The sequence below is a fragment of the Pseudobutyrivibrio sp. 49 genome (assembly GCF_900100545.1).
Lineage (GTDB): Bacteria > Bacillota > Clostridia > Lachnospirales > Lachnospiraceae > Pseudobutyrivibrio.
On the sequence record NZ_FNDP01000002.1, the window covers coordinates 173,014 to 214,063 of the forward strand.

33 protein-coding genes (1 of these 33 cut by a window edge) are annotated in these 41,050 nt (G+C 39.2%); 1 reads left to right on the forward strand and 32 read right to left on the reverse strand.

The features are described from left to right. The 4 genes from BLP54_RS04100 to BLP54_RS04115 form a co-directional block, all read right to left on the reverse strand. Window positions 1-2,323: the 5' portion of a hypothetical protein gene (locus BLP54_RS04100; protein ID WP_176754463.1), read on the reverse strand. Its footprint begins 440 nt before the window's first position; the window shows 2,323 of its 2,763 coding nt (coding positions 1-2,323); the start codon lies at window positions 2,321-2,323; its stop codon lies beyond the left edge, outside the window. A gap of 147 nt (window positions 2,324-2,470) precedes the next feature. Beyond that, a complete protein-coding gene (locus BLP54_RS04105) occupies window positions 2,471-4,348 on the reverse strand; it encodes a hypothetical protein (RefSeq protein WP_176754464.1) in 1,878 nt (625 codons plus the stop codon). A gap of 4 nt (window positions 4,349-4,352) precedes the next feature. Continuing rightward, window positions 4,353-5,387, reverse strand: coding sequence for a bifunctional glycosyltransferase family 2/GtrA family protein (locus BLP54_RS04110; RefSeq protein ID WP_090167064.1), 1,035 nt, complete (start codon window positions 5,385-5,387; stop codon window positions 4,353-4,355). Between the two features lie 8 nt (window positions 5,388-5,395). After that, a complete protein-coding gene (locus tag BLP54_RS04115; RefSeq protein WP_143001987.1) occupies window positions 5,396-7,102 on the reverse strand; it encodes a hypothetical protein in 1,707 nt (568 codons plus the stop codon). Between the two features lie 115 nt (window positions 7,103-7,217). Between BLP54_RS04115 and murJ the strand changes: the two genes are divergently transcribed. Next, a complete protein-coding gene (murJ, locus tag BLP54_RS04120; RefSeq protein WP_090167069.1) occupies window positions 7,218-8,756 on the forward strand; it encodes a murein biosynthesis integral membrane protein MurJ in 1,539 nt (512 codons plus the stop codon). A 23-nt stretch (window positions 8,757-8,779) separates the two neighbouring features. Here the strand turns inward: murJ and BLP54_RS04125 are convergent, their stop codons facing one another. The 28 genes from BLP54_RS04125 to BLP54_RS04260 form a co-directional block, all read right to left on the reverse strand. Next, window positions 8,780-9,682, reverse strand: coding sequence for a glycosyltransferase (locus BLP54_RS04125; RefSeq protein WP_090167071.1), 903 nt, complete (start codon window positions 9,680-9,682; stop codon window positions 8,780-8,782). A 7-nt stretch (window positions 9,683-9,689) separates the two neighbouring features. After that, window positions 9,690-10,643, reverse strand: coding sequence for a glycosyltransferase family 2 protein (locus BLP54_RS04130; RefSeq protein WP_090167073.1), 954 nt, complete (start codon window positions 10,641-10,643; stop codon window positions 9,690-9,692). Window positions 10,644-10,646: 3 nt separating this feature from the next. Continuing rightward, the gene (locus BLP54_RS04135; RefSeq protein ID WP_090167075.1) at window positions 10,647-11,477 is read right to left on the reverse strand and encodes an NAD-dependent epimerase/dehydratase family protein; all 831 of its coding nucleotides are present in this window, start codon (window positions 11,475-11,477) and stop codon (window positions 10,647-10,649) included. 24 nt (window positions 11,478-11,501) lie between these two features. Beyond that, window positions 11,502-12,509, reverse strand: coding sequence for an acyltransferase family protein (locus BLP54_RS04140; protein WP_090167077.1), 1,008 nt, complete (start codon window positions 12,507-12,509; stop codon window positions 11,502-11,504). Between the two features lie 66 nt (window positions 12,510-12,575). Continuing rightward, window positions 12,576-13,634 (reverse strand): WaaS/CpsH family glycosyltransferase, encoded by a 1,059-nt coding sequence (locus BLP54_RS04145; protein WP_090167079.1) that lies wholly within the window; start codon window positions 13,632-13,634, stop codon window positions 12,576-12,578. Continuing rightward, a complete protein-coding gene (locus tag BLP54_RS04150; RefSeq protein ID WP_090167081.1) occupies window positions 13,631-14,794 on the reverse strand; it encodes a glycosyltransferase family protein in 1,164 nt (387 codons plus the stop codon). The genes BLP54_RS04145 and BLP54_RS04150 overlap by 4 nt, the downstream gene beginning before the upstream one ends. Window positions 14,795-14,800: 6 nt before the next feature. Next, on the reverse strand, window positions 14,801-16,174 hold the full coding sequence (locus BLP54_RS04155) for a sugar transferase (RefSeq protein WP_090167083.1): 1,374 nt from the start codon (window positions 16,172-16,174) through the stop codon (window positions 14,801-14,803). Further along, window positions 16,174-17,124: a glycosyltransferase family 2 protein gene (locus BLP54_RS04160; protein WP_090167085.1), complete on the reverse strand. Its 951-nt coding sequence runs from the start codon at window positions 17,122-17,124 to the stop codon at window positions 16,174-16,176. The genes BLP54_RS04155 and BLP54_RS04160 overlap by 1 nt, the downstream gene beginning before the upstream one ends. A 26-nt stretch (window positions 17,125-17,150) precedes the next feature. Next, window positions 17,151-18,401 (reverse strand): O-antigen ligase family protein, encoded by a 1,251-nt coding sequence (locus tag BLP54_RS04165; RefSeq protein WP_090167087.1) that lies wholly within the window; start codon window positions 18,399-18,401, stop codon window positions 17,151-17,153. A 15-nt stretch (window positions 18,402-18,416) separates the two neighbouring features. Continuing rightward, on the reverse strand, window positions 18,417-19,970 hold the full coding sequence (locus BLP54_RS04170) for a ComEC/Rec2 family competence protein (protein WP_090167089.1): 1,554 nt from the start codon (window positions 19,968-19,970) through the stop codon (window positions 18,417-18,419). Next, window positions 19,949-21,130 (reverse strand): DUF6077 domain-containing protein, encoded by a 1,182-nt coding sequence (locus BLP54_RS04175; RefSeq protein WP_090167091.1) that lies wholly within the window; start codon window positions 21,128-21,130, stop codon window positions 19,949-19,951. The genes BLP54_RS04170 and BLP54_RS04175 overlap by 22 nt, the downstream gene beginning before the upstream one ends. After that, a complete protein-coding gene (locus BLP54_RS04180; protein WP_090167093.1) occupies window positions 21,117-21,818 on the reverse strand; it encodes an acylneuraminate cytidylyltransferase family protein in 702 nt (233 codons plus the stop codon). The genes BLP54_RS04175 and BLP54_RS04180 overlap by 14 nt, the downstream gene beginning before the upstream one ends. Before the next feature lies 1 nt (window position 21,819). Further along, a complete protein-coding gene (locus tag BLP54_RS04185) occupies window positions 21,820-22,869 on the reverse strand; it encodes an N-acetylneuraminate synthase family protein (RefSeq protein WP_090167095.1) in 1,050 nt (349 codons plus the stop codon). Window positions 22,870-22,872: 3 nt separating this feature from the next. Then, window positions 22,873-23,682, reverse strand: coding sequence for a glycosyltransferase family 2 protein (locus BLP54_RS04190; protein ID WP_090167097.1), 810 nt, complete (start codon window positions 23,680-23,682; stop codon window positions 22,873-22,875). A 3-nt stretch (window positions 23,683-23,685) separates the two neighbouring features. Next, window positions 23,686-24,882, reverse strand: a complete 1,197-nt coding sequence (locus BLP54_RS04195; RefSeq protein ID WP_090167100.1) for a glycosyltransferase family 4 protein — start codon at window positions 24,880-24,882, stop codon at window positions 23,686-23,688. Window positions 24,883-24,907: 25 nt separating this feature from the next. Then, on the reverse strand, window positions 24,908-26,563 hold the full coding sequence (locus BLP54_RS04200; RefSeq protein WP_090167102.1) for a DUF2142 domain-containing protein: 1,656 nt from the start codon (window positions 26,561-26,563) through the stop codon (window positions 24,908-24,910). A 19-nt stretch (window positions 26,564-26,582) separates the two neighbouring features. Continuing rightward, entirely contained in the window at window positions 26,583-27,623 is a 1,041-nt protein-coding gene (locus tag BLP54_RS04205) for a sugar phosphate nucleotidyltransferase (protein ID WP_090167103.1), read from the reverse strand. Between the two features lie 2 nt (window positions 27,624-27,625). Further along, window positions 27,626-28,606: an NAD-dependent 4,6-dehydratase LegB gene (locus tag BLP54_RS04210; protein ID WP_090162346.1), complete on the reverse strand. Its 981-nt coding sequence runs from the start codon at window positions 28,604-28,606 to the stop codon at window positions 27,626-27,628. After that, on the reverse strand, window positions 28,599-30,026 hold the full coding sequence (locus BLP54_RS04215) for a capsular polysaccharide export protein, LipB/KpsS family (RefSeq protein WP_090167105.1): 1,428 nt from the start codon (window positions 30,024-30,026) through the stop codon (window positions 28,599-28,601). Before BLP54_RS04215 ends, BLP54_RS04210 begins: the two co-directional genes overlap by 8 nt. Window positions 30,027-30,037: 11 nt before the next feature. Further along, on the reverse strand, window positions 30,038-30,700 hold the full coding sequence (locus tag BLP54_RS04220; protein WP_090167107.1) for a PIG-L deacetylase family protein: 663 nt from the start codon (window positions 30,698-30,700) through the stop codon (window positions 30,038-30,040). Further along, window positions 30,701-31,588 (reverse strand): formyltransferase family protein, encoded by an 888-nt coding sequence (locus tag BLP54_RS04225; protein ID WP_207646775.1) that lies wholly within the window; start codon window positions 31,586-31,588, stop codon window positions 30,701-30,703. It lies immediately after the preceding gene. Between the two features lie 73 nt (window positions 31,589-31,661). Continuing rightward, window positions 31,662-32,852 (reverse strand): oligosaccharide flippase family protein, encoded by a 1,191-nt coding sequence (locus BLP54_RS04230; RefSeq protein WP_176754466.1) that lies wholly within the window; start codon window positions 32,850-32,852, stop codon window positions 31,662-31,664. A 145-nt stretch (window positions 32,853-32,997) separates the two neighbouring features. Then, a complete protein-coding gene (locus BLP54_RS04235) occupies window positions 32,998-34,086 on the reverse strand; it encodes a glycosyltransferase family 4 protein (RefSeq protein ID WP_090167111.1) in 1,089 nt (362 codons plus the stop codon). Next, window positions 34,064-35,284: a glycosyltransferase family 4 protein gene (locus BLP54_RS04240; RefSeq protein ID WP_090167113.1), complete on the reverse strand. Its 1,221-nt coding sequence runs from the start codon at window positions 35,282-35,284 to the stop codon at window positions 34,064-34,066. Before BLP54_RS04240 ends, BLP54_RS04235 begins: the two co-directional genes overlap by 23 nt. Next, window positions 35,271-36,656 (reverse strand): sugar transferase, encoded by a 1,386-nt coding sequence (locus BLP54_RS04245; protein ID WP_090167115.1) that lies wholly within the window; start codon window positions 36,654-36,656, stop codon window positions 35,271-35,273. Before BLP54_RS04245 ends, BLP54_RS04240 begins: the two co-directional genes overlap by 14 nt. 19 nt (window positions 36,657-36,675) lie before the next feature. After that, window positions 36,676-39,381 carry a GH25 family lysozyme gene (locus BLP54_RS04250; RefSeq protein WP_090167117.1) on the reverse strand — a complete coding sequence of 902 codons (2,706 nt, stop codon included), beginning with the start codon at window positions 39,379-39,381 and terminating at the stop codon, window positions 36,676-36,678. 29 nt (window positions 39,382-39,410) lie between these two features. Continuing rightward, window positions 39,411-40,559 carry a UDP-galactopyranose mutase gene (gene glf / locus BLP54_RS04255; RefSeq protein WP_090167119.1) on the reverse strand — a complete coding sequence of 383 codons (1,149 nt, stop codon included), beginning with the start codon at window positions 40,557-40,559 and terminating at the stop codon, window positions 39,411-39,413. Between the two features lie 2 nt (window positions 40,560-40,561). Next, window positions 40,562-41,050, reverse strand: a 489-nt coding sequence (locus tag BLP54_RS04260) for a GDP-mannose 4,6-dehydratase (protein WP_143001989.1), incomplete at its 5' end; no start/stop codon positions are given.

Here is a 41,050-nt window from a genome sequence, read left to right on the forward strand (position 1 = left end):
GTTCTAAGGAATCCATAGAGCTTCCCCACGAGCCCGCCGAAAAGATAAGATTATAATCTTCTGCCTCTAAATGACATACCTTATTCTTTTCTTTGGCTTCCTCTACCGAAAACTCTCCATGGTTTGGATAAAATGCATAGGTGTTTTCGTCATAAACATATTCTCCTGAAGTAACTAACCAATGATAAAAATAATAGTTATCTACTGGATTTAGGTTTGTTCCAACAATAGTTCCGTTTTTACGAATTAAATCCACTGTCTCCTGAGCAGCTCCGTACCCCCTTATAGTAGGGTTAATTTCGAGAACTGAATCACCTTTAATATCAAAACAGTAAAAATAAAAGAAATCTGATACTCTTCCCAAATAGGACTTATCTTTGTCTAAATCAATTATTCGTTCATACGCCTGTTCCAAGGAATCGTAGTTAGTATTCTTAATGAAGCCTTCTCCAAGCCTCTTGACCTGATTATTTTTTACATATACAAATTCTTCTGGAACTGTATAATATGCTTCCAGTTTCGAAGCTGATGAAATATTTGTAAAGCCAATTCCACCAAGAACTGAAATCATGAAAATCACATACCCAAACAATATTGCGGTCTTGTAATTATCTTTCATATACCTATCTAATATCACAAGCATTATGATAAAGGCAGCCCAGATTACACCAATATTTCTTTCGTATATAGAACCAGTGCTCAATCTAATTACTGAATAGCTAAATGATATTAACAGTAACAAACTGACTGAGATTGACATAAAGCCTGCTTCCGGATTTTCAATTCTCAGCTTCCACTTATATAAATGTACCTTTCCATTTTCGAAAAATAGAATAGCTGAAACCCATACTACAAGTATTACAAATAAAAATGAGAACAAATACCATAGTGCCAATTTCACTGGTTCACTTGTGATATATGGGAAAAAGATATCTAATATTGGTTGTCCAAATCTGGCATATCCGTCGGCATATACGGTTTGGTCTGCCATGGCTTTCATGTGTTTTACAGTGCCAATCAAATATGGGACACCTAAAAGCACAGGTATACAGCACATAGCCCACCATATCCAAAAGCTTACTGTCTTAATATCCTCTTTAAGCTTTCCTGATTTAACATATCCATATATCTGCCATATTCCAAATGGTAAAAATCCTGCACATACGGCTGCTCCAAAAACCGGATAGAAAAGACCATGAATATAGCTAGTTAAAAACCACGCCTTTAACCACTTATTTTTATCCTTTATCAATTCTGGTAATGTCAGAATCAATACAGAAGGTACAATTAAAGCCACTCTGTTATAATCTATCACTGAAAAAACAAGTGTTGCTAAAAGCATCCATTCGCCCTTAACCTGTCTTTTCAATAAAAATACAATAAGCAGAGTTATAAAAAGAAAAAATACATTTGTAGTTAGGTAGTAGTATGAATATTGGCCATTTCCAAAGAAATCCAGGAAAAAGCCATGAACTATTGAATACATTCCCGATACCGGAATATATTCTGAGAAGGCCTTCTGTCCTAACTTAACCATCTGGAAGTAGCCAATAATATTCTCGGCTGTATGGTGTAAATCGTTTGTGATAATAGCACCTGTTCCGCTGTATCTATTAAAGGATATTATGGAAACACAAGTACCATAGGCTAAAACATCACTTAGACTATTGGCTGTTTTCCAGTTCTTTATGATTTTATAGATTGCTTCTGAGATAAAGCAAACTATCAGCATACAAACTAAAACCTTTACCTTCTTAGGAACTGGAATATTTATATACTCATTGTTTTCGAATAAATATTTTGAAATAAGGTATGTAAGTAACGTAAAAGGAATGACTAATTGTGCTATAAGAATTCCTCTGACAAATGCTACTTCACTACCTAACAAAAAGAAAAATAAGGCAGAAATAGTTAAAGCTGCAATAGCAATCTGTACTTCTGAAACAGATTTCATGCCACCTTTTAAAACATATAAACGATAAAGGCCACATAAGGCATATACGGTAACAAATAAGAATGCTGTTCCTGATACTACTAACTTTTCATCCTTAGCAGCTATAACAACTGCGAATAGCAAAGCCACAATTGCTATCCAGTTATAGCTTTGATAGACAATCATTTCTATTGCTATATTCATTCCAAGCGCAAGTAATATTAATTTATCAGCTCCTACTCTACCTGATTGCTGATCTTCAATCCTTTTGTTATTGAATATCAAATAATAAAGACTTACGAGTATCATTCCTAAAAAGGAAAACAGATAAAAAGTATCTCTTTGTGAACTAATATTGCTTCCCATAAGTGCGGTGTATTCATTTACCACATCAGTGAATACCTGATTTTGATTCCCTGTATAACAAAGATATACAAGCATCAAAGCTGCACTTACGATAAAACCTAATATAATTATTATTCTTCTTTTTACTCCACTCATTTTCCCTCGAGTCCTACTAATCTGTTGTACTATAATTTATAAAACTAATACCAATTTTCCCTCATCATTAACCCTATACAGAGATAACGCATTTACCTCATTAGGATTTTCAAATATGCCTAAATAATTTTCACCTAAGTTCTCAGTAATACTATAAACAGCTACATAATCATAGGTGCTTGCAAGCAGGCTCTGCAATTCTTCAGTTGATAAACCAGAACCACTTTCATCAATAGTCTCACCGAAATGCTTATCGCTAAAGACAAAATGTCTTGGCTTTGCTATCGTTTCAAGAATTGGATGGAAAGGAGCATCTTTGTCTCCACCCACCAATAAAATAGAAGCATCCTCTTCAGTATTACTATTTATCTTATCTGCAAGTATATTAATATTCTGACGATACTCTAGTGATGCTTCTACTGATTTTCTTTCTGCAAAAGAATACAGTGTATCGTACTGGCTGTGTCTTACGCTGACTACGATTAATACAGCGATAAGAACCATCACTACTTTGTTTGCTCTATCTAAAATAGCATCTCTCAAAAGGAATACAGCGTATATCAAACCTGTCAAAAGAACGATTCCACAATATCTGTCAAAGGAAGCCAGATTTTCTGCTTCGTATTCTGAGAAGCGAGATATATAAAGTGGAAACAGCGACAGAATGTAAAATATAACTGCTGCGCTAGGTATTACTGCTCCCGAAATCGCTGTAGTCTTACCAATTCTGCCAAGTCTGTAAAGTCTCTTGCTAAATAATATAAAAGCTATAGCCATAAGAGCCATTATGGCGGCATAGTTAAATCCTAAGCGCTCATAGTAAATATAGCGATAAGTAATTGCTGCTCTGAAATTATCATAAACTACAGTATAAAATGGTGTGCCTTGGCCTTTTATAGTAGCGATGGTTCCTGCTACATCAAAAGGCGCACTAAATTTCTGCTCCGTATGAGATACGCTAAGCTCTAGCTTCCAAAGAAGCTTTGCTACAAGCATTACCTCTAAAGGAATAAGCGCATTAAGCTTTTTTATCTTGTTATCTGTTTTTGTGGATGACAGATAATCTATGCAATAGAACAAGCCGATAAACATTGCCAGATATAGACCAACATCCTTTGCTAATACAAGTGTGCCGCAAAGTAAAGCCATGTAAGTATGGTAAAATCTGTCCTTATTCTTTGTGAGAGCAACTGCTGCAAAGCCACTGCCTCCCATCACTCCAAGAAATGGATCAATGTAAAGGGATGCATATGAATCCTTAAAGAAATACAAAGGTGCTACAAGAGCTATGAGCCACACAATAGTGCCAGCAAACTTTTTAGCCAGTCCCTTCTCGACTACTCTTATAAATGGCAGCATTATTATCACTGCAAGTAATTGATAAGCGAAGTAACATTTCCACTCAGAAAAATCACCAGTGCAGACCATGTTAACTTTTTCTAAAAGATACTGAAAAAGCGACATAGCTGGTGGGTACGATGGAAATACAGCTGTAGAATTTGGCACCGTTCCAAATCTATCGATACGAGCCATAATAACGACTGTATCAAGCCAGTGTGAAAACTCATCTGTAGTCATGGCAAGTCTGTCTTTGTTACAGTATGATAACAGGCCTGCTAACACGATAAATACCACCGAGCCCGGTGTTATTAGATTAAATAAACGTTGCTTTACTAAATCTGCCTTACCATTTTTGTAAATGTAATAAAACGTATATACGTATATAAAAAAAGCAGCGGCACAAATAACAAATGCACCTACCTGCAATATGTTAATCATGCCAAACAAAAATAGAATCAATATTATTCCCATGCATGAAATTGGCAAGGCCTCCTCGAAAGCCTTGTCAAATCTAAAGCACGCGAATACCGCAAATGCGGATATTATTAAGATAAATAAAAGTATCGACAGCATCTACCTACTCCTTATCACTAAAGATTAAGGTTCTCTGAACTGTATAATTAAATAAGTAAAGGATTATCTCTACTGGTACCTTGATAATTACAGGAGCCACAGCTGGAATCAACGCCGAAAGGTTTGTTACTGCCCAGCCGGAAATAGTTCCTGAAATTACTACAAGCACAAGATACTTTGCTAACTGTACGGCACTGTTGCCTTTGCCCTGAAATACCACGTTCTTATTCAAGGTGAAATTGATAAGACATGAGCAGGCTCGTGCTATGTAAGTAGCCATCATAATCTTTGCACCACAGGCATGAGCAATAATAAAGATAATGTAATCTATCAATGCCGAAAACAGTGATGCAAAGGAATACTTCAGAATAATACTGTAAATACGAATTGAATCTCTCACAGGATTAAAATGAGAAGACTCATTATTATTCTCGTAAACTGTCTCTATAGTAACCTCTGTGATATTAACCTTGTTTGACTTAATATCCAGAAGCATATTTGTCTCGTATTCGTATTTTTCTCCTTCGCAACGAGCTGCTATCTCTAGGAAGGAGAAAGGCAATCCTCTAAGGCCTGTCTGTGTATCAGATACATTGATACCACAGGTCCATTTATATACCTTGCGGGAAATGCCATTTCCCATACGGCTTCTCCATGGAACATTTCCTGTGTCAAAAGCACGACATCCAAGCACTACATCATTAGGATTCTGCTCCATAGCCTCTGCCACCTTTACTATATCTGCTGGTCTGTGCTGACCATCAGCATCTACAGTGATAACGCCAGCCTTTGCAATCTCAGGATTAAGTAAGCAGTAATTAATAGCACTCTTAAGAGCACGTCCCTTTCCTTGGTTGATAGCATGGGTAACAATGATAGCTCCCATGTCTTTAAGCTGAGTGAAGATATGGGCGTATTTCTCTCCGCCACCATCATCTATTACAAGCACGTTTTCAAAATAATTAAAGATATCCTTGGTAAGTGGAACCAAGCTTTCAAGTGGTTGATAAGCTGGTATGATAATAAGCTGTTTTTTCATAATATTCCTTATCTTGCTAATAAAATAAAGTCTCCCTCTGTAGCAACAGTGGTCTTATAATTCTCGTTTATGTATTCTTCTGTCTCTCCACCAACAAATTCTTCATAGTATTTGTTGGATGGGTTAATCATTATATAATCTGGCTGGTTCTCAGGATTTACCTCCCAATACTGAAGCACACGCATCTGACCCTTTCCTGCTCTTGAATAAGGTGAGCCTGCGCCCTGCTTTGCATCGCTATTAAGGTAAGCGCTATAGCTATATCCATGAAGAACGAACAATTTGTCCTCTGATGTGACATACTCAGTCACAAGGTCATATGCAGCCTTGTTCATATCGTAATCTGTCTGATCTAAAGCAATACCCTTATATGCACCATCAGTAACATAGTAGCGGCTCTCAAAAATATCATTGTAGCCTCCATCGCTCTCTGCCACCCATACCAAAGAGAAGAAAAGCGCGAAGCCTACTACAGCAGTAGCTAAAAGCTTCAGTCCTAGCACTTCCTCTGAAGCTGCAAGCATAACTACAATAAGTACTACATAAAAGCACATGTATCCTGGGACTGTGATACCCTGATTAGTGCTAATAGACCAAATAAGCTGAACCACAACAGAAATGAAGAAGATAATCTTAAGCATTCCCTTGCCTTCGTGCTCTGGCAACTTATAATGTCCTATTCTTGTATATTCAAGCTTTTCTCTCTTTTCCACAAAGAATGGTAACCACCAGAAAATAATAAGGCAACCATATACAAAACGGCTGGCACTAACGCTTTCTGGACGTGCTATAATTGAAGCCGCCATGAAAAGAATCCAGTAAATCGAAAGAATTACATGAGCTGTTTCATCGTCCATTCCTCTGATAAAACCTATAATCTTGAGCACTACAACCGGTGCATAAGCTATTACAAAGAATACCAAATAGCTAAGTAACATCATTCCAAATCTGACGTACATAGGATTCTTGTAAGCAGAGTCCTCTATGTAAGCTAGCTGTGGAATGATATTCATTATTCCCGATGTAAGCTGTAAGTAAATAACAACTGCAACACCTACTACCACGCAAGTGACAATATATATAATAGTAGGCTTTCCTAATTCGTAGCCATTGTACATAAGAACAATCAAGGAAATAACCACAAATACTGGGAAGATAATCATGGTTGGATATGAAAGAATCATTACGCATGTAGCCAGTCCCATTGGCAAGAAGTACCATCTATTTCTGGTATCAAAGAATCTGACTGCCCAGCAAATAAATAGAACAATACCAAAATCACACATGGATTTATATGAAAAGTTCTTATATGAAATAAAAAGCACATAATAAGTGAGAGCTGTAAGGAAGGCACCTTTCTCGTACTCAGTCTTTTTGATAGTAGCGTATAAATAAATCGCAATTAAAAGTCTGATAATCTGGTAACAAATACGTGTATAAAGCATGAAGCCAATACCTATAGGATATAACACTGGCTCTAATGCATAATAATACAAAGCAAAAAGTGGGTAAGTAAGAATACCCCCCAGCTGATATGGCCCCCATGAATCTATAAACATTCTGTTTCCCTGGAAGATTCCCTTATAGGTAGCAAGCAAACCTGCCTCATCCATATAAAAACCTTCTGTGGCAACATAAAACGACCCTACTAATACAATTAATCCAAGGAATACATTGAATATTATTCTTTTCTTGTCTGCCGCTTCTGTCATCATTATTCTCCTTGATTTTGCTAATAAAATCCAAATTTATTCTATACTATTTTCTTTGCTTATGCCACTATAAAGATGTATAATCTCTTTATTTGAACACAGATTGAAAGGTTAAGTTATGACTAAGAAAACTAAAAGCGTCTTGGCTACCACTGTTATGATAGCCTGTATGACGCTAAGCTTTAAAATACTAGGATTTGTAAAGCAATCCGTAATTGCTTACTATTTCGGTACCACTGGAGAGACAGATGCTTATAACCTGGCATATACCTTTGTTGGCACCATGACCTCCGCCCTGGTTCGTGCCATATCCATTTCAATGGTAAGCATCTACACTCACACCTTTATACAAAAAGGAAAGGATGCTGCTTCAAAGCTTATTTGTGCTTGCTTGGAATTTATGCTTCCTATAGCACCTTTTATTCTTTTGCTAGTATACATGCTTACACCTGTAATTGCTAAGATTTTAGGCCCAGCCTACACTCCTAGCGAAACTGCAGTACTAAAGCATTATTTGTATATCTGCTATCCATTATTTGTATTTTCAATCTTTACAATGGTTGGAACTGCACTAATGGATTCCAACAAAGATTTTGCAGTTAGTCGTACAGAGTCGTTTTTCACAAGTACTGTTACCATCATCTGCTGCATACTTTTATATAGCACTCAGGCTGTTACATCACTTGTAATTGCTCAGTACCTTAGCTACTTCCTTTTTATTACCTTATTGTTCATTCGCAGCAGACGCTATGTTAATTTCCAATTTGTAAGATTTAAGGATGTTCCAGAGCTAAAGGTTATTCTTACTGCTGCACTTCCTGTTTTTATTGGAAACTCTGTCTTCCAGATTAACAAGATTGTAGATGGTTCCATTTCATCAAGCCTTGGTGAAGGAAATGCCACAGCCCTTGCTTATGCAATCGTACTAGAAGATCTTGTAATCAATGTAATTGTTAATAATGTTGTAGATGTTCTTTATGTAAACTTCTCCAACTATGCTGCAGAAGGAAACACCAAAAAACTTTCTGAGACTATGACCTCTGCGGTTAACGCAATGATTTGTATAATGGCTCCAATTTCCATTATCACCTGCTTGTGTGCCACAGAAATCGTTACCATCGTGTTCAAGCGCGGACAGTTCGATGAAACTTCAGTTGCAATGACAAGTGCAGCTCTCATTGGCTATGGTGTCGGCTTCATAAGCGCAGGCGTAAGAGATATCGCTTCCCGTGGGCTTTACGCCTTTAAGGATACTAAAGGACCTATGTACACTGGCTTCTTCGCAGTTGCCTGCAACGTATTCTTCAGTATTCTTTTATCAAGATATATTGGAATCATGGGCGTTACCCTTGCAAGCTCAATATTCCTGACTGTAAACTTTATTATAAATTCCTTTATTTTAAAGAAATACATACCTGATTATTCACTTTTAGTATATATTCCAGTTTTACTGAAACAGTTTCCAGGAGCCGTAGTTCTTGTATTGATTATTTACTTCTTCAAGAACACCTTTAACAGTAACATCCTAATCTTTGGGCTTTCTGCTGTTGTTGGGTTAACCATGTACTTTGTCATTTTGACATTTATGCATATCAATGAGATTACACTTATAAAAGAAAAACTAATAGCCAAGCTACAAATAAAGAAGGACCGCTAGATTTAATCTAGTGGTCCTTCTTACTATATTAATAATTCTTTTATTTCCGTGTATTTTTCTATAAGCTTTCCCCATACATCATCATTTCTATTACTATCCTCTGATGCATTAGCGTGCCATAAGCCTGTGTTCTTGTTAAATATATTATCAAAATAAATCAGAGGCTCTTCAGCACAATTATACGCCTTTACTCCATTTTTCAGCTCCATAATCTTGAGCCAAAGATCATCTGTAAATAAGGCATATTCTTTTATCTTTTCTGCATCAAAAAGCTCTTCATCGAAAAACTTTCTCTTATACAACGCTCCATTACAGCCTATAGGGATGGTAGCGAAATCCGGCTCATCAGTAAGGACTTCTTTCCATGAATTATATGGTGTAAATTCTCCGTCATTAGTGGTGATTCGATGACTTCTCAAACAGATAACTGCATCAGGATACTTCTTTGATGCTTCTACTAATTTTTCAATATGATTCTCCGGATAGAATACATCATCATCAGCTGTAATAACCATCTTATCTGGATAATCTTGAAGTGCATAATAATACTTTTTATGAGGCTTTAAATCGTCATCCACAAAACCTATTTCTAATCCCCTGCTCTGTTGTTTTAAAAGCTCCACTGGAAGCTCATCTGCACCATTTGGAAACTGTTCTTTTGATAAATATAAAACAACCTTTGCAGGCTTATATGTCTGATTTAAAAGAGTAGATATGGTCACCCATACAGTGTTTATTCTGGCTGGATAGGTTGTAAGTGAAACAATCACATCGCTACTCTTATCTATACCTATCTTGGTATTATTCTTTTGAGACAATGGATAAAAGTAATTCACTAAAAGCTTATTAAGCTTAAACAGATATTTCCAATATCCTTTGCCACTCTTCTTTGCATTTTGAACATTTGAGTATAGTTTATTAATCATCACAGCTTTACTCTTTATCGTATGTACGCTCGCTAATTATGTATCTTGGTCTAGCCTTTGTCTCCATGTATGTCTTTCCAACATACTCACCGATAACACCAAGGGAAATAAGCTGGATTCCGCCAAGGAAACATACAGCCACCATAAGACTTGACCAACCGCTCATAGTATGTCCAAGGAAATACTGCACAACTGAGTAGATTAATAAAATAAGACTTATGAGCGCTACAAAAATACCGAAGCCTGTAATCATACGAATAGGCTTTATACTAAGTGATGTAATACCGTCAAAGGCAAGGCTAAGCATCTTCGAAAGTGGATAGTGACTCTCTCCGGCAATTCGCTCATTACGCTCGTAATATACGCTTGTGCTCTTAAAGCCAACAAGCGGGAACATTCCTCTGAGGAAGATGTTTACCTCCTTGTAATTAGCAAATTCATTAAGAACACGACTTGATACTAAACGATAATCTGCGTGATTATAAACAACTTCTGCTCCCATGCTATTAAGAAGCTTGTAGAAGCTTTCAGCTGTGAATCTCTTGAAGAATGTATCCGTATCACGCTTGCTACGAACTCCGTAAACTACCTCGCAGCCGTCTGCATATGCATCTACCATTTCATTCATTGCATTAATATCATCCTGTCCATCACAATCGATAGAGATAGTGATATCACAAAGCTCCTTAGCCTCCATAAGACCTGCAAGAACAGCGTTCTGGTGGCCACGGTTACGGCTCTGTGTGATACCGATGTAATGCTCATCCTGCTTTGCAAGATTCTTGATGATATCCCAAGTATTGTCCTTCGAACCATCATTTACAAACATGATGCGGGATTTATCATCTATCTTATCTAGACTTACAAGCTCTTTTATTTTATCTAAGAATAAAGGAGCTGTTATAGGAAGAACAGCTTCTTCGTTGTAACATGGAATAACTATATATAATACGGGTTTCATACACTATCTCCAGTTCATTAATATTTTGTCTATTTTTGTAGAATCTCCCCATACAGCTTTGGAATCGTATGGTCTGTCAGGGAAGGTACCATAAGCTAAGCTGATATTATATCCGTTATCAGTGATGAATTTCTCCACACGGTCTGCAAGCTTCATAGGCTTTCCTGTACAACATTCGATTATTCCAAGAACTTCATCCTGCATACTGGCCTTTGCTACCTGCTCACAGAACAAATCATAGTCTGTAAAATCAAACTGGTTCTGACCTGTTGTGAATGGGAATGTCTCATCTCCTGCCTCAGCAGCTGCTGTAAGCTTAGAGAAGATACTGCAGCCTCTATGAGTATTACCTACGATATAGTATCCGCGAAGCCACTGGAGCTTCACGTTGTTCTCTTTACATGCAAGGATTGTCGCCTGACGAAGGGCATTCTTTGCAATGCCATAAAGAGACTGTGGTGCACATGGAGTCTCAGCTTTAATACAGCCTTCCATGAAGCCAATCTCATGCATTGTCCCCATGACACACATCTTACGGATACCAGCCTTACAAATCTTCTCGATAAATGCATAATGGTTTGGTAAATCCTTCATGTGATTCTCCGATGCGTGACGAAAACCATCACGCCAAGCAAGATGAATAACTACATCTGGCTTCTCAAAGTAGCCATATGGGTCATCTAAAGTAAAAAGATCCGCATCGATTCTTTTAGCTCTCTCATCCACCTCATCTGTGTGAAAATCAGTAGCTACAACCTCAGCACCTAGATCTAACATAGTCTTTACTACGCCCTGACCTATATAACCATTTGCACCTGTAACTAAATATTTCATAGTCTAAACTCAGCTCCTTATATATTAACTAATATATTTAAACTTTCTTTTTATCAATCCTGCTATTGGCTTGTCTATGCATATATATGATATAGTTCCAACTACCCAACATATTAAGGCATATATCAGCATCGTCCTAAATCTATATATATTGCATGGTATATTAAATCTATATATTGCAATAATCATAAACATATTAACTGGATGATGCCAAATAAACACATCAAAGGAAATCTTTCCCATCAAACCAATAAATGGATGATTTAAAATATTTCCTATACCATATTTGCAAAAAATGATTAGTGCGGGATAGTAAACGAAGGTCATAACATAATCTATACCCTTAACCATTAAACACTCTGTATACACTATTAAGAGTGTAAGTATAATAGGCACTAAACCGCAAATCAAAGTCTCTTTTTTGGTTATCTTGTGTTTTCTCAAAAATTCTGCAAATAATACTCCAAAAAAGAATGCATAATATCCCCTACATGAAGATGCATTTAGAAATGGTAAGTTAAGACCAAAATCTCGAATTCCCATTCCAATAAATATCATTACTATAAATAGATATTCAACCTTTAAATTCAGCCTTTTTGCTATATAAATTAAAAAATAGAAAATCACATAGCAAAGCATCAAAACACTTATATACCATGTAGGATTATTAATGACTGGATTATCTAATGACCACCCTGCTTGTATACCAAGTGATGTAATGATAAGTCCCCATAAGGATATTGATATATCACTCCATTTGTACAGGAATACTTGCTCAAACCAGTTCAAAATCACCTCATAGCAAGCAGCACTTATGAACAAAAGTGGAAAAAATCTTACCAATCTTTTTACATAAAATTTTGGAAAAGGATATCCTTCCTCAATCTTTTTAATGTAATCATACATGAAATATCCGGAAAGAATAAAAAACAACTCTACTACAAGTCCAAAATAAAACTTTCCGTTAAAAAAATTTATTTTACCCTCAAAAAAACTCTTGTATCCTGTTGATAGTGATGGAACATTATTAATATTGTTGCAACTACCTTCAGGAAATCAAGTTCATACTCCCTAGTTTTGATTTCCTTATACCCCCTACTAATTAATAAACAAATTATCTATCCACGAATGGATACTATATTTTTGTCTTACTCCCTCATTTTCCAGATACGGCTTATCAAGCCATTCCCCACCTGGAAGAATGAATTCACTATAATCCCCAGTTTGCTCGGCTTTATCAGCCTTTGCAGCTAAATCTGTAAGTATCAAATCATTAGTTTCATTATAGAACTCATAGTCGCGTAAATATATGTTGTTTGTGACTAGTTTTCTCTTAATTCCCAATGTTTCCATTGTGCGCATTGTCAATCCCTGCTGCTGTTCATGGGCTAAATCAAGAATTGCCTTTGAATTTCTGCACATCTCTCGGATTTCTTCAGGCTTGAAAGGTTCGAAGCTGATGATATCCATATCCAAATTTTTTACAAGCTTTGGATCCTTTATCTTCTTTCCACGATAAACGCTTGGATTTAGGTAAAGCTTTAAGCACATCTTCTTATCAGGATTTGCTTTCTTAAAAGCCTTGAAATAGCGGTAACGGAATGGGAAGAATGCTGATACAGATATATAATCATATTTGTATTCTGTAGGCGCCTCCAGCTTTGCTCCATCAAACTCGTCAGAATAAAAAAGTGGTAACAACTCATAACCCAGCTTAGACTCCTTAGCGTCTACTGAATCAAAGGTTCCTCTCCAGTCGAAAAGGCGTCCTATCTCTCCCTTATGGCGCATATTCTCAAAGGAATCCCAGGCATAATAGATGGACTTTCCTGATGATTTTAATGCCTTATTTTTTAGCTCGTGAATAGTCTGTTCTGAAAGAACATTTCCTCGAATAACAAGGAGATAATCATAGCCATCCTCAGGCATTTCAGATAAAATCTGATTCTTTAGCTTTTTATTGAAGCCATCGAAAATATGCTTGTCATGAAGCAAATCACCCAGGTTCTTTAAGATAAGGAATTTTGTCTTTTCTGGTTCTTCATTATAAAAATGAGGATGTGCTCCTCTGGCCTCAAGATCTTCTCTCATCTTTGATTGATATGAGTAGAACTGAGGCATGATTATCAAAATATTTTTGTCTCTTAAATCATTCATAGTGTATATATTCTTCTTGAAATCACCGCATAATCAAAATTTAATCGTGCGAAGGAGAAGGACTTTGCTTTTGCCTGCTCCAACACCTGCACATTCTCAGTGATATCCTTTAATACTTTTACAATATCTTCTTCATTTTCTACAAAGAAGTAGTTTTCAAAATTACAATCTGTGTAGTTCTCATCTGTATAGGTATCCAACGGATAGGTCATATTTACACAGCCACAGCACATGGCAGTCTCGAAGGTGGTAGAACGGCCTCCTGGCTGGCAATACATATCTACACCTGCAAGGAACTCTTCTATCTCTGTGCTAACCTTCCAACCCATGAAATGGATACGATTATCGCTCTCAATAAGTGAGCGTATCTCAGATGACATTTCCTTTGCAATAAATCCAAAAATGAAAAGCGTAAGCCTTGGGTCATTTACCTTTCTAAAGGCCTCAATCAACTCCTTGGTCCTACTCTTCTCATCTATAAGCTTCGCTGAGTGAGCCAAAATAATGGCATCCTGAGGAAGAGCATATTTTTTTATAAGCTCCATTCTGGCATCCTTCTGCTGCTGGGCAGTGTAGATGGTGCCTCCCGTTGCAAGGAATTCCTGCCTGTCCTTTGGAATAACAAATAAATCGTTCATCCAATAGCGCATTTCCTCACCTGTATAAAAGAATTTATCCACCAATAATGATGCCTTTGTAATAAAATGGCCATGGATAAATTTATAAAAATTCTTACTTAAAAATGTTCTTGCAGAGCCATTGTAATCAGAATGACAATCTACAAAAAACAGACAGTCCGGATTAGACTTGCAATAGTCTGCAACAGTCATAATCTCATATCCGCAAAGACCGTGAAATAAAATAGTGTCAGGCTGAATCTCCTTTAGGAGCTTCTTCACCTTGTGGCTTTTACGAATCTTTTCCGTCCACAAATCACTGAAGAATATCCTATCCCACTTAAGCCTGATAAGACGAGCGCCATTATCCATAATGGTATCTTCCTCTGATCCCTTTACCAACTCACCATGCTCATAGTGAAATACGTCTGTGATAATTGTGACCTCATGACCATCTGCCCGCTGACAGTTTATCATTTGATTTTCCTGATATAGCATTCCCACCGTGAAATGGGATGCAAGAGCTATATGAAGTATTTTCATTATTAATTATTCATCTCCAGTATGGTTCTGCTTTTCAAGAGACGCCAAAATCTCATCGGCAGAAACCACTTTATCGAAACCTTCTGTACTTTCCTTCTTGAAAAGAATTCTAATTGTCATAAGCACAAGCTTAACATCTAATAAAAATGTATAGTTTTCGATGTACATTAAATCCAGCTTAATCTTGTCATAAGCCGATGTATTATATTTTCCGTAAATCTGAGCAAAGCCTGTAAGACCGCCCTTTACCTTGCTACGGAATTCAAACTCAGGGATAGCCGCTGTATATTTCTCCACGTGCTCTGTTCTTTCAGGACGTGGACCTACAATGGACATATCTCCCTTTATAATGTTAAACAACTGTGGAAGCTCATCCACGCGAGTTGCACGGATTACATGTCCCACCTTTGTAATTCTGTCGTCATCATCTGTGGCTGGACGCTGCTCAGCATCCTCCACCATACTTCTGAACTTTAAGATATCAAAAATCTTTCCGTCCTTTGTAACACGAGCCTGCTTATAAAAAACAGGACCATGATCCTCAAGCTTGATCGCAATTGCGATAATAAGCATAAGTGGTGATAATACCACTGCTGCAATCACACAAAGTACCACATCAAAGAATCTCTTAACCAACTCCTGCTCAGGTGTAAGACCAGTAGTATTAATCATTACAAGCGGTGTGTCGAACTGATGAATATCCTCGCCTCCACCAATGATTACATCGGAAATCTTTGGAGTGATGTAGGTCTCAATTTCGTTCATGTAGCAGTATTTCAAAAGATCATTACGCTGCTCAGCGCTAACATCTGATATTACTACACCGTCAAAATTCTTAAGCTCAGCGATTACATTATCAAAGCCCTCATCGATGCTGATAACCTTTTTAATGTTATAGCTATCTTCTCGGGTATCCATCTTCAGCTTAAGTCCAACAGATTCCTTGTTTCCATAAACCATAAGAAGCTTGCTGGCATTGGAATATTTGTTGTAAATCGCGAAGAATATGAAAACGAATATTCCTGAAATTACAAAATCTGCAAGTGTAAGACCCATCATTGGCTTTACAGAAATCATTACATTAGCCATAAGTGAAAGCTGTAAATATGTGATAAGATTTACAATACAAATAGCAATCCACTGAGAAAACATTACATCTGCAATTCTAAGAATTCCATATTTAAATCCCTCACAAAGGTGGATAATCACAAGGTTTAATATGAAATAAACGCCCATGAATACGTACTTTCCACGGCCCCACATAGGGTGGAAATATTCCCAGTTAAAAATGTAGTTCCAATAAACATATAGGTACACTAGTGTAAGAACTACTAGCTCGATTAAGCTTTCAATTTTTCTAACAGTATTCTTATTTTTCACTATTCTTCCTCTTCCTGTGCCAAGGTGTATTTATCTCTTACTATATACTGAGGTGAATTGTTATTGTTGATAAAGTTTCTACCAACATATTCACCAAGCATTCCAAGCATCAGCATCTGAACTCCGCCAATTATCAGTATTGTAGCTATGAGCGATGTCCAACCTTCTACATCACCATGAATCAAGGTATTTATTACAATAACTACTACTAAAATGAATCCCAACAAAGTGGCAAGGAATCCTAAAACTGACGTTAATCTAAGTGGTTTAATTGAAAATGAAATAACTCCTTCAAACCACAAATTTACAAGCTTTGACAATGTGTAGGTACTTTCTCCCACCTCTCTTGCCTTATGTTCTACGTATACATTTGCCATGTTATCAGTAGCTCTAAGCATGAGTCCCCAGATATATGGGTAAGCGCCCTTATACTTAATCATCTGATCTCGCACAAAGGAATTAATAACGAAATAGCTGTTAAGCTCAATATTCTTTGGCTTACCAATCATTTTAGTAGCTACATATCCATTTAGATTGTGACCAAACTTTTTAAAAGCTGAGTCCTTTTTCTCATGATATTTTGCAAATACGATATCATAACCCTTTTCTATTTCTTCTAAAAGCTTATGGGCTTCGCATGGTGGGTTCTGACCATCATCATCAAGTACAACCATGTAATCGCCTGTGGCCGCTGTAAGCCCACACATAGTGGCACCGTCCTGCCCAAAATTTCTAGATAAATTAATTGCTACAACTCGGCTGTCTTCATCAGCTAATGACTTCAGGACATTAAAGGTGTTGTCCTTTGAACCATCATTTACCAGTACAACCTCTACATCATAATCAGTCTCAGGAAATTCCTTAAAAATATCCTTTACAACGCCTGATACTGTGTCCTGTGAATAATAACAAGGTATTACAAATGAGATTTTCTTGTCCATCCTGCTCATAAAATCACGCCTCCCATTGTAGTCTGTTAGTTCTCCTTACTTCCTCTCCTTAAAAATATGTAAATTAATAAATAAGTATAGTAAGGTGTCATGTATTTATAGTACATATCAAGTCCCAAATCTATGAAGAAGAAGGAAACCAAAAGTGACAGGCAAATAAGCTTTACTTCCTTGCTGTGTGTCTTTATGGTGTCAATCACAAGTTTCACTGGGAACCAGTAATATGCTACAAATCCTAAAAATCCGAAGCTAAAAAGTAGCTCCATATAGTTCATGTGAGTCTGAATATTTCTGTAGAAATACTCTGTACCCTCTCGGTATTCCTCAAGCTTTGAATATGGCATTGTTACAAAGGAATAAAAGCCATGTCCAAATAATGGAGTCTCCCAGAAATGTTTTTTAAAGGCATCCATTACAGCTAATCTCTGACCTGTACTTGTGTGCAAATCAAACTCGGTGCTGCCGAATGCAGTAAACATCTCCACGATTCTATATCCGATAATACGATAAAGCATTGGAACGGTAAGGATGGCGATGGCCATAATAGCTACAAATCCTACCATGATTCCAATGTATTTTTTTACATCTTTTGAATTCTTTGCTGTGCCAAGAAGCATGATTCCCACTACAAAAATAAATGGAAGTGCTGATGACTTTGAGCCAGTAAGTACTATTCCCACTGCTCCTAAAATTGCAAAGAATAAATATGGCTTAAGCTTCTTTAATACTATTACGGAATACATAATAGGAATAAGCATAAGCAGGTAAAGGTTTCCTGTGTCAATATCTGTTCCTCCAGGTACCTTTCCCAGTCTATAGAATTGCCCCTGTAGAGCAAGGCCCCAAAGGTAATCATACTTAATTGTAGTGATATATGTAGCTACAATAACGATGGCTCCCACTGAGCTAAGTATTTCAATAAGCTCATCTCTATTGTGCCAAAGGATTTCGTAGCAAAGTACTGCTGGAAGAATAGTAAGTATTGTGTACTGCATGCTATATATGTTATTTCCATCAAAGAGGTTGAAATGACCATACACAAAAACTAAAGCCTGGAAAATAATCAGCCACAATATGGCTACATTAAAGATACTTTCCTTTGTCTTCTGAAAATCTTCTTTTGTAAGAATAAGACAGTAAGCAAATCCCAAGAAATCTGCAGCAAGATTAATCACCTTAGCGTATGTGAATACAACGCCGTGGTCACATCTCACATATATGATTAGTGCAAGCAATATTATTGAGATTAGCTTTTTATTCTTCCTAATGAAATCCATTACATTTATCTCCACTTATAGTCCAAATACATTCGGTGCTGTCTTGTACCAAATGATTCTTGCGCCCATATCTTTTAAATATGCAGCCAAAGCGCCTGCTGTATACTCTGGGCTTGTCATAAGCCAGTCTGGCCCGTCAAATATTGCCACCTCAGGAGATACTGCTTCATAAAAGCCAGTCTCTGTAGGCATGCTGTTATTTCCATGGTGTGCGCACTGGAGAATGTCTGAATCCAGTTTATCTCCGTAGGTCTTTACCAAATATTCTGCAATATATTTGCTGTGAGCGTCAGCACAAATAAATGCGCTTCGCTTATCTGTTTCAATCTTAAATACCAGTGAGTCGTTATTAGGAATGTCCTCTCGTCCCTCTGAATTAAGTACGATGTCGTCCATGGCGTTGAAGAATGTAAGCTTCAAGCCATCTGTATATTCCAAAACCTGATTGCGCTTAACATAATTAATATTTTCAGCGTCCTCTGTTATTTCCTGGAATTTTTCATAGGTATCTACATCATCCCACTCCTGTAAATTCAGACTGTAGAAAGTCTTTGCATCAAGTGGTGTAACATAGATTTCTTTAATCTTTATACCCTGTGGATTCTCATAGATAGCATTGAAAGTATCCATGTGATCCTTGTGGTAATGGGTGAGAATCCAGGCATCAACTGTGCCCCCGTTCTCGTTTATCACATCTCGCATCTGCTGCTCATTTCCAGCATTACCACCATCTATCACAATCAGTGTTCCATCGTTAATATTTTTTAGTGTATATGCCAATCCTTGGTCGCCGGATTTATCCTCGTATTCTGTGAGGAGCCAAGTAGGGTCGTTTGGCATTAGCACAGCGTAATTTGCGGTACGTCCGTACATGGTAAATCCGTAATTCAAATAGCTGTAAAGCACATTTTCTACCGCTGAAACAACCACGTAATCCACATCGTTTTCCTTGGCATATTCCACCACCTGTGATGGATCTGGCTTCTCATTTGTAAGCTCATATGCCTCATTTGGAAGTGAGCGGCTGTATGGCATTGAAAATCTGCTATCCATCTGTCTAAGATATACTGCGACTTTCTGTGGCGCCATAATTCTAATGGTGTCACCTTCATAATCTGCAAACAAATCGCAGATAGTAACCACATCCTGAGGTACCTTATTTCGGTTCTCTGCCTTTGTGAACCAGTCCTGTGTGTAGATGCAATGACCAAGAACTCCGATTATCACACATGACAATCCAACGCATAAAAGCTTTTTAAGGCCGTTAAACCTTTTTATGGCTAATGTATAGCCATAGGCAATCACCATCATAATCGGTACTAATCCGTAAAATCTAAGATAGTACTGATCAAAGGTAGATGGCTCCAAAAACCTCTTAAAAATCAATAACGATATCGGATTATAAATCAATATTATTGTCAAAAGAGAGTACCATAAAAAGGCAAATCTCTTTATCTTTTCTTTTTCAAGAATTAGTATCCCTAGAAGAGCAAGGACGAAAAGACTGGCATAGCCAAAGTCATTCCAGTAGTCCTTAGTGATACTAACTAAATATTCTCTTTGAACCATTTGTACCACCATTCATGTCTTCTTCTAAACGGAAAATACTGATCACTGCCACCAGTAGCATCACTCTGAAGCATCCAGATAAGTGTGTAGAAAACACCCAAATATGCTGGACCAACAAGACTGGCAATCAAATATCTGATGCCATAGATTCTCTTGTTGTAGGCACACATAAGAACCCATGTAATAACTGCCATGATTGGAATGAATATAATTCCCAGGGAAGTAAGCGAGCTTGCCCCCATAGAAATGGCTATTATTGGTAAAATTCTTCCATTGCTTAGCGTACTGCTGTAGCTTTTAATCAAATACATAGTAAAAAAAGGAATGGCTATAACTGTAAGCACAGCCTTTCCCTGCCATATTGCCCCCAATAATCTGAAGGTTACTGAGTAATGGGAATACAATCCAAAAATATAAGCAAAAGACAGGATTAATAAGAATATCAATCTGTCATCTGTTTTCTCAAAAATAAACTGGGCTATATAGTAATAAACGCCGTAAGCTATCAATAGGAAAAGCACTGGTAAAATAGTGTGACAAACTGTAGTAACCTCAAAACCAGATACCTTTGAAAGCATGGCAATGTAGGAATCCCACGAATAGGCCAGTCTTTTTTCCAAGGTGTTAGGCATGGTGCCGTCTATGATATTTACATAGGAAAGTGCATCGTATGTGATAGTATCCTTGCTGGATACCACGTAATCATAATCATCATATGACCATTCATTGACCTCATAGCCATAAGCCATATATAGCTGAAGCACTAACACTGCCATAAATGCTAAGAAATAAATTACTGTAAATCCATCAGTAAATATTTTTTTTGTTATAATTCCAAACTTTGTTGTAGCTGTCTTTATGCCAGCAGAAAAACTTTTACGCTCTAAAACCAACCACGCTATCAAAAGCACTGCAATCAATGGAAAATACGCTTTTAGTAATAATGTAAATGCACCTGTAACAGCTTCACCCATTGTAACCCAAAGCTGAAGCCATGCTATAACAGAGTACAATATATAAAATATCCCAAGGTTTCCAAAAAAACCGATAAGATACTCTTCTGTCAGGCTCACACGCGCCTTATATGTAATTAGTCGACCCACTGCCATCGGAATAACTGTGAAGAAAAGCAGAAAGGCTAATGCTCTAATTATTATCAAGTTTTTTCTCCATCATTAATTCTGCGATTTCAAAATCGATTGGATAGTCGATATCTACTGAATCCTCTCGTGACATCACGTATGTAGTGGTGTTATCGCAGTAATATGTTCTCTTTTCCTTCAGGAGCTCATAATCAAGGATGTAGATGGCTCCGTTTGGAATATAGAAAGTGGCATTGGTCTGACGGTTTGCAATGTTGGAACCTGCAGCTCCAAAGCCTGCATTGCTTACTCGACCATTTTCATCTACCACGTGATACCAGCCTGGAGGTGTCTCTGCCTCTGTAAATGAAATGAGTGTTGTAGACTGATCATCCTCGAACTTTTCAATAGCCTCATCAATATGATGCTCATCTCTACAAGGCACTGTAGGAAGGCACACCATAAATTTATCAAGCTTTTCGCCTGTCTCATTCATTACGAATTCTGCTGCATGAATATATACGTCTACAGCAGAGGCTGTGTCGCTTGCTAAATAATCCGGACGCATAAATGGAACCTCTGCGCCATACTCTCTTGCCACTTTAGCAATGTCTTCGTCATCTGTTGTGACAATGACTCTATCGATATGCTTTGCCTTCTTGCAGGCCTCTATCGTATATGCGATAAGAGGCTTGCCACAAAGCTCTTTTATGTTTTTTCCAGGGACGCCCTTGCTTCCGCCTCGGGCTGGAATAAAAGCTATCATTTTAGAAATCACCCCATGTGAAGATATCATCATATTTTACGTCATGCTTAAGCTCACGTCCGATAAGAGCCTCATAGTACTTTGGAGAAATTCCTGTACCTGGGCGCTTGTAATCGAGATCCTCAAATGTGAGCACGTGACCAGCTGGCATGTCGTGCTTTGCAACGATTGAACGCTTAAACTCATCACGACGGTTCTGATCCTCAACAACCACCTTGTGATAGTTACCAAGCATGTTGTAACCCTGGCGAGCTGCATCACAGATAGCCTTAAGCTCTGCTGGGTCAGCACTAACCTTGTGATCCCAACCTTCCATGTTCTTATCCATTGTGAAGTGCTTCTCAATGATGCATACGTTCTTTGCGATGCTCATGATAGGAGCAACTGTTCCGATTGTATGATCTGAGTAACCAACTGGATAATCAAATACCATGTTGTACATATCGATGTTGTTAAGGTTTACATTTTCATCCTTTGGTGGGTACATAGATACACAATGAAGGATAACGATCTCGTGGCAGCCACCCTCTTCAAGAGCCTGAACCGCTGCACAAACATCATCCATACCTGTAAGACCTGTAGAGATAACAACAGGAACACCCTTGCTACCAACGTGTCTAAGGAATGGAATGTTGTCTACATCAAGTGATGCAACCTTAAGATATGGTACGTGAAGCTCATCAACAAGGAAATCTGCACCAGCCATTGAGAATGGTGTAGATACAAAATCGATATCAAGCTCCTCGCAGTACTTCTGAAGCATAACATGCTGCTCCTTAGAAACTGCATAAGCCTCCATAACTGACTTTAATGTATAGTCTGTACGGTTTCTGTAATCATCTCCAAGGAAATAGTTGTCTTCATACTTCTTCTTTGAGAAGAGGTCGTCTACTGTCCATGACTGAAGCTTAACAGCGTCAGCACCGCACTCCTTTGCTGTCTTGATAAGAGTCTTGGCAAGCTCCATATCACCGTTGTGATTAGCACCAAGCTCTGCAATAATATATGGTCTCTGATTTCCTTCAACCATTGCCTGATAATTAAATCTCATTGTTTATTCCTCCATTTGAATATCACTCCACCAGTAACCCTGGTGATTTATTGATAATTTCAAGCTGTCCTCACGAACACCCTGAAGCTTATTAGCTAATTTTTTAAAATACTCATATCTACCAGAAAGAATGCTGTAATGCTTTTGTTTTACATCATATTCCTTCTTTAAGTCACGGCTGGTACCAGCAGTGTTATTTTCGTAGATACGATAAATTGTTGCAGCATTTTTTACCATAATGCCATTACCCACATCCAAAAGTAATCTCGTGAAAAGATACCAGTCAAATACTGGGGAGGTGCACTCATTAAGACTATCTAAAAACTCCTCTGAAATAGCATTTAGATTAATACCTGTATTTGATAACCCAAGGAAATTTTGCTGGGAAATCTGCTTTATATCTGTCACAGTCTCTGGCAGTGTTTTGAACACCTTCTCGCCATCTTCTGTAACGAATTCATTATAAAAGAATACCTTTGTTTTGTCTAATTCATAGGCCTTCTTGTACTCCTCAGCTCTGGTAGCTGAACAGGCATCATCTGCATCTATCAGGATAGCTAAGTCATAGCCTAGTTTCTTGGCTTGTTTTAGCATCTCTATGCGGGTTTGGACTATTGATAACTGCTTATCATGACAATCTACAACAACTGCATAGTCTGGTAAGTCTAGCTCTGCTAATTCAGACTCTGTGTAATTATCATTGATTATCAACAAGTCAGTATCTTTATCTGTCTGGTTATCCACGGAATCTAATAATTCCTGTAGATAAGGCCTAGCCTGTTTGTATATAACTGTTGCAAAACATGTTTTCATGATTTACCTCATGTATTCGTCAATCTCATCCATCAGCTTCTTCTTCTCGAAGTGCTCTTTATTATAGGCATATGCATTCTCGCCCATTTCCTGCAGGTATTTCTCTGGAAGGCTCCTCATTCGGATGATATTTTTTGCCAAGGCTTCGGCATCTCCGATATCTGAGCAAAGTCCACACTCAGCCTCGTTGATTACGCGCACTGTCTCACCTTTGGCTGAGGCAATGATAGGCATTGCGCAGGCCATGTAGGACTGAAGCTTTGCAGGAATAGTCTTTGCAAAAAGATCGTCATCTGCAAAGGAAAGGAAAGCAGCATCTCCTGTTGCGAGGATGTCTGACACCTCTGTAGCCTTTACACGGCCTGTGAATTCGAATAAATCCCATACACCTGCTTTTGTAATGCTGTCCTCAAATGTATGACGTGCTCTTCCATCTCCTACGATGGTAAAGCGAATATCCTTTATGCCTTCCTTTCTGATAATGGCGGCTGCCTCAGGAAGAATCTCAAGTCCCTGAGCCTGTCCAATGTTTCCTGTAAAGACTACATTGAAGCCCTTGTGAGCCTTCTTCTCCTTTGGCTCGTAAAATTCCTCAGCATACTGAGGCCAGAAGCTGACCTTGTCATGCTCTGCAGGATCTACGTATTTGCGAATCGCTTCTACAAAGCTAGGGCTGGTACCCCAGATATGTGTACAACCCTTGTAAATCTTTCTAACCATTCTCTCTATTGGCTTAATTACGATAGGGCTGTGGATTCCTGTAATCATCTCCACGTTCTCAGGCCACAAGTCCTGAACATACAAGTAGCATGGCACCTTATGCTTCTTTGCATATGCCACGCCTACCTTGCACTGATTCATAGGTGAGGTCTCCAGCATGAACACCTCATCCGCTTTTATATTTGTAAATAAATTCCAAAAGAAACCAAAGAATGGGAAGCTGAAATAATTCAGCACGAGACCAAATTTGTTCTTGCCTCTAGGTATCTCAGGGATGCGGATTACATCCACCCCATTGATTGTCTCTCTTCTCTTTTTGAATAATCCATAACCAGGATATACCTTACCCTCTGGGTAATTAGGTAATCCTGTCACCACTGTTACTTTATAGCCTCTCTTCACCCACTCAAAAGCAATATCGCTTATACGAAATGGCTCTGGGTAAAAGAACTGGCATACTATCAAAATATGTTTTTTCATATATTCTCTCTATTTGTATTTATTACTAGAACGGAGCTGGCATTCCATCGCGTAAATGGAAGAGGTAATATAACAGTCCGCACATTGAGAACACTAACGCAAGATTCTGTATGTAAATCAACGCTAGTGAAAGCTTGTTTTCCTTAGCATCTGTTCCAAGTATGATGCATAAAGACATATACAGCGGAATCAGGTATCTGTATGAAATCTGAATTCTCTGGCTGTCTGTTGGTGTAAATCTAGTCATACATCCAACGAATATTGCTAAAAGGCAGATAAATAAACCCAAGCCGAAAACTACATACTGCCACTTCTTTATACGATTTCCCTTGATTAAGATGATTCCTACAATCAAAAGAATCAACATAGTCATAATGCAAGCCATTGGCACCTGCGCATTTAACATTACATGTCCCAATTCGCTACCAACAACGTGCTTAATGTTATACCAGAAATCTAATTTAATTCCATTCCATGCGAACTTAAGTGTTTCCAGCTTATGGTCCTGGAAGTACTCCCAGCTCCATACCTGTCTGCTAGGATCAACCTCTGAAACGCTATCGCTATAAGTCCAAAAAATCATCTTACGAATTCGCCAATAATACTTAACTACTACTTTTTCAAATACAACAGCCGCGCCAGCGATAATAACTGCTAAAATAGCATATTCGTACCACTTCTTACTAAGTGCTACATCTGACCACCATTTTTTAACTGGAATGGCGAAAATCCAGATTGCAAATAACGCATAAACAGTCTTATTAGGGATGAGCATTAATACACATCCACCAAGTATTATCAAATCCCATGCATGGAGTTTTACCTGTGGCTGGCTGTAATACAGGCACAAGGTAAGAAGTGCCAATGAGAATAAAATACTCATGTTATCGTATGAATATGAGCTGCAAAGATTTAATACTGCAGGGAATAATCCGAAGGTGAAAAACTGATGCTTTCCTACTGGAAGTAATTTCAATGCAATCCATCCAGCAATAATAAGGGACAAGGAATTCATAAATCGTCCCATAAACATTACTCCAGCAAAGCCAAAGCCTAATAATCTTGCGATTGTGATTCCCAATCCTGAAACTAAATATCGGGAAGCCTTTGTTGGAGCGATGTGGCATTCAACATTTTCCTGCAAATCTTCCGCATGCTTAATCCATGTTCCGTTCGCAAGGACTGCATACTGATAAGGGAATGTAACATCCAGATATGGCATCATATAATAATCTTCTGCTCTCATGTAGAAGAAGGTCTCATCAGTCCAAATCATTCCATGATACTGATCAAAGCCAATGTTTTGGTCCTTCATACCCATCATGATATTAGAGCAATGATATGCACTGTAATAATGCTCCACCTCATCAACGCCTGAAATTGGAGGCATTACAAACTGCATACAGAATGTCCAGGCAAGCGCTGTAATTACAAACAGTCTCGGATAATTCCACTTCTTATCCAGTATCAATAATCTAAGGATATATATAGTGATAGCAAACATCACCAGGAAGATAATTCCATAATAGAAATTGGTTCGTTTTGAAGCTGCTGAATTAAAGCAATTTGCGAAATAGAAGTACACTCCAAAAATAAGTGTTGCTGCTGCAAGTACTACAGCAGCAATCTTTAATGCCTTTTCTTTATTCATTTCCGAAAAATAAGATTTTAATTTTTCCAAAAATATTCCCCTTTTGAGATTACTTTCCTCTTAGTCGATTTTCCATCTTGCTAAGCTCGTCAAGCTGGCCCATATCCATCCATGAATTCTCGTTGATTGGATATACACCTACCTTCTTACCATCATCCTTGATGCGGTTGATGATATCTGGGAAGCCGATGAACTCGCCGTCCTTGATGTAGTCAAATACCTCTGGCTCTACCACGTAGATGCCTGTATTTGTGAAGAAGCTAAACTCTGGCTTCTCCTTCATATCTGTAATATTTCCGTGCTCACCAAACTCTACCACGCCGTAAGCCACCTGGAAATTTCTGAGAGAGCAAACCATAGTGATTACATTGCCCTCTTTTTTGTGATGCTCATAAATCTTTGAATAATCATCCTCAATAAGGATATCGCAGTTTGTAAGGATAAATGTCTCATCAAGCTTTCCGCGAAGAAGAGCAAGACCGCCACCTGTTCCAAGTGGTGTGTCCTCATCTGCGTACTCGATTGTGTATGGCTTTTCCACCTCACCAAAATATGACTTAATCATATTTTTCTTATGATTAACAATCATAATCATGCGATTGATTCCGTATTCCGCAAAGCCATCAAAAATAATCTCTGCAATAGGCTTCTCTCCTACTGGAATAAGTGGCTTTGGAAGAATACGTGTGTATGGATAAAGACGTGTGCCCTTTCCGCCTGCCATCATGACAACAGGTACTGAAAGGTCGCTCTGTCTAGTTCTCTTTCCAGCACTCCAAAAGATGGTGTCTGTAACGATGCCATTCTCATCTACAATTGGAACGCCTTCGATATTGTGACGGCTGAGGAATTCCTTCGCTTCATCTCTATCATCCTCTTTCATGGTGCGTGGATGATAGTTTGCGATGGTGCTTACCTGATTGTTTAAATCTCCACCTGAGAGAATAAAACGGCGCACATCACCCTCTGAAAGCGCTGCGATTAATTTCATGTTTTCATCAACGATAAAAACTGTACGTCTGGCACTTTCATCGAAGGTCTTCATAGCCTGTAAAATTGTGTCGGTCTCTTTAATAAAAACGTTTTCCATAATTAAATGTTGTAAATATCTACCTTATACTTATCTAAGTTGTGACGAAGGAACTCAATGGTCTCAGCAAGGCCCTGCTCGAAGGTGTACTGAGGCTTCCAGTCTGTAAGCTGAAGAATCTTCTCGTTAGAGCCAAGAAGACGATTTACCTCAGACTTCTCTGGACGAAGTCTGTCCTCATCGCAGATGATTCTTGCATTTGGATTAATCTGGCGGATAAGCTCCTCAGCGAGCTGTCCGATAGAGATTTCCTTCTGTGTAGCGATATTTATTTCCTGACCAATAGTCTTGTCGCTTTCGTACATAGCGATGAAACCATTAGCTGTATCCTTTACATAGTTGAAATCACGTGTTGGTGTAAGACTGCCAAGCTTGATTTCTTCCTTACCTGCAAGAAGCTGTGTGATGATTGTAGGAATAACCGCACGAGCTGACTGACGTGGTCCGAATGTGTTGAATGGACGCACGATAGTAACAGGTAAATCAAATGAACGATAGAATGACTCTGCAAGTCTGTCTGCACCAATCTTTGTAGCAGAATATGGTGACTGTCCCTGATATGGGTGCTTCTCATCGATAGGCACGTACTGAGCTGTTCCATAAACCTCTGATGTAGATGTGACGAGAACACGCTTTGTACCAAGGTCTCTTGCTGCCTGAAGGATATTGAGAGTTCCCTTGATGTTTGTGTCTACATAAGCATCTGGGCTGTGATATGAAAATGGAATAGCGATAAGTGCTGCAAGGTGGAATACTGCGTCGCAGCCCTTCATAGCCTCACGAACACCGTTAGGGTCGCGGACGTCACCAGCGAATACCTCTACGTGATCCATGATGCTCTTATCAAGTGTGTCGAGCCATCCCCAGTTATTAAATGAATTATAGTAAACGAAGGCCTTTACTTCATATCCCTTCTTAACTAACTCTTCTACTAAATGTGAACCGATGAATCCATCTGAACCTGTAACTAAAACTTTACTCATGTTTCATCTCCTTAAAATATTTATACATTGACTCTGCTACAAGAGAGATATTCTCATCCTGTAAGCGAGCCTCACTCATTACATATGTATTTCCTGGTCTTGCGCAGCTCATGTAAACTGCAAGGTACTGGATAATATCCTCACGAGATGGCTGCTTGTAATTTGCTAACGCGCTCTCGTAATTTCCAAAGACCTCCTCAAGGTGCATAACACCAGGGGCGCCTGTGTAAACAATGTCTCCACTCATAAATACTGGATGACGAAGAAGCATAGCCTCCTGTCCTGCAGTACCTGTAAGTGTGGCAACACATTCACTCTTATCGATGAGCTTCAGTGAATCCTCCCATGGGTCGATTAAGACTACGTTTGGATACTGATAAAACTGCTCATAAAAGCTGTTTGGACGAATTCCAAGGAATGAATAATGTTCCTTTACATAAAGTACAGTATCTGCTGGCAAAGATTTCACCAAATTATCGATGAAATACAGCTGCTTTTCGTACTTTTGTGCACATACGATTGTGGTAGCTTCCGGCTGAAGGTGAAGTGGAAAGTACACGAATTTCTTGCTGAAATCGGCCTTCTTAAAATACTTTTTAGCCTTCTGATATCTGAAGTACCATTTAATAGGGTCCATTGTAGCTTCATATGCCTTGTAATAAATATATGAGCCCTTGTCCCTTGTAAATGGATTGAAAAATCTCTGTCTTAAATAAAAGAATGGCAAGATGAAAAACTTTGCCTGCCACTTTGGCTTCTTACCTGAGAACTGCATGAACGCAGGCTTCAAATGCTTCTCTTCAAACTTTGTAAGGAAAGCCTCTGCCTCTGCTCGCTGCTCCTCTGTAACAGGAACACTTGCATAATCCTCTGGCATGTTGTAAATCTTCTCAAATGGATCATTTAAGATGTAATGATGAGTAAGATCCTTGCCGCAGGCTCTCATAAACATCAGTGAATAATAGCCTGTGTTTGTCTTCTTACCAACAAGATAAGCTGTGTAAGTAAGAAGTGTAGCGATAACCTCATCATAGAAGAAATCCACATGATATGTTGTAAATACGTGCTCCCAGAAAGCAAATAGACCTGCCGCTGTGTGAACACAATAATCGTAATCTCGATATATTAAAAATCTGTCTGTATAGATGTATTTCCACATTGGAGCTGCATCATACTTTTCTTCGTATTCCTTGAGCTTCTCTAAGGTGAATTCATCCCAGTGCTTATTCATAAACTCTGAGATTTCACAAACAACCACTTCGTCCTTATCAAACTTGTCGTAGATATACTTAGTCTCTTTGCTGTTGCAAGTAATAAATACGCCTTTGATATCCTTATCCTGCTCTTTTTTAAGCTTCTTATAAACTGCTGGCGAGAAGTCATCGAAGGGACGTCTTGCCATAAAACAAATAGTGTACACTATGTTATCTCCTAATCTAGACGGCTTTTAATAAGATAAAAAGCCTCCGCATAATTATAGTAAGCTGTAGCGCCTCTATAGGCAGCCAAGCCCTTTATAGCCTCTGCATTTCTAGGGAATGGAGGGGCTGTAATTTCACTTTCATATGTGTTCATGATTTCGATTTTCTTATCGATGTAATCTGTCACATCCACGAACACGTTTGGCACAAACCCGCTTTCCTGCATGGCCTGATCTGTCTCGGACAAAATCTCCATTGCAAGAACAGTCTTAAGGTATGGTGCACGGAATGACTTTGTGCAGGAATAAGCTGCCTCGAAAATCACACGATGATCTGAGTGGACATCATGCTGATATGGGAGAAGTAAAAGCTCTGGCTTTACCTCCTCGAAGACTTCCTTAAGCATAGGAATGAATTTTCCTAAATCAATCTTGTCCACACCTGCTGGCTCAAGCTCCAGATTGTAAAAGCCATCAAAACCATAGGCTTCCTTTACCTTCTGAATCTCGGCGTTGCGCTCTGCGATTCGCTCTGGCTTGTAGCCGTACTCAGGCTTCATGTTTGTGATGTTAAGCCAGTAAATCTGATGACCTTCTGACTTCAATTTTAAAAGTGTTCCACCTGCGCCCAGAGTCTCATCATCTGGGTGTGGTGAAATAACCATTACCTTCATTTAGAGATAATCTCCTTCTTTTAAACTGACAGCGTCGCTGTCTAATATATGAACGATTCCGTCGTATGCTTTGATGACGAAATCAGTCTGTGAATTCACCTTTAATACCTTACCTGGCTCAAGGTTAGAGTATTCATCTGTGAGCTCATACTCACATTTCCAAACCTTAACCTCCTGCTCGCCCGCCATAAAATGGGCACCTACATAAGGACGTGTAAGTCCTCGAACTAAATTGTAAATGGCTCTTGGAGACATGCGCCAGTCAATCTGACCATCCATACGTCCACGCTTACGCCATGCGTTTCCAGCATTTGGATCCTGCTTTACAGGTCGAACTCTGTCCTCTGCAAATTCCTTTGTAAAGGTAATCACCTGCTCCTTTGCAACCTCTAAAACCTTGTCATATAAATCCTGCGCGTCATCCTTCTCATCAATAAAGACCTCGCGCTGACTGATAATATCGCCTGTATCTGCTCCCTCATCCATAATAAAAAATGTGGATGCAGTCTTCTTAAGGCCAAGGACCAATGCCCAAATAAGTGGATGTCTTCCCTTGTTACATGGAAGAGCTGCTGGGTGGAAACCTACCACACCATATTTTGGAAGGGCTAATAATTCCTTTCCAATAAGTCGTGACCAACCGAAGCAATAAATTACTTCTGGATTAATCTTCTTTGCAAAACCTACTGTCTCTTCATCGTTAACGTTCTTAGTGCATATGCAAGGAATATTGTATTCCTTAGCCAATGGCTCAAGTGATTTAAAATCTGCATTTATTTTGGATTCTTCCATAGTGATGATTCCATCAACTACGTAGCCTTTTTCAAGCATAGCCTCCAATAATACATATGAACTTTCAACACAACCTATAAATAATGTACGTTTCAATTTTGTCCTCTTTAGCCGATTTTTTGCATCATATTATAATAATTAAGAATGGTTTTCTTGTCAATTTAGCCCACTAGCGCATCAGCATGTAAACTGCTACACCTGGCACCATGATTGCCACCGCTGGACCCCAGCTGTTGATAAGCAATTTTACCAGTGAATACTTAAATCTGTGAGCAAGCTTTACCATAAGTAGTAGCGAGTAAAGGGCATAGGATAATCCTGTACCGATTGCTACCATGTTTATACTTCTATCTACAAACAACACTAAAGCGCTTGAGAATACTGCGTTAAAAATACACAGTGCCACTGAATTTGCTATAAGTGATTTGTTCAGCTTCAATACCGAAAAGATATTTCCGTAAAGCATTGTTGTGGCATAGATGGCTACGCCGATAACAAGAATCTGTGTAGCTGCTGTTCCGTCAGTGTACATTGGCATGAAATAATGTACGAATACAGGCATTACATAGAAAACGAATAAGCAGGCTGCACCAGAAATAACAGATGTGATTCTGCTGAAGTACGCTGCCTTATCAAGCATTTCGTTTTCATCGTGATTTGCTCCGTAAAGGTGGCTAATCTTTATGTAAAATACCTGTGAAATAGTCTGTGGAATCAGAACCATTGTGGTAAATCCCATAAGTGGTACTGAATATACACCCAAATCATCAGTAGATAAAAATCCTAAAATAACAAACTTATCTACTGACTGAACGATTGTCCAAATGAGGCTGTTAATGAGAAGTGGTAATCCTCCCAAAATCATGAGCTTCATATATGGCCAGTCAAAGCTTAGCTTGGCACCCTTGAATGCATCGTTTCTAAACATGATGATTCCAAGTGCTGCCGATGAAAGTGTCATGGCGTAAAGTCCATAATAGCCTGCCACGTTGATAGCTGCCACACCAATGATAAGTGCAAGCACTGTACGGATAAATCCGATAATGGCTGATTTATTGTAATGTCCGTTCATTCTCACTGTGGCATTTGACATATCGTCAAAGCTCTTTAAAAGAATGAGAACAGGACAAAGAGCATAACCAAAGGCATATCTGGCTCCATCAGTATCTGTACCAATACTGCCACGATAATGAATCAGCACCCAGCCCTCAAACACAACAAAAATGGCTGCATATATGATGAGCATAAAGGTCATGGCTGTATTTTTCAGCTTTCCAGCTTCTGTCATATCCTTGCGACCCAAGGCCTGTGGATAGTCTCTGTTGTAAGCATTGAGTACACCAAACTGAGCATAATTCATATAGGTCATCGCCAGCAAACATGTCTGATAGATTCCCAGTAAATGGGAGCTCACCAGCGATTTATTGTAAACGCTGAAAATAAAAGACATTGCAGAACAGGCAACGGTAGACATGGTCACCAATATAAAATCTGCACTTTTCAGCTTATTTAACAGTTTTGTAAACATCCTCATAAATCTTAACTACTTCTTCCATGTATGTGTCAAAGTTGTTCAAGGCTTTGGCACGTTTTCTGGCTCCGTCAGACTTCATGCGATATATCTCGCTGTTATCCAGGAGCTCTTCTATATTCGAAACAAAAGCATCTTTATCAAGAGGCTTTTTGTCGTTTCCACAAATCTTACCGCAGCAATCATCAACTGTGACCATAAATCCACCCACCTTACTTGCAAGGACTGGACGACCAAAGGCCATAGCCTCCACAGCTGCCATTCCAAAGCCCTCGAACTTGGATGGAGCTACTAAAATTTTTGTCTGATTCATGTAAATGTATGGGTTATGCTGCATTCCCACCATTTTAATATTATCTAGCAAATTAAGCTTTGTAATAAGCTTCAGGCACTCGCTGCCCAAATCTCCACCACCCACAATAATCGCCTTGATATCAGGGTGTGTCTTACTTACTTCTTTAACGATTTTTATAAATTCCAGAGGGTTCTTGTCCTCTGTAAGATAACCTACGAAAAGCAGGTCTGATTTGAAGCCTTCCAGCTTCTCCTTTGACATTTCTGTGGCTGCCACATAGCCTCTTTCAAAGACTGCTACAGCATTAAAAGGAACCCCAAGAACTGCAGTCCTGCCCTCCATATTGTCCTTAAACCATGCCTTTTCTTCCACTGCTTTGTTAGGAACGATAATCTTGGCAAAGCTCTTGCAGGCACTGCCGTATACAACTGCCCTAGGACCAATTCTCTCTACCCATTTTGGAAGTGAATAAAGATGGCTGATGATTGGAATCTCATCTGTAACCTTTGTACACATGAGACTCACATCATATTCATAGGCATGGATGATATCTGGATGAAGCTCATCAATGACTTCCTTGATGGCCTTCTCATCAATCTTTTCCATGCCAATGTATTCAATATTGTTATCCAATAGCTTTGTCTCTATTGAACCTGTTGCTGTGAGATACACACAGCGAATATCTTCAGGCATGGATTTCATGATGTTTATAGCAACATTCTCCATGCCAGAGTATTTGTTTGACTTAGATATGTGTAAGACTATCATAAATCCCCCTCATGATCTCATTAACCTTCTCTTTATCAAACTCTTTCATTGTCTCGATGTTCACAGCACCCATCTGCTTACGCTTGTCCTCGTTGTCTACGAGGGCTTTATTCAGTGCTGTCACTAAGGTTTTGGCATCCTTTGAATCGAAGAGATATCCACCTTCGCCATCCTGAATCAAATCAGTGTTGCCTCGGATTTTGCTGCAGACAACAGGCATGCCAACAGACATTGCCTCCATAAGGGCTACAGGAAGCCCCTCCTGATGAGATGGGAACACGTAGATATCGCTTGCTGCGAATACATCTGCCACATCTCTTCTAAAACCGAGTAATTGCACATAATCCTGCAACCCAAGATGCTTGATGCTCTCCTCTAATTCATGTTGAATCTTACCCCTACCTGCAATGAGATATTTCAGCTTGTATTTAGGCTGAACGCGCTCGTCACTGTCAGGTGTTAGAAGTGTGCCATTGTCCTTCATGATTTTCAGAGCTCTAAGAACCTCCCCATGGTTCTTTCTGTGAATAAGCTCTCCTACCGATAGAAGGACGATGGTATCGTCATCTATGCCAAGCTCCTTACGAACACGGCTTCTGCCATCCTCGCTTGCCACAAATTTGTGGGTGTCTACTCCTGCTCCAGGAATATAGGCCACCTGCTTGGCATGGAACTTTCTCGCGTTGTCATAATCTTCTTTGTTGATGGTTATCAACAGGTCTGTAAATTTTGAACAGTACTTTTCCACATTGTAGAACACCATCCAGTTCTTAAGTGGTGCTCCCTTGAAAAAGTGGAAGCCATGGGCTGCATAAATCACCTTTGTGCCATATAGCTTTCTAGCTTTTCTGCAGGCTAATCTACAGATAACACCGCCTATTGGCGACTGAGTGTGGACTATCTCGTACTGATTAGTCTCCACCTCTGTCTTAATCTGATGATAGGCTTTGCTCAGCTCTGCAATGTTAAAAATCTTTCGCAGACTGGCTGTCTCAATGACGCGACAACCTAAATCTTCAAGCTTTTTGCGGCGTTCCTTCATAGCCTCAGGGCTAAGGGCACTGTCGTCATCCTGCCAACAGCAGGCAACATCTACCGTATACCCCAGGTCCTGCAAAATCTTAATATTGTCGATATTAAATTGAGTCACCATGTACGCCGTATGGGCGTGCATTAATGCTTTTTTACTTGTGGACATTTGCGTTAGTTTCTCCCTCAGCCACACCCTCTGTGGCTTCCTTTGTAAAAATAACTCTCAAAGTCATAAGTATTAACTGAATATCTAAAAGTACACTACATTTCTCACAATAAATCATGTCAAGCTTCAGCTTGTCGTAGGAGGTGGTGTTGTACTTTCCGTAAACCTGTGCATATCCTGTAAGACCAGCCTTTACATGAGTACGGAAGGCAAACTCAGGTACTTCCTTTACGTATTCAGCAATGATTTCTGGACGCTCTGGACGAGGTCCTACCACTGACATGTCACCCTTGAAGATATTGAAGAACTGTGGAAGCTCATCAATTCTAGTAGCACGGATGAAATGTCCGATTGGTGTGATTCTGTCATCATTTACGCTGGCAAGGCGAGCCTTTCCATCCTTCTCCGCATCCATAACCATGGAACGGAACTTCATAATCTTGTATTCCTTTCCACCAATGGTGCAGCGAGTCTGTTTATAAAGTGCTGGACCGCCATCATAATTGTGAATAAGTATAGCTGTAACAAGCATAATTGGTGATGTAAGAATGATTCCAATTCCTGAAATCAAAATATCGCCTGCTCGCTTAATAGCTGCCGAAATTCCATCCATTCCAACATTCTTGCAAAGATAAAGTGGTGTATCGAAAAGATTTACCTCGTCTGAACCCTTAATAAGAATATCTGAAATCTTAGGTGTGAAATATACTCTCTTTCCTGTGGCAAAACATGCTTTGATGATATCGTTTCTAGTCTCTGCTGGAACGTCATTAATCAAAACTGCATCGTAATTCTCAAGCTCTTTTGTGATCTTTTCAATTGGCTCTCTACAGCTGATTTCACCAGTGATGCTGTACTTATCAGCACGCTGATTCATCTTCCAAACCAGATCATTTTCATATCCACCAAAGATATTAAGGATTGAAAATGGTGGAAAAATCATGCGGTAAAGCTTGGTGCTGAAGTAAGTAACAAAAAGCACTGCCACCGCATCAGCCACTGTAAGAACGATTATGTACCCAAGTGTAATCCACATCAGAGATTTGATTCTTGTCATCAAAATAATGATGAAGAATTCCAATACATTTACAAGTCCCATGGCAATAGCCTGTGACATGGTAAGGATAGAAATACGACCTGTTCCAATGCCAAAGCCCTTGAAGGTATTAATCATAAGTATGGTGATAACGCCATACAGCGCAATCATCAAATAATTTCCTTTGCCAAGGAATCTTGTATACGGATTCATAAGGTACTGTAATCTCATGTACCACATAACGCCAAAGAGCGTGGCTAGTACTGCTACTAAAACCACGCTACTTGCAAAGCGAAAGAATTTTTTTTGTGTTTCAATATTATTTTCTTTGTTCATATAATTTACTCTTTAGTTATTAGAAAAATGATTTATTCATATCAACATTTCCCTTAATACCAGGAACAGAGCCTTTTGACGAGTACTGCCAGATTGAATACTTACCGCCGTATGTACAAGATGTATTGTACTGAGCAATCCAGATATATGCTGAGCCGTTGATTCCGCCCGCATTCATTCTCTGGTTCATCCAGTTCTTACTGCAGTAAACACCTGCCTTGTATCCAGAAGACTGAACTGTAGCAATAAACGCATTTGCGATAGCAGTACGCTGTTCTGCTGACAATCCGCCGCCTCTTGCTGTATCTTCCATATCGATAAAGATTGGATATGCGCATCCGCCTGCACTGTTTGCCATGGCAACTGCCATTGATGCTTCCTGTACAGCTTCTGCCTCATTAACAGCACGTGAGAAGATATAAACACCTGTAGCAACGCCTGCTGCCTTGGCTCCCTTCATGTTCTTGTAGAAGTATGGGTCTTCGTGAAGCTGTCCATCAGTCTGTCCACGATATCCGCAACGGATAATCGCAAAGCTTACTGCTGACTTAGCCTGATTCCAATCAATATTTCCCTGATACTTAGAAACATCAATACCTGTGCCCTTCACAAGAAGAGCTCCATCAGGTCCAAAGTTATACTTAACACCCTGGATTACCTGCTCGCCAGTAACCTTGTTTCCATTCTTATCAAAGTAGTAGCTTGCGCCACCAATTGACTGCCATCCGTAGTAAATATAGTTTGCAGCCTTGAAATAGTATGTCTTATCTGCTGCATAATCTGCTACTGTAGCTGGCTTTGTAAGAGCCTCATCAAGGAAAAGCTCATGACCTTCCTTATCCTTAAGTCTCTCTGTAGATGCTGTGCCATAACCTGAAACTGTATATGTAACAGAAAGCTTTTCTGCATCTGTTGCTGCTACCTTATCTGACCATGTTGGAACACCTGCAAGTGTATAATCACCATCTTTTGTGACTGTGAAGGTACCCTTGCCATCCTTCATTGTTACAGCAGTGCCATTTACTGTTACTGAACCAACATTTGTTGTTGCTGTAATAGTAAACACACCATTTGAATAGCTCATATCAAGAGTAGCTTTTTCTTCTGTTGCTGTGTTAGCTGCGATTTTACGAACTCTTGCAGCTAAAGTTACAAATCTATTTGTAGTAAAAGAAACAGCTACCGGTCTTCTTGTGTTAATCGCACCTGTCTGATTCTCCGGTGTTGGAGTTGGATCAGATGTTTGTGATGGTGTAGCCTCTGGAGTTGGTGTTGCTGTTGGCTCCTTAGAAGGCTCTTTTGTAGGTTCCTTAGTTGGCTCCTTAGTTGGTTCCTTTGTAGGATCCGGTGTTGTTGTAGGTGATGGACTAGCTGTTGGGCTAGGTGTTGCTGTTGGACTAGGACTCACACTTGGTGTTGTGGTTGGGCTAGGAGAAGGTGCATTCTTCTTATACTTGAACTCAATACTCTTATCCTTGTCTGCCTTTACCTTTAACTGCTTCTCAGAAGTAAGTGTATAACCATCAAATGTCTTAGCATCAAATGTTTTTTCTGTATTCTGTGGAACTGCTACTGTTTCTTTGCCAAGCTCCTTATCATCTGCTTTATATATAACAGTGATATTGAAGTTCTTAACTTCCTGCTTGAGCTTGTGCACAACAGTAGTTCTGCCTTCACCCTTCTTTGTAGCCTTGCTTGAACCCTTAGTTGACTTAGGTGCTGCAATCTCAGAGCCCTTAATTCCCTTGGCTGAGCCACCATTTTCAACCTTGCTGGAAGCAACATACTCTACTGTATCCTGAAGGACTGCTTCAACAGGAGCTGCCTCTTTTGGCTGATTATCCTCGGCTGCCACATCCTTCTTAATCTGCTTTTTGATTTCCTTCTGAACCTTGAATTCAACCTTGTCCTTTACATTGACTGCAGTTGCAAAATCTGAAGGCTCATAAATCTCTTCGTTATCAAAATCGTACATGAGGCAAGCTACATAATCACCTGGCTCCATGTCCTTCTCTGAGATTACACCATCCTCGTCATCATCTGTATAAACCTGACCATCGGCTTCCTTAACTGCCATGGCGTATGACTGGATAGCTGTCTCTTTATCAAGAATCAACTGGTAAAGTGGATCGTCCTTAATGTGACCCTTCTGAGTATCAACAACTTCACCATTTTCATCTGTTACTGTAATATCTACATTTCTTGACTGAAGTAATGCAAGAAGCTTCTCAGCATCAGGTTCTTTTGTCTCATCTGCAGCTTCTTCTGATGACTCTTCCGCATCTTCCTCTGTAGCCTCATCTTCTGCTTTTTTTCCAAAAGATGGTCCCGCAATTTCTGCAATATCTGAGTCAATCTTTGATATTTCATCAATATATGTCTTAAGTCCCTCTGATGCATCTTTCTTTATAAGCTTAACCTGAAATGGTACTCCTGTAATTGCATTGTCCTCTGCATCTGAGAAATATATTGTCAAATCCTTTTCAAGAGATTCACTGGTAAGTACAACACTCTTGAAGTTTGGAATATAGACATCTTCCGCGGCTGCCTCTTCCTCAACTTCTACTTCTTCAACTACCTCTTCTTCGATATCGTCATGCATGATAGCATAGATTCCTGCGCCGCCTGCACCAAGTGCAGATGCCCCCACCACTACAGCCAAAGCAATTCTTGCTGCTTTGCTGGTGGCAAAGAAAAATCGTATGCTCTCCAATATTCCTCTCATATTCATCATCTCCCAATAATTCTTCTAGTCTACTCCATGTTGTCTGAAATACACTGTAATGCTACTGCTACAACCTTATCCATGTCGTAGTATTTATACTGACCAAGGCGTCCTCCGAAGATTACACTCTTCTCGCTTTTGGCACGATTTGCGTACTCCTCGTAAACTGCATTGTTCTTATCATTGTTAACTGGATAGTAAGGCTCCACACCTGGCTGCCATTCAGAAGAATATTCCTTTGAAATAATGGTAGTAGGCTGCTGTCCAAACTCAAAATGCTTGTGCTCGATAATACGTGTGTAAGGCACATCTGCCGCTGTATAATTTACAACTGCATTTCCCTGATAGTTATCGCAATCAAGTTTCTCTGTCTCAAAACGAACAGAACGATACTCAAGCTCGCCGTAGCAGCTACCATAGTATTCATCAATCTGACCTGTGAATACAAGCTTGCCCCAGCTTACCTTTGTTCCATCGTTGAGCTCGCCCTCTGTTGACTCGGGCGCGTTCTCCACGCCACCAACCATATCGAAATAATCCTGGCTGAGAACAACATCTGCGCCCTCAAGCATCTTCTCCACAATCTGAGTGTAACCACCCATAGGGATTCCCTGGAATCTATCGTTGAAATAGTTGTTATTGTATGTAAATCTGAGTGGCAATCTCTTGATGATAAAGGCTGGAAGCTCATCACATGGGCGTCCCCACTGCTTCTGTGTATAACCCTTAATAAGCTTCTCGTAAACATCTGTACCAACAAGTGAAAGCGCCTGCTCCTCAAGGTTCTTAGGCTCTGTGATATTGAGCTCCTTAATCTGCTCTGCAATCTTTGCCTTAGCCTCTGCTGGAGTCTTGATCCCCCACATCTTAGAGAAAGTATTCATGTTGAATGGGAGATTGTAAAGCTCATCTCCATAAACTGCAACTGGGGAATTAATATAATTATTGAACTCAGCGAACTGGTTCATATAATCCCAAATCTTCTTGTCGCTGGTATGGAAAATATGTGCTCCATAAACGTGCACATTAATTCCATCCTCTTCTTTTGTGTAAATATTGCCGGCAATGTGGTCTCTACGGTCAATAACTAAAACGCTCTTACCACGCTTGAGAGCCTCATGGGCGAAAGTCGCACCAAAGAGGCCCGCGCCGACTATAAGATAGTCGTAATTCTTCATTTTTATTTTCCTGAATACATATCGTTATAGTACTTCTGATAATCACCAGATGTTACATTCTTCATCCAGTCCTCGTGCTCGAAGAACCAAGCGATTGTCTTCTTGATGCCTTCCTCGAAGCATGTCTCTGGATACCAACCGATTTCAGCCTTAATCTTATCTGGAGCGATAGCATAGCGTCTGTCATGACCCTTTCTATCTGTTACATACTTAATAAGCTTCTCTGATACAAGCTCCTTACGTGGGTCTCCCTCTGGAAGCATCTCCTGAAGTGTATCAAGGATGATGTGAATAATCTGAATGTTCTGCTTCTCGTTGTGACCACCGATGTTATATGTCTCAAAAAGCTTACCCTGCTCCTGAACCATATCGATTCCCTTAGCGTGATCCTCTACATATAACCAGTCACGTACGTTCTTTCCATCACCGTATACTGGAAGATCCTTGCCCTGAAGCGCATTGTTGATGATAAGTGGAATGAGCTTCTCTGG

What these genes read in the sequence shown, in the direction of transcription:
- BLP54_RS04165 (WP_090167087.1), bottom strand. Translation starts at nt 18,401, where the DNA reads ATGGATTTCATTAGGAAGAATAAAAAGCTAATCTCAATAATATTGCTT.
- BLP54_RS04170 (WP_090167089.1), bottom strand. Translation starts at nt 19,970, where the DNA reads ATGGTTCAAAGAGAATATTTAGTTAGTATCACTAAGGACTACTGGAAT.
- BLP54_RS04220 (WP_090167107.1), bottom strand. Translation starts at nt 30,700, where the DNA reads ATGAAGGTAATGGTTATTTCACCACACCCAGATGATGAGACTCTGGGC.
- BLP54_RS04135 (WP_090167075.1), bottom strand. Translation starts at nt 11,477, where the DNA reads ATGAAATATTTAGTTACAGGTGCAAATGGTTATATAGGTCAGGGCGTA.
- BLP54_RS04115 (WP_143001987.1), bottom strand. Translation starts at nt 7,102, where the DNA reads ATGATGACAGAAGCGGCAGACAAGAAAAGAATAATATTCAATGTATTC.
- BLP54_RS04145 (WP_090167079.1), bottom strand. Translation starts at nt 13,634, where the DNA reads ATGAATGATTTAAGAGACAAAAATATTTTGATAATCATGCCTCAGTTC.
- BLP54_RS04240 (WP_090167113.1), bottom strand. Translation starts at nt 35,284, where the DNA reads ATGTCCACAAGTAAAAAAGCATTAATGCACGCCCATACGGCGTACATG.
- BLP54_RS04195 (WP_090167100.1), bottom strand. Translation starts at nt 24,882, where the DNA reads ATGAAAAAACATATTTTGATAGTATGCCAGTTCTTTTACCCAGAGCCA.
- BLP54_RS04180 (WP_090167093.1), bottom strand. Translation starts at nt 21,818, where the DNA reads ATGATAGCTTTTATTCCAGCCCGAGGCGGAAGCAAGGGCGTCCCTGGA.
- BLP54_RS04230 (WP_176754466.1), bottom strand. Translation starts at nt 32,852, where the DNA reads ATGAATTATGCTCAGTTTGGTGTACTCAATGCTTACAACAGAGACTAT.
- BLP54_RS04150 (WP_090167081.1), bottom strand. Translation starts at nt 14,794, where the DNA reads ATGAAAATACTTCATATAGCTCTTGCATCCCATTTCACGGTGGGAATG.
- BLP54_RS04160 (WP_090167085.1), bottom strand. Translation starts at nt 17,124, where the DNA reads ATGAGCAGGATGGACAAGAAAATCTCATTTGTAATACCTTGTTATTAT.
- BLP54_RS04130 (WP_090167073.1), bottom strand. Translation starts at nt 10,643, where the DNA reads ATGAAACCCGTATTATATATAGTTATTCCATGTTACAACGAAGAAGCT.
- glf (WP_090167119.1), bottom strand. Translation starts at nt 40,559, where the DNA reads ATGAAGAATTACGACTATCTTATAGTCGGCGCGGGCCTCTTTGGTGCG.
- murJ (WP_090167069.1), top strand. Translation starts at nt 7,218, where the DNA reads ATGACTAAGAAAACTAAAAGCGTCTTGGCTACCACTGTTATGATAGCC.
- BLP54_RS04110 (WP_090167064.1), bottom strand. Translation starts at nt 5,387, where the DNA reads ATGAAAAAACAGCTTATTATCATACCAGCTTATCAACCACTTGAAAGC.
- BLP54_RS04185 (WP_090167095.1), bottom strand. Translation starts at nt 22,869, where the DNA reads ATGAGATTTAATTATCAGGCAATGGTTGAAGGAAATCAGAGACCATAT.
- BLP54_RS04105 (WP_176754464.1), bottom strand. Translation starts at nt 4,348, where the DNA reads ATGCTGTCGATACTTTTATTTATCTTAATAATATCCGCATTTGCGGTA.
- BLP54_RS04125 (WP_090167071.1), bottom strand. Translation starts at nt 9,682, where the DNA reads ATGATTAATAAACTATACTCAAATGTTCAAAATGCAAAGAAGAGTGGC.
- BLP54_RS04210 (WP_090162346.1), bottom strand. Translation starts at nt 28,606, where the DNA reads ATGAGTAAAGTTTTAGTTACAGGTTCAGATGGATTCATCGGTTCACAT.
- BLP54_RS04235 (WP_090167111.1), bottom strand. Translation starts at nt 34,086, where the DNA reads ATGATAGTCTTACACATATCTAAGTCAAACAAATACTCTGGCATGGAG.
- BLP54_RS04190 (WP_090167097.1), bottom strand. Translation starts at nt 23,682, where the DNA reads ATGAAAACATGTTTTGCAACAGTTATATACAAACAGGCTAGGCCTTAT.
- BLP54_RS04250 (WP_090167117.1), bottom strand. Translation starts at nt 39,381, where the DNA reads ATGAGAGGAATATTGGAGAGCATACGATTTTTCTTTGCCACCAGCAAA.
- BLP54_RS04205 (WP_090167103.1), bottom strand. Translation starts at nt 27,623, where the DNA reads ATGGAAAACGTTTTTATTAAAGAGACCGACACAATTTTACAGGCTATG.
- BLP54_RS04245 (WP_090167115.1), bottom strand. Translation starts at nt 36,656, where the DNA reads ATGAACAAAGAAAATAATATTGAAACACAAAAAAAATTCTTTCGCTTT.